Origin of the sequence: Aeromonas sp. 82P, from assembly GCF_051919365.1 — a bacterium.
In the GTDB taxonomy this organism is placed as follows: domain Bacteria; phylum Pseudomonadota; class Gammaproteobacteria; order Enterobacterales; family Aeromonadaceae; genus Aeromonas; species Aeromonas veronii.
In genome coordinates, this window is record NZ_JBQBEV010000001.1 from 2,487,502 (window position 1) to 2,545,172 (window position 57,671).

Annotated in this window: 42 protein-coding genes and 1 pseudogene (2 of these 43 only partly in view); 23 read left to right on the plus strand and 20 right to left on the minus strand. The window is 58.6% G+C overall.

Annotation, left to right across the window (positions count from 1 at the left end; genetic code table 11):
- The 3 genes in view from ACTG2S_RS11375 to ACTG2S_RS11385 are tightly spaced (each overlapping or abutting the next) and all read right to left on the minus strand, a layout consistent with a single transcriptional unit that may run on beyond the window.
- Positions 1–163, minus strand: partial view of a DUF4381 domain-containing protein gene (locus tag ACTG2S_RS11375; RefSeq protein ID WP_274161518.1) — the 5' portion only. Its footprint begins 377 nt before the window's first position; only the first 163 of its 540 coding nucleotides appear in the window; it begins with the start codon at positions 161–163; the stop codon falls past the left edge of the window.
- Positions 148–1,050 carry a DUF58 domain-containing protein gene (locus tag ACTG2S_RS11380; RefSeq protein ID WP_274161519.1) on the minus strand — a complete coding sequence of 301 codons (903 nt, stop codon included), beginning with the start codon at positions 1,048–1,050 and terminating at the stop codon, positions 148–150. The genes ACTG2S_RS11375 and ACTG2S_RS11380 overlap by 16 nt, the downstream gene beginning before the upstream one ends.
- Positions 1,041–1,991, minus strand: coding sequence for an AAA family ATPase (locus ACTG2S_RS11385; RefSeq protein ID WP_274161520.1), 951 nt, complete (start codon positions 1,989–1,991; stop codon positions 1,041–1,043). The genes ACTG2S_RS11380 and ACTG2S_RS11385 overlap by 10 nt, the downstream gene beginning before the upstream one ends.
- Before the next feature lie 182 nt (positions 1,992–2,173).
- On the opposite strand from ACTG2S_RS11385, the gene fadI reads away from it, so the two are divergent.
- Positions 2,174–3,484 carry an acetyl-CoA C-acyltransferase FadI gene (gene fadI / locus ACTG2S_RS11390; protein WP_113739488.1) on the plus strand — a complete coding sequence of 437 codons (1,311 nt, stop codon included), beginning with the start codon at positions 2,174–2,176 and terminating at the stop codon, positions 3,482–3,484.
- Positions 3,484–5,631 carry a fatty acid oxidation complex subunit alpha FadJ gene (fadJ, locus tag ACTG2S_RS11395; RefSeq protein ID WP_274161528.1) on the plus strand — a complete coding sequence of 716 codons (2,148 nt, stop codon included), beginning with the start codon at positions 3,484–3,486 and terminating at the stop codon, positions 5,629–5,631. The genes fadI and fadJ overlap by 1 nt, the downstream gene beginning before the upstream one ends.
- A 161-nt stretch (positions 5,632–5,792) precedes the next feature.
- On the opposite strand, the gene ACTG2S_RS11400 is transcribed toward fadJ, so the two are convergent.
- From ACTG2S_RS11400 to ACTG2S_RS11415, 4 genes are all read right to left on the minus strand, one after another.
- Positions 5,793–7,313: a SpoVR family protein gene (locus ACTG2S_RS11400; RefSeq protein WP_019445117.1), complete on the minus strand. Its 1,521-nt coding sequence runs from the start codon at positions 7,311–7,313 to the stop codon at positions 5,793–5,795.
- A 9-nt stretch (positions 7,314–7,322) separates the two neighbouring features.
- Entirely contained in the window at positions 7,323–8,594 is a 1,272-nt protein-coding gene (locus ACTG2S_RS11405) for a YeaH/YhbH family protein (RefSeq protein ID WP_274161521.1), read from the minus strand.
- 23 nt (positions 8,595–8,617) lie between these two features.
- Complete coding sequence (locus ACTG2S_RS11410; protein ID WP_005333223.1) at positions 8,618–10,540, minus strand: PrkA family serine protein kinase; 1,923 nt, start codon at positions 10,538–10,540, stop codon at positions 8,618–8,620.
- Between the two features lie 591 nt (positions 10,541–11,131).
- Positions 11,132–13,048 (minus strand): RecQ family ATP-dependent DNA helicase, encoded by a 1,917-nt coding sequence (locus ACTG2S_RS11415; RefSeq protein WP_439982533.1) that lies wholly within the window; start codon positions 13,046–13,048, stop codon positions 11,132–11,134.
- Between the two features lie 355 nt (positions 13,049–13,403).
- Between ACTG2S_RS11415 and sstT the strand changes: the two genes are divergently transcribed.
- Positions 13,404–14,654 carry a serine/threonine transporter SstT gene (gene sstT, locus ACTG2S_RS11420; protein ID WP_139473892.1) on the plus strand — a complete coding sequence of 417 codons (1,251 nt, stop codon included), beginning with the start codon at positions 13,404–13,406 and terminating at the stop codon, positions 14,652–14,654.
- A 372-nt stretch (positions 14,655–15,026) separates the two neighbouring features.
- Positions 15,027–16,180 (plus strand): IS3 family transposase gene (locus ACTG2S_RS11425; protein ID WP_439982534.1). Its coding sequence is split into 2 segments (ribosomal slippage): positions 15,027–15,282 and positions 15,282–16,180, totalling 1,155 coding nucleotides; the frame shifts between segments, so codons are not numbered across the junction.
- Here ACTG2S_RS11425 and ACTG2S_RS11430 read toward each other — a convergent pair.
- The 4 genes and pseudogenes from ACTG2S_RS11430 to ACTG2S_RS11445 all read right to left on the minus strand — a co-directional run.
- A pseudogene (locus ACTG2S_RS11430) lies at positions 16,165–16,589 on the minus strand (IS5 family transposase); the annotation flags it as partial. The gene ACTG2S_RS11425 and the pseudogene ACTG2S_RS11430 overlap by 16 nt on opposite strands.
- Positions 16,590–16,723: 134 nt before the next feature.
- Entirely contained in the window at positions 16,724–18,094 is a 1,371-nt protein-coding gene (locus tag ACTG2S_RS11435; protein ID WP_021230001.1) for an L-serine ammonia-lyase, read from the minus strand.
- Positions 18,095–18,369: 275 nt separating this feature from the next.
- Positions 18,370–19,755 carry an L-serine ammonia-lyase gene (locus tag ACTG2S_RS11440; protein ID WP_274161523.1) on the minus strand — a complete coding sequence of 462 codons (1,386 nt, stop codon included), beginning with the start codon at positions 19,753–19,755 and terminating at the stop codon, positions 18,370–18,372.
- A gap of 151 nt (positions 19,756–19,906) precedes the next feature.
- Positions 19,907–20,191 (minus strand): pyrimidine/purine nucleoside phosphorylase, encoded by a 285-nt coding sequence (locus ACTG2S_RS11445; protein WP_005336842.1) that lies wholly within the window; start codon positions 20,189–20,191, stop codon positions 19,907–19,909.
- A 270-nt stretch (positions 20,192–20,461) separates the two neighbouring features.
- Here ACTG2S_RS11445 and ACTG2S_RS11450 point away from each other — a divergent pair, with 270 nt between their 5' ends.
- Positions 20,462–21,703 (plus strand): dicarboxylate/amino acid:cation symporter, encoded by a 1,242-nt coding sequence (locus ACTG2S_RS11450; RefSeq protein WP_005352303.1) that lies wholly within the window; start codon positions 20,462–20,464, stop codon positions 21,701–21,703.
- A 1,598-nt stretch (positions 21,704–23,301) separates the two neighbouring features.
- Here ACTG2S_RS11450 and pfkA read toward each other — a convergent pair.
- From pfkA to elyC, 3 genes are all read right to left on the minus strand, one after another.
- Positions 23,302–24,273, minus strand: coding sequence for a 6-phosphofructokinase (pfkA, locus tag ACTG2S_RS11455; protein ID WP_005336840.1), 972 nt, complete (start codon positions 24,271–24,273; stop codon positions 23,302–23,304).
- A gap of 149 nt (positions 24,274–24,422) precedes the next feature.
- Positions 24,423–25,178, minus strand: coding sequence for a triose-phosphate isomerase (gene tpiA, locus ACTG2S_RS11460; RefSeq protein WP_120414341.1), 756 nt, complete (start codon positions 25,176–25,178; stop codon positions 24,423–24,425).
- Positions 25,179–25,313: 135 nt separating this feature from the next.
- Positions 25,314–26,084: an envelope biogenesis factor ElyC gene (elyC, locus tag ACTG2S_RS11465; protein ID WP_274161524.1), complete on the minus strand. Its 771-nt coding sequence runs from the start codon at positions 26,082–26,084 to the stop codon at positions 25,314–25,316.
- Positions 26,085–26,185: 101 nt separating this feature from the next.
- Between elyC and cmoM the strand changes: the two genes are divergently transcribed.
- The 6 genes from cmoM (at position 26,186) to ACTG2S_RS11495 (ending at position 34,860) form a co-directional block, all read left to right on the plus strand.
- Positions 26,186–26,962, plus strand: coding sequence for a tRNA uridine 5-oxyacetic acid(34) methyltransferase CmoM (gene cmoM / locus ACTG2S_RS11470; RefSeq protein ID WP_031227571.1), 777 nt, complete (start codon positions 26,186–26,188; stop codon positions 26,960–26,962).
- 100 nt (positions 26,963–27,062) lie between these two features.
- Positions 27,063–28,397, plus strand: coding sequence for a chromosome partition protein MukF (mukF, locus tag ACTG2S_RS11475; protein WP_026034988.1), 1,335 nt, complete (start codon positions 27,063–27,065; stop codon positions 28,395–28,397).
- Entirely contained in the window at positions 28,378–29,097 is a 720-nt protein-coding gene (mukE, locus tag ACTG2S_RS11480) for a chromosome partition protein MukE (protein ID WP_005336835.1), read from the plus strand. Before mukF ends, mukE begins: the two co-directional genes overlap by 20 nt.
- A gap of 3 nt (positions 29,098–29,100) precedes the next feature.
- Positions 29,101–33,528 carry a chromosome partition protein MukB gene (mukB, locus tag ACTG2S_RS11485; RefSeq protein WP_274161525.1) on the plus strand — a complete coding sequence of 1,476 codons (4,428 nt, stop codon included), beginning with the start codon at positions 29,101–29,103 and terminating at the stop codon, positions 33,526–33,528.
- Between the two features lie 259 nt (positions 33,529–33,787).
- On the plus strand, positions 33,788–34,174 hold the full coding sequence (locus ACTG2S_RS11490) for a septal ring lytic transglycosylase RlpA family protein (protein WP_274161526.1): 387 nt from the start codon (positions 33,788–33,790) through the stop codon (positions 34,172–34,174).
- Positions 34,175–34,332: 158 nt separating this feature from the next.
- Positions 34,333–34,860: a DUF6979 family protein gene (locus tag ACTG2S_RS11495; protein ID WP_230599627.1), complete on the plus strand. Its 528-nt coding sequence runs from the start codon at positions 34,333–34,335 to the stop codon at positions 34,858–34,860.
- A 36-nt stretch (positions 34,861–34,896) separates the two neighbouring features.
- On the opposite strand, the gene ACTG2S_RS11500 is transcribed toward ACTG2S_RS11495, so the two are convergent.
- The 3 genes from ACTG2S_RS11500 to ACTG2S_RS11510 form a co-directional block, all read right to left on the minus strand.
- Positions 34,897–35,523, minus strand: a complete 627-nt coding sequence (locus ACTG2S_RS11500) for a heme-binding beta-barrel domain-containing protein (RefSeq protein ID WP_274161527.1) — start codon at positions 35,521–35,523, stop codon at positions 34,897–34,899.
- Positions 35,524–35,821: 298 nt separating this feature from the next.
- Positions 35,822–36,025: a hypothetical protein gene (locus ACTG2S_RS11505; RefSeq protein ID WP_439982535.1), complete on the minus strand. Its 204-nt coding sequence runs from the start codon at positions 36,023–36,025 to the stop codon at positions 35,822–35,824.
- 481 nt (positions 36,026–36,506) lie between these two features.
- Positions 36,507–37,748 (minus strand): lipase family alpha/beta hydrolase, encoded by a 1,242-nt coding sequence (locus ACTG2S_RS11510; protein WP_439982538.1) that lies wholly within the window; start codon positions 37,746–37,748, stop codon positions 36,507–36,509.
- Between the two features lie 211 nt (positions 37,749–37,959).
- Here ACTG2S_RS11510 and ACTG2S_RS11515 point away from each other — a divergent pair, with 211 nt between their 5' ends.
- Positions 37,960–38,964 (plus strand): Wadjet anti-phage system protein JetD domain-containing protein, encoded by a 1,005-nt coding sequence (locus tag ACTG2S_RS11515; RefSeq protein WP_274161437.1) that lies wholly within the window; start codon positions 37,960–37,962, stop codon positions 38,962–38,964.
- A 41-nt stretch (positions 38,965–39,005) separates the two neighbouring features.
- Here ACTG2S_RS11515 and ACTG2S_RS11520 read toward each other — a convergent pair whose 3' ends face one another.
- Positions 39,006–39,599 (minus strand): hypothetical protein, encoded by a 594-nt coding sequence (locus ACTG2S_RS11520; RefSeq protein WP_274161436.1) that lies wholly within the window; start codon positions 39,597–39,599, stop codon positions 39,006–39,008.
- Positions 39,600–40,211: 612 nt separating this feature from the next.
- Between ACTG2S_RS11520 and ygeW the strand changes: the two genes are divergently transcribed.
- The 7 genes from ygeW to ACTG2S_RS11555 all read left to right on the plus strand — a co-directional run bounded on the left by ygeW (position 40,212) and on the right by ACTG2S_RS11555 (position 49,001).
- Entirely contained in the window at positions 40,212–41,399 is a 1,188-nt protein-coding gene (gene ygeW / locus ACTG2S_RS11525; RefSeq protein WP_139426915.1) for a knotted carbamoyltransferase YgeW, read from the plus strand.
- A gap of 137 nt (positions 41,400–41,536) precedes the next feature.
- Positions 41,537–42,736, plus strand: coding sequence for a diaminopropionate ammonia-lyase (gene dpaL, locus ACTG2S_RS11530; RefSeq protein ID WP_216962945.1), 1,200 nt, complete (start codon positions 41,537–41,539; stop codon positions 42,734–42,736).
- A 125-nt stretch (positions 42,737–42,861) separates the two neighbouring features.
- Positions 42,862–44,079 (plus strand): YgeY family selenium metabolism-linked hydrolase, encoded by a 1,218-nt coding sequence (locus tag ACTG2S_RS11535; RefSeq protein ID WP_216953637.1) that lies wholly within the window; start codon positions 42,862–42,864, stop codon positions 44,077–44,079.
- 117 nt (positions 44,080–44,196) lie between these two features.
- Positions 44,197–45,621 carry a dihydropyrimidinase gene (hydA, locus tag ACTG2S_RS11540; RefSeq protein ID WP_216953636.1) on the plus strand — a complete coding sequence of 475 codons (1,425 nt, stop codon included), beginning with the start codon at positions 44,197–44,199 and terminating at the stop codon, positions 45,619–45,621.
- A 95-nt stretch (positions 45,622–45,716) separates the two neighbouring features.
- On the plus strand, positions 45,717–46,649 hold the full coding sequence (gene arcC, locus ACTG2S_RS11545; RefSeq protein WP_216953635.1) for a carbamate kinase: 933 nt from the start codon (positions 45,717–45,719) through the stop codon (positions 46,647–46,649).
- A gap of 182 nt (positions 46,650–46,831) precedes the next feature.
- A complete protein-coding gene (locus ACTG2S_RS11550) occupies positions 46,832–47,755 on the plus strand; it encodes a DMT family transporter (protein ID WP_439982541.1) in 924 nt (307 codons plus the stop codon).
- A 160-nt stretch (positions 47,756–47,915) separates the two neighbouring features.
- On the plus strand, positions 47,916–49,001 hold the full coding sequence (locus tag ACTG2S_RS11555) for a calcium/sodium antiporter (protein ID WP_421312402.1): 1,086 nt from the start codon (positions 47,916–47,918) through the stop codon (positions 48,999–49,001).
- Between the two features lie 119 nt (positions 49,002–49,120).
- On the opposite strand, the gene yqeB is transcribed toward ACTG2S_RS11555, so the two are convergent.
- Both yqeB and yqeC read right to left on the minus strand, forming a co-directional pair.
- Positions 49,121–50,713, minus strand: coding sequence for a selenium-dependent molybdenum cofactor biosynthesis protein YqeB (gene yqeB / locus ACTG2S_RS11560; RefSeq protein WP_439982542.1), 1,593 nt, complete (start codon positions 50,711–50,713; stop codon positions 49,121–49,123).
- Positions 50,710–51,588: a selenium cofactor biosynthesis protein YqeC gene (yqeC, locus tag ACTG2S_RS11565; protein ID WP_274161427.1), complete on the minus strand. Its 879-nt coding sequence runs from the start codon at positions 51,586–51,588 to the stop codon at positions 50,710–50,712. Before yqeC ends, yqeB begins: the two co-directional genes overlap by 4 nt.
- A gap of 1 nt (position 51,589) precedes the next feature.
- Here yqeC and mocA point away from each other — a divergent pair, with 1 nt between their 5' ends.
- The 4 genes from mocA to ygfM form a co-directional block, all read left to right on the plus strand.
- A complete protein-coding gene (gene mocA / locus ACTG2S_RS11570; protein ID WP_274161426.1) occupies positions 51,590–52,237 on the plus strand; it encodes a molybdenum cofactor cytidylyltransferase in 648 nt (215 codons plus the stop codon).
- Between the two features lie 319 nt (positions 52,238–52,556).
- Positions 52,557–55,679: a putative selenate reductase subunit YgfK gene (gene ygfK, locus ACTG2S_RS11575; protein ID WP_274161425.1), complete on the plus strand. Its 3,123-nt coding sequence runs from the start codon at positions 52,557–52,559 to the stop codon at positions 55,677–55,679.
- A gap of 30 nt (positions 55,680–55,709) precedes the next feature.
- Positions 55,710–57,038 (plus strand): putative aminohydrolase SsnA, encoded by a 1,329-nt coding sequence (ssnA, locus tag ACTG2S_RS11580; RefSeq protein ID WP_274161424.1) that lies wholly within the window; start codon positions 55,710–55,712, stop codon positions 57,036–57,038.
- 80 nt (positions 57,039–57,118) lie between these two features.
- Positions 57,119–57,671, plus strand: the 5' portion of a protein-coding gene (gene ygfM / locus ACTG2S_RS11585; RefSeq protein WP_182962836.1) for a molybdopterin-dependent oxidoreductase FAD-binding subunit. Its footprint extends 224 nt past the window's final position; 553 of the gene's 777 nt are visible here — the first part of the coding sequence; the start codon lies at positions 57,119–57,121; its stop codon lies off the right edge, out of view.

The window sequence follows — 57,671 nt, forward strand, 5'->3', positions numbered from 1 at the left end:
TCAGGAGCCACAGTAGCGCCTGCACTCTGGGATCAAGACTCTGTTCAATCAGATCCGGCCCCGGGTGGATGTCTCGCATCAGGGCGGCCAGCGGCGGAGTGATGGCGTCGGAGGCGGGACTGGCGCTGTCGAGTTCGGCGGGCGAGATCATCCCTGATGACATAACCCCTCCTGCCACTGCTGTTGCAGCGTCTGACTGTTATCGAGCAGATAGAGGCGCTGCACCAATGGCAACAGCAACTGCTTGCCGTGGGCCAGCTGCTGCTCGGCAGCTTGCTGGTAGCGGCGGGAGAAACCGGCATGGCCTCCATCCAGCCAGCCTTGATAGTGCTGCCCTGGCCGATCGATGGCCACCGGCAGCTGGCCATCAGGGGGAAGGGCAGCCTCGAGGGGGTCGCGGATCTGCCAATAGTGAATATCGTGGCGCCGGGAGAGCAGTTGCAACTGCTGACAGAGCGCCGACTCACAGGGTCTGTGGTCGGTGATCAGCGTCAGTTTGGCACCATGGGGCAGCTTCACGCTGGCCAAGGTGTCGGCCAGTGAATGGGATAGTACCCGACGTGCCAGCCCTTGCTGGTAGTGATGGCAGAGGGATTCGAGCAGGGGCAGCACGCTGCCGCGCTGGCTCTGGTGATTTGGGATAAGCCCGTGGCAGATCAGGGTGTTGTGCTGCTTCTCCCCTTGCCAGATCAGGGCTGCTGCCAGCTCGCATCCCAGACGCGCCTTGAGCTGCCGTGTGGAGCCGAAATACATGGCGGGGGAGAGATCAAGCAGCAGCCAGTGCGCCTGATCCAGCTCCTCGCTATAGAGGCGGGTATAAGGACGACCGAGGCGCGCCGTCACTCGCCAGTCGATATGGCGTACCTCGTCACCAGCCTGATAGGCGCGCAGCTCGCGAAACGTGAGTCCGGGAGAGCGGCCCGGTTTGCCGCGTTCGCTGCTGCTTCTGCCTGCGTGAGGTGGCTTCCTGGCCTTGGCCCAGAGCCGGATATTGAGCAGCCGTGGCAGCGACAGGGCGATATCGGGATGGAGCTCCGGCGCTAGGGACATGGCACCTGATCCAGCAGTTGGGCGATCAGGATATCGTTATCCAGATTGTCGGCCAGTGCCTGATAGCTGGGAATAAGGCGGTGGCGCAGCACCGGATAGGCTTGCAGCTGGATATCTTCCGGCAGCACATAATCTCGTCCGGCAAGCCAGGCTCGGGCGCGGGCGGAGCGAGCCAGCCCAAGTGTGGCACGGGGGCTTGCCCCCACGGCAATCAATGGCTCAAGGGCAGGGCAAAGACCACTGCCTGGGCGAGTGGCGCAGACCAGCTCCACCAGATAGTGCTCCAGTCTGCTTTGCATGGTCACCGCCAGCACGTCGCTGCGGGCACGTTGCAAGGTGGTCTGGCTCAGGGTCACCGGCGCCGCACCAAGCTGTTCCCCGCTAGCATTGAGCTGCAAGATGGCGAGCTCCATCGTAGGGCTCGGGTAATCCACCATCAGCTTGAGCAGAAAGCGGTCGAGCTGGGCCTCCGGCAGGGGATAGGTTCCCTCCTGCTCGATAGGGTTCTGGGTGGCGGCCACCATAAAGAGAGGTGGCAGCCGCCAGCTCTTTTTGCCCACGGTGATCTGGTGTTCGGCCATCGCTTCCAGCAGCGCTGATTGCACCTTGGCCGGCGCCCGGTTGATCTCGTCTGCCAGCACCAGATGGTTGAAGAGGGGGCCTGGCTGGAAAACAAAACTGGCATCCTGCGGGTGATACACCTCGCTGCCGGTGAGATCGGCGGGAAGCAGGTCGGGGGTAAACTGGATACGGGCAAAGCGCCCCTCGACGGCGCCAGCGAGCGCCTTGACGGCGCGGGTTTTGGCAAGACCGGGTGCCCCTTCGATTAACACATGTCCTTCACATAACAGGGCAATCAGGAGCCCTTCTATTAGCTCCTCCTGCCCCAGAATCTGACTGCCAAGATAGTCCCTAAGTGCTCTGAACTCGGCCGCTGCCATGCGATAAACCCGTTGTTTTTATGGAAGTTGATCTTTTTATACTCCAGTTGCTTCCCAAGGGCGAGCAAAGGGGCCTTGCCGCGCTTAATTTAGTTTCAATCAGCTGTATGAAACTTGTGATTGGATTGTTAAGATGTGGCGCAATGAGGTCAGACCTCTGCCTTTTAAACCAAGGAGCCAGGATGAAACAGCCATTGAAACTGACGACTCGCCAGGGCGAACGGATTGCCGTCGTGGCGGGGCTGCGTACCCCCTTTGCCAAGCAGGCCACCGCCTTTCATGGCGTGCCAGCAGTCGATCTCGGCAAACTGGTGGTGAGCGAGATGCTTGCCCGTACCGATCTCGATCCCAAGCTTATCGACCAGCTGGTATTTGGCCAGGTGGTTCAGATGCCGGAAGCCCCCAACATTGCTCGCGAGATCGTGCTCGGTACCGGCATGAGCGTCAATACCGATGCCTACAGCGTCTCCCGCGCCTGCGCCACCAGTTTTCAGGCGGTGGCCAACGTCACCGAATCCATCATGGCCGGTACCGTAGACATCGCCATCGCTGGCGGTGCTGACTCCTCCTCCGTACTGCCTATCGGAGTGAGCAAGAAGCTGGCCCGCGCCCTGGTGGATCTCAACAAGGCGCGCAATCTGCAGCAGCGCTTCAACATTTTGCGCCAGTTGCGGGTCAAGGATCTGCTGCCGGTGCCGCCTGCGGTGGCGGAATACTCTACGGGACTTTCTATGGGACAGACCGCCGAGCAGATGGCCAAGAGCCACCAGATCAGCCGCGAGGCGCAAGATGCGCTGGCTCACCGCTCCCACACTCTGGCCGCGCAGGCTTGGGCCGATGGCAAGCTCAGCGGCGAGGTGTTTACCGCCCATGTACCGCCCTACAAGTCACCGCTGGAGCGGGACAACAATATCCGTGAAAGCTCGGATTTGGCGAGCTACGCCAAGCTCAAGCCGGTGTTTGACAGGGTTCATGGCACAGTCACTGCTGCCAACGCAACTCCGCTGACCGATGGCGCCGCCGCCGTGCTGCTGATGCGGGAAGGTCGGGCGAAAGAGCTGGGACTCGAACCGTTGGGTTATATCCGCAGCTTCGCCTTCTCGGCTATCGATGTCTGGCAGGACATGCTGATGGGCCCCTCCTATGCCACGCCGCTGGCGCTGGACAGAGCCGGCATCACGCTCGGTGATCTGACCCTGATCGACATGCACGAAGCCTTTGCCGCCCAGACGCTGGCCAACCTCAAGATGTTTGCCAGCCACGAGTTTGCCCGTGACAAGCTGGGCCGCGATCAGGCCATCGGCGAGGTTGACATGGAGAAGTTCAACGTCCTCGGTGGTTCGCTGGCCTATGGCCACCCCTTTGCCGCGACCGGTGCGCGGATGATCACCCAGACCCTGCACGAGCTGCGTCGTCGCGGTGGGGGACTGGGGCTCAACACCGCCTGTGCGGCGGGTGGATTGGGCGTGGCTATGGTGTTGGAGGTTGAATGATGAGCGCTAAGACTTTTTCCCTGGATGTTCGCAAAGATGGCATCGGTATCCTCACCATGGATGTGCCGGGCGAGAGCATGAATACCCTCAAGGCCGCCTTTGTGGAGGAGATCCGCTCCGTACTGGACGAGGTAAAACGCAACAAGGATTTGATCGGTCTGGTGATCACCTCCGGCAAGAAGGACTCCTTCATCGCCGGCGCTGACATTACCATGCTGGCCGCCTGCACCAGTGCCAAGGATGCCGAGACCCTGTCGCGAGAAGGGCAGGAGATCTTTGCCGAGATCGAGGGGCTGACCATTCCGGTGATCGCCGCCATTCACGGTCCCTGCCTCGGAGGCGGGCTGGAGTTGGCGCTGGCCTGTCATGGTCGGGTGGTGACCGATCATGGCAAATCTGTGCTGGGATTGCCGGAAGTGCAGCTCGGTCTGCTGCCAGGCTCTGGCGGTACCCAGCGTCTGCCGCGCCTTATCGGGGTGGCCAAGGCGCTGGATCTGATGCTGACCGGCAAGCAGGTTCGTGCCAAACAAGCCAAGAAATTGGGGCTGGTGGACGATGTGGTGCCGCCGTCAATCTTGCTAAATGCTGCCATCAAGCTCGCCAAGAAGGGCAAACCGCGCCATCAGTTGAAACGGGATCTGCAGGGCAAGGTGCTGGAGACCAACAAGCTGGGCCGCAAGGTGCTGTTCGATCAGGCCAGCAAGGGGGTGAAAGCCAAGACCCGCGGCAACTACCCGGCGCCGGAGCGGATCCTGGATGTTGTGCGCATCGGCGTGGAGGAGGGGATGAAGGCCGGTCTGGCCGCTGAATCCCGCCACTTTGGCGAGCTGGTGATGACTGCCGAGTCTGCCGCCCTGCGTTCCATCTTCTTTGCCACCACCGAGATGAAGAAAGAGGTCACCTATCAGGGGTCCGAGCCGCGCAAGGTGGCCCATGCCGCCGTGCTGGGCGGTGGTCTGATGGGGGGCGGCATCGCGTTCGTCACCGCCACCAAGGCGGGCGTACCGGTACGGATCAAGGATGTGGCAAGTAGTGGCATCGGTAATGCCATGCGCTACAGCTATGACATTCTGGCCAAGAAGCTCAAGCGCCGTCACATCTTGCGCAGCGAATTGGAAAAGCAGATGAGCCTGTTGACCGGTACCCTCGACTACTCCGGTTTTCACCGGGTGGACATGGTGGTGGAGGCGGTGTTTGAAGATCTCGCGCTCAAACACCAGATGGTGAAAGACGTGCAGCGTGAGTGCGGTGAGCACACAGTGTTTGCCTCCAACACCTCTTCCTTGCCCATCAACCAGATTGCGGCAGAGGCGGCGCACCCGGAGCGAGTCGTGGGGCTGCACTACTTCAGCCCGGTGGACAAGATGCCGCTGGCGGAGATCATCCCCCACGCTGGCACCAGTGCCGAGACGGTCGCCACCACCCTGGCTTTTGCCCGCGCCCAGGGCAAAACGCCTATCGTGGTGAAGGACGAAGCCGGTTTCTACGTCAACCGCATCCTGGCGCCCTACATGAATGAGGCGGCAAGACTGGTGCTGGAAGGGGAGCCGGTAGAGGTGCTCGATAGCGCGCTGCTGGACTTTGGCTTCCCGGTTGGCCCCATCACCTTGCTGGACGAGGTGGGGATCGATGTGGGCGCCAAGATCTCCCCCATTCTCGAGAAAGAGCTGGGCGGCGAGCAGTTCCAGGCGCCCAAGGCGTTCGACAAGCTGCTGCAAAATGATCGCAAGGGACGCAAGAACGGCAAGGGCTTCTACCTCTATGGCAAGGCGGCACCGCGCAACAAGCTGACTGGCAAAGAGGGCAAGAAGACGGTGGACGAGAGCGTCTATGGCGTGCTCGGCATCAAGCCGTCTGCCAAGCTGGCCCGTCAGGAGATCGCCGAGCGCTGCGTGCTGCTGATGCTCAACGAAGCGGCCATGGCGCTGGATAGCGGTGTGGTGGCGTCGGCCCGTGATGGTGATATCGGCGCCATCTTCGGTATCGGTTTCCCGCCATTCCTTGGCGGCCCGTTCCGCTACATGGATACCCTCGGGATCGATCATCTGGTTGGCCGTCTGGAATATTACCAGAAGCGCCACGGCGATCGGTTTGCCCCCTGTGCCCGCCTCAAGGCGATGGCCGCAGAGCAGCAGACCTTCTACTGATAATCGCTGCTGAGTGACCGCAAGGCAAAGAGGCCCGCAACACATGCGGGCCTCTTTCTATGTTGTGGTTTGTTCCGGTTGTGCTGCGATGATGCAGGCAGAGGTAAACGCTGATAAAAAACGGCCCACCGAAGTGGGCCGTAGAGATCTAGGGGCATGGGTCAGATCCCCGGTTTGCGCTCCGGGCAGCGGCCGATGATATCGGGCGGCAGCTCGCCATTATCCTGCTCCAGCACCACGTCGAATCCCCACAGCTGATGCAGGTGTTTGAGCACCTCATGGCGTGAGTCGCCAAGGGGTATGCGGTTGTGGGGCACATAGCGCAGGGTGAGGGAGCGATCCCCCTTCACGGCGACGTTGTACACCTGAATATTGGGCTCCAGATTGCTGAGGTTGTACTGGGCCGACAGGGTATTGCGCACCTGACGGTACCCCTCGTCATTGTGAATGGCGGAGACCTTCAGATAGTTCTTCAGATCGTCGTCATCAATGGCGAACAACTTCATATCCCGCATCACTTTGGGACTGAGGAACTGGCTGATAAAGCTCTCGTCCTTGAAGTTCTGCATGGCAAAGTGGAGGGTTTCGACCCAGTTGCTGCCGGCATAGTCGGGGAACCAGTATCTATCTTCCTCGGTCGGGTTCTCGCAGATGCGGCGCAGGTCGGTAAACATGGCAAACCCCAGCGCATAGGGGTTGATCCCCGAGTAGTAGCGACTGTTGTAAGCCGGTTGATAGACCACGTTAGTGTGGCTGTGCAGCACCTCCATCATGAAGCGATCGCTCAGCTTGCCCTCGTCATAGAGGTGATTGAGGATGGTGTAGTGCCAGAAGGTGGCCCACCCCTCGTTCATCACCTGAGTCTGCTTTTGCGGATAGAAATACTGGCTTATCTTGCGCACGATGCGTACAACCTCGCGCTGCCAGGGCTCCAGCAAGGGGGCATTCTTCTCGATGAAGTAGAGAATGTTCTCCTGGGGCTCTGCGGGGTAGCGCCTGTCCTCTACCCCCGCGGCTTTATGCTGTTTGGGCAGGGTACGCCACAGCTCGTTGACCTGAGTTTGCAGATAATCTTCCCGCGCCTTCTGACGCCGCTTCTCCTCGGCCATCGAGATCTTCTGGGGACGCTTGTAGCGATCCACCCCGAAGTTCATCAGGGCATGGCAGGAGTCGAGCAGCTGCTCCACTGCCTCGATGCCATGCTTCTCTTCACACTGGGTGATGTAGTTCTTGGCGAACAGCAGGTAGTCGATGATGGAGGAGGCATCGGTCCAGGCCTTGAACAGGTAGTTGTTTTTGAAGAAGGAGTTGTGGCCGTAGCAGGCGTGTGCCATCACCAGCGCCTGCATCGGCATGGTGTTCTCCTCCATCAGGTAGGCGATGCAGGGATCCGAGTTGATGACGATCTCGTAGGCCAGCCCCATCTGGCCGCGCTTGTAGTTGCGCTCGGTATGGATAAAGCGCTTGCCGAACGACCAGTGTTGATAGCCGATGGGCATGCCGACGCTGGAGTAGGCATCCATCATCTGTTCGGCGGTGATCACCTCGATCTGGTTGGGGTAGGTATCCAGCTTGTAGAAACGGGCGACCCGGGCGATCTCCTGGTGATAGGTCTCCAGCAGATCGAAGTTCCAGTCTGGTCCGTCATCCAGTGGCGCTACACGTTTTTCTGTTTCGATCATGTGACCTCCTCACGCAGCTTGTTTCTTGAACAGCTCGCGGAACACCGGATAGATATCCTCGACCTTGCGAATGTGCTCCATTGCAAAGTGGTGGAACTGGCTGGCTACCGACTCATATTCGTGCCACAGGGTCTGGTGGGCACGGGTGGTGATCTCGATGTAGGAGTAGTACCGCACCCTTGGCATGATGTCCCGCGCCAGAATTTCACGGCACTGCGGTGAGTCATCAGCCCAGTTGTCACCATCCGATGCCTGCGCCGCATAGATGTTCCACTGGTTGGCGGGATAACGCTCATTGATGATGTCATTCATCATCTTGAGGGCGCTGGAGACGATGGTGCCGCCTGTCTCCTGGGAGTAGAAGAACTCGTGCTCGTCCACCTCCTTGGCCTGGGTATGGTGGCGGATGTAAACAACCTCAACGTTCTTGTAGGTCCGGCTGAGGAACAGATAGAGCAGGATATAGAAACGCTTGGCCATCTCCTTGGTGGCCTGATCCATGGAGCCAGAGACGTCCATCAGGCAGAACATCACCGCCTGGCTGGAGGGGACGGGCCGTTTGACGAAGTTGTTGAACTTGAGATCGAAGGTGTCGATAAAGGGCACCGCGTCGATCCGCCGTTTCAGCTCCCTGATCTCCTTCTCGAGCAGGGCGATTTCGGCAAAGTGCTCGTTGGGATCGTTGGCCAGCAGAGCCAGCCGATCTTCCAGTTCATGCAATTGGCGTTTCTTGCCTGCTTGCAGCGCCATGCGACGTGCCAGCGAATTTTGCAGAGAACGCACCACGTTGATGTTGGCGGGCACCCCGTTTGAGGTGTAGCCAGCACGGTAGGTTTTGACTTCCATCAGCTGATTGAGCTGGGTTTTCTGCAGCCTGGGCAGCTCCAGGTCTTCAAACAACAGATCGAGATACTCATCCTTGGAGATCTGGAACACGAAATCATCGGCCCCTTCCCCCTGATTGGATGCTTGTCCCTCGCCGGAACCCTGTCCACCGCCCCCTCCTTTGGGGCGGTCAATCTTGTCGCCGGAGACGAACTGATCATTGCCGGGATGCACCATCTCCCGTTTACCGCCGTGTCCCTGATGAAAATGGGGCTCGCCGATATCCTTGGTCGGGATGCTGATGCTCTCGCCCTTGTCTACGTCCTGAATGCTGCGCTTGGAGACAGCATCCGAGACCGCTTGTTTTATCTGCTTCTTGTAGCGGCGGATGAAGCGCTGCCGATTGACAGCGCTTTTGTTTTTGCCGTTGAGCCTGCGGTCGATAAAATGCGCCATAACTCCCCCTTGAACAGTCAGGGTCAGGATGACTTGCGTACCCTGAGATACCATTCGGAGAGCAGTCGCACCTGTTTGCGGGTGTAGCCTTTCTCCATCATCCGTTCGACAAAGTTATCGTGCTTCTTCTGCTCCTCGGCCGAGGTTTTGCTGTTGAAGGAGATAACCGGCAGCAGCTCTTCCGTGTTGGAGAACATCTTCTTCTCGATCACGGTGCGCAGCTTCTCGTAACTGGTCCAGTTGGGGTTACGGCCTGCATTGTTGGCCCGGGCTCGCAGCACGAAGTTGACGATTTCGTTGCGGAAATCCTTCGGGTTGCTGATCCCAGCAGGTTTTTCAATTTTCTCCAGCTCGCTGTTGAGGGACGCTCTGTCAAACAGCTGGCCGGTTTCGGGGTCACGGTACTCCTGATCCTGGATCCAGAAGTCGGCGTAGGTGACGTAGCGATCGAAGATGTTCTGACCGTACTCGGAGTAGGACTCGAGATAGGCGGTCTGGATCTCCTTGCCGATGAACTCCACATAGCGTGGGGTCAGATAGCCCTTGATGAACTCAAGGTAGCGATCGTGCAGCTCTTGCGGGAACTGCTCGCGCTCGATCTGCTGCTCCAACACATAGAAGAGGTGTACCGGGTTGGCGGCCACTTCCGCGTGGTCGAAGTTGAAGACGCGGGAGAGGATCTTGAACGCAAAGCGGGTAGAGAGACCATTCATCCCCTCGTCCACACCGGCGTAGTCGCGATACTCCTGATAGCTCTTCGCCTTCGGATCGGTGTCCTTCAGACTTTCGCCATCATAGACCCGCATCTTGGAGTAGATGCTGGAGTTTTCCGGCTCTTTCAGCCGTGACAACACAGAGAACTGGCCCAGCAGCTCGAGGGTGCCCGGGGCGCATTTGGCCTCGGTCAATTCGCTGTTGATCAGCAGCTTCTCGTAGATCTTCACCTCTTCCGAGACGCGCAGGCAGTAAGGCACCTTGACGATGTAGACCCGGTCGAGGAAAGCTTCGTTGTTCTTGTTGTTGCGGAACTGCTGCCACTCGGATTCGTTGGAGTGGGCTAGCAGAATGCCGTCAAAGGGGAGGGCGGAGAGCCCTTCGGTACCGTTGTAGTTACCCTCCTGGGTTGCTGTCAGCAGCGGGTGCAGCACCTTGATGGGGGCCTTGAACATCTCCACAAACTCCATCACCCCCTGGTTCGCTTTACAGAGCGCACCTGAGTAGGAGTAGGCATCGGCGTCATCCTGGGCGAAGTGCTCCAGCATGCGGATGTCGACCTTGCCGACCAGTGAGGAGATGTCCTGGTTGTTGTCATCACCGGGTTCAGTCTTGGCAATGGCGATTTGATCGAGGATGGAGGGGTTGACCTTCTCCACCTTGAACTTGGTGATGTCGCCGCCAAACTCGTGCAGGCGTTTGGCCACCCAGGGGGACATGATGGGACGCAGGTAACGGCGCGGGATGCCGTACTCTTTTTCCAGGATCTCCCCATCCTCTTCGATGTCGAACAGGCAGAAGGGGTGATCGTTGACCGGTGAGCCCTTGATGCGATAGATGGGCACCTTCTGCATAAGGGATTTGAGTTTCTCTGCCAGCGAGGATTTACCGCCGCCAACGGGGCCCAGCAGATAGAGGATCTGTTTCTTCTCCTCCAGCCCCTGGGCGGAGTGTTTGAGGTAGGAGACGATCTGTTCGATGGCCTCTTCCATCCCGTAGAAATCCTTGAAGGCGGGATAGCGTGCCACGACGCGGTTGGAGAAGAGTCGGCTCAGTCTGGGGTTGGCTGAGGTGTCTACCATCTCCGGCTCACCAATGGCGGTCAGCAGACGTTCGGCTGCGGAGGCGTAGCAGGCTTTGTCCTGCTTACACATATCCAGGAACTCCTGGATGGTATATTCCTCTTCTCTCGCTTTTTCATATCGCTGTTGGTAATGCTCGAATATGCCCATAACTTTGCCCTCGTTATAGTCGCTTACCCTGAAAAAAGTGGATGACTGCTTTTGTGTTGTGCGCTTTTAAAGCCTAGTCAACAGACTCCAGTAATCCATCACGGTTGATAGGTTAAATTCTGAAGAAACCTGCCCGATCCTTTTGCGGGGAGGGTCAGTCAACAACACCGCTATGTTACTGACTGTTAAATTATTTTTGCCACGATAGTGAGGTAAATGTCAAAGACATAAAAAATAAATGTTTATGGGAAAGAGGGAACTTATTGCGAAAAGATTAAGGGGTTTGACGAAAGGCAATGGGGCTGCGGGTTGGCGGGGTTATGGATGAGAATGTCATTACGTGAACGTCAACGTAAATCACTTTGTTTGGAGTTTAGGCTCTAATTTTTACATTGACGCTACATTTTGAGTGCCATAGATTGGCGATGTGTGAGCAGCAAGACGCTTTAGCAAGAGAGTTGACTGTTGCCTCACCAAGCTCTGTTTAAGCACGTTTCCGTTGGCTTGACCCTCGCAACCGCGAGGGTCTTCTTTTTCTGTGTCTGTAAACGCTTGTTTTTGCTGGTGGCTATTGACGCCGCCAGCACTCATCTAGCAAGGGTAGGCTTGTTGCACGGCCGCCAGGACGCGGGCAAACGGGTGGGCGGCCAACTGGCCAGCGCCCGCCAGCGATTTGGCTTTGATCCGGCTGGTCAGCGGTGTGGTGATACCGCACAGGAAACGGGCCAGAACACGCGCATCCACCGAACCGGTTTTGGCAATCAGCGGATCGCACCAGGCGCGGATCCCCGCCTCGTTTGGCATGGTCAGCGAGGGCTGGGGCGGGAGATGCGCCACCTCGCCGCGACAAACCGAACAGTGGCCACAATGAACCGGCGCCACCTCATCGGCAAAATAGCGGGCGAGGCGGTGGCTCAGGCACTCGCTTGAGGTGAAAAAGTCGAGCATGGCTTGCAGTCTGGCCAGCTCGCTCTGCTCTTTTTGCAGGAACAGGGCGTGCAGGGCATTTGCTTCCTGCTCGTTGTCCCACCCCTGACGGGTGATCCGGTAGACCTCGGTCATCTGTTTGCTTTCAAGCTCGATCCAGCCTTGCTGCTGCAGGTAGTCGAGCGCCGCAACCGCCCGCTGTCGCTCTCCCTGATAGCCCTGCCAGAGGGCGTCAAAGTCCATGGTGCACCAGCTGCGGGCTTGCGGGGCACAGGCGAACAGCTGCTCCAGAAACTGGCGGCGTTCCGGATTGAAGCGGCTCACTATCTCGCCTTTATCCAGCACAAACTTGAAGCGGTAATCTGCGTAGTAGCTGTAGGCCGGGGTGATGATGCCCGCCATCTCCAGATAGACCAGCAGGGTTTTAAGGGGCAACTGGCGGATATTGGTGTCGTTGGATAGGCGCAGCAGGGTGAATTCCCACTCGTTCCCGCTCTGCTTGATGATGGCAAGGAGCTGGAGGATGGCACTCAAATCCGGCGTATCGCCGTAGACGAAGTTCTCCAGCACCGGCAGCTGGCTCTGGTTGGCCAGCACGATACAGCGCGATGGCTGGCCATCCCGTCCGGCGCGGCCAATCTCCTGGCTGTAGTTCTCGATAGATTTGGGCAGATCGTAGTGAATGACCCGCCGGATATCCGCTTTGTCGATCCCCATGCCAAAGGCGATGGTGGCGACGATGCAATCCACCTTGCCCGCCATGAAGTCGTGCTGGATCTGGCTGCGCAGCGCCGAGTCGAGCCCAGCATGATAGGCGCGGGCGTTGATCCCTTCTCTAATGAGTTGCTCGGCACAGGCTTCTGCGGTGTGTTGCAAGGTGACGTAGACGATGGTGGGGGCCGCCGGAGCGTTGGCCAGCTCCTGTGCGAGCCAGCTATCCCGCGCGTCGGGCGACAGGGGAATGACCGCCAGATCAAGATTGGGGCGGTAGAAACCGGTGACCACGACCCCCTCCGGTTCGATGCCGAATTTGGTCTGCATATCCTGAATCACCGCCGGCGTGGCGGTGGCCGTCAGCAGCAACACCTGCGGGATCTTCAGGTCATGGCGATAGCTCGGCAGCTTGAGGTAGTCGGGGCGAAAGTTGTGGCCCCACTCCGAGATACAGTGCGCCTCATCGACGACCAGCAGCGAGAGCGGCACTTGCTGGATAAAGCGGCGAAAGCGCTCGTTCTTGAGTCGTTCCACCGAGATCATCAGGATCTTGAGCTGGCCATCCAGCGCCTGCTGCATCACTCGTCGGCTCTCCTCCGGGCTCTGGCTAGAGTCGAGGGTAGCGGCGCTTATTCCCTTGCTTTTAAGGAAGGCGAGTTGATCGTGCATCAGCGCCAGCAGCGGCGATATAACCAGGGTCAGGTGAGGCAGGGCGAGGGCAGGCAGTTGATAACAGAGGGACTTGCCGGAGCCGGTGGGAAAGATGGCGGCGGCACTCTGACCTGCCAGCACCCGGCTGATCACCGCCTCCTGACCTGGCTTGAGTGCGGAGAAACCAAAATATTGGTTGAGCAGGGATGTGATCATGGCAAGGCTCCGCGGCAAATGGGGGATGATAGCACAGCGCTTCCGGTCATGGATGACACAGGAATGGTCGTGAGGGTGAGGGCAGAGAGTGTCGATAAAACGTACAAAAATGGGTGGTTGCGCTGTAGTTAAGGTTTTGTTGCGGTTTTTTGTGATGGAAACGGGATATTTTTTGGTGAGTCTCTGGAAAAAAAAGATGGTGAATGGGATATTCCGTCATGCAATCCGGTGACTGGCGGATCGGCCCGACAGAAGGCTGGCCACAGACACCACATCCGGGCGACAGGGGTCTCCCGATGAGTGGTTGCAGACAGGACTCATGATTCATGCACTACGGTGCTTAGGGACTTTTTTGATGACACAACAACACCCCCTCCTTCGGCTGGTCAATAGCACCAGCCTGGTCAGCCAGATTCTGGTTGGTCTGGTATTCGGTATCTTGCTGGCACTGTTTGCGCCCGAGTGGGCGAAAACGGCAGGTCTGCTCGGTAGTCTGTTTGTTGGTGCACTGAAAGCGGTAGCCCCGCTGCTGGTATTCGTACTGGTGATGGCGGCCATCATTGGTCACAAGCAGGGTCAGAAGACCAATATTCGCCCGCTGCTGGCGCTCTACCTCTTTGGTACCTTCTCTGCGGCCGTGGTCGCGGTGATTGCCAGCTTCCTGTTCCCCTCCAACCTCCATCTGGTGGCCAATACTGCCGAGATCACCCCGCCGGGCGGGATCACCGAGGTGCTGCAGACCCTGTTGTTCAACGTGGTGACCAACCCGGTAAAGGCGCTGATGGATGCCAACTATATCGGGATCCTGGCGTGGGCCATCGGTCTGGGTATCGCCATGCGCCATGCCAACGAGAGCACCAAGGCGCTCATCACTGACCTGTCTCACGGTGTCTCCGCCATCGTGAAAGCGGTGATCCGCTGTGCCCCGCTCGGGATCCTGGGTCTGGTTGCCTCCACGCTGGCAGAGACCGGCTTTGACGCCCTGTTTGGCTATGCCCAACTGCTGGTGGTGCTGATCGGCTGCATGCTGTTTATCGCCTTCGTGGTCAACCCGTTGATCGTCTTCTGGAAGATCAAGCGCAACCCTTATCCGCTGGTGCTGACCTGCCTCAAAGAGAGCGGTGTGACCGCCTTCTTTACTCGCAGCTCTGCCGCCAACATTCCGGTCAACATGGCGCTGTGTGAAAAACTGCGCCTGCCCAAAGATACCTACGCTGTTTCCATCCCGCTGGGTGCCACCATCAACATGGCGGGTGCGGCCATCACCATCACTGTGCTCGCCATGGCGGCGGTACATACCCTGGGGATGGAAGTGGACATGGCAACTGCCGTGCTGCTCTCTGTGGTTGCCACCATCAGTGCCTGTGGCGCATCCGGTGTCGCCGGTGGCTCCTTGCTACTGATCCCGCTGGCCTGCAGCCTGTTTGGCATCAGCAATGACATCGCCATGCAGGTGGTAGCCGTCGGCTTTATCATCGGTGTGCTGCAGGATTCTGCCGAGACAGCCCTTAACAGCTCCACCGACGTGTTGTTCACCGCCGCAGCTTGCATGGCCGAAGATGAAACCCTGCTGGATGTGGCTCCGGTACCGAGCCGCGAAGCCTGATCTCGTAACGGTCAGTTTCGTAACACACTTGCGCCCTCTTCGGAGGGCGCTTTTTATTGCCGGATTTGCTCTGTTTTCCTCTTTGATCAATCTCATTGGTGATGTGCCGGATATTCTGTCGCCCTTCTCCAGGGCGCTGCCTTATCTTTATCCCTTTGAGTTGTGCTTCCTCCTTCTGTTGTGTGTTACACATTTTTGTCTGTTCTGCTAACAGCCGATTGCTATGGCTTACCCCAGATCTTCAAGACAATCACATCATCACAGAAGAATGGAGGTGGCTGGCTGCGGCAGATGAACCCAACTCTGTAGTGGTCTAATCATCCCGGACACCATTTTAGGTGGTACAGTCGCCACCATGACCTGAGGTGTTCAATGACAAGATTACGTCGCTCATTTACTGCTGAATTCAAACTCGAAACCGCATCCCTGGTACTCGACCAGGGATACTCTGTCCCTGAAGCCAGCCGTTCACTGGATGTCGGTGAAACCGTACTGCGCCGCTGGGTTCAGCAACTGCAATCCGAACGCTGTGGTACAACCCCCATCGGAAAAGCACTGACTCCGGAGCAGCAAAAAATTCAGGAGCTGGAAGCCCGCATCAACCGGCTCGAACGTGAGAAGGACATTCTAAAAAAGGCTACTGCTCTCTTGATGGCGGACGAGTTCACACGTACGCGCTGATAGACCGATTAAGAGAGCAAGCCCCCATCACCCTGGTCTGCTGCGCTTTCGATGTGCCCACTTCCTGTTTTTACGATTATCTGGTCCGCAGGCGGGCGATTAACCGTGAGCGCATGCAGCAGCGCTGTGAGTTGCGCCGTTTGTTCAAAGAAAGCCGGAACTCAGCGAGCAGCCGCGCCTTGATGTCGATGATGCGGGAGTTGGGGTATCAGATTGGTCGATTCAAAGTACGTAACCTGATGAAGGAGGCCGAGTTGGTATCCAAACAGCCGGGCGCACACCGCTATAAGGTGGCACAGTCTGAACGACCGGACATTCCCAATCTGCTGGCCCGCGAATTTGATGTCCAGCAACCCAATCAGGTGTGGTGTGGCGATATCACCTACGTCTGGGCAGGTGGCCGTTGGCATTACCTGGCAGCGCTGCTTGACCTGCATACCCGGCGGGTTGTGGGGTGGGCGATGTCAGATAAACCAGATGCCGAGCTGATCATCAAAGCACTGGAGATGGCCTATCAGCAGCGGGGTTGCCCCTCTGGTGTGTTGTTTCACTCCGACCAGGGCAGCCAATATGGCAGTAGGGCATTTCGGCAACGACTGTGGCGCTATCGCATGACCCAGAGCATGAGTCGGCGTGGCAACTGCTGGGATAACGCCCCGATGGAACGGTTGTTCAGAAGCCTGAAGTCAGAGTGGCTCCCGGCTATGGGATATATGAGCTTGCGAGAGGCGAAGCGGGATATCAGTTACTACCTGATGGATTACTACAACTGGCGGCGTCCACATCAACACAATGATGGAATACCGCCAGCAAAAGCCGAGACTCGGCCTAACGGTATGCTCTGACGTTCCACCACGATGTGTCGTTTACTGCCCAGCTTGCCTCTGTCTGTCGGGTTACGTCCTGTTTCCTAGCCCCTCGGGGGCTGGCTACGCTCGCGCCATCGAGGCTTGCCCGACTCCAGTCGATGTGGCCAGCTTGATGTAGCTGGGCCAGCAGCGCCACGTGAAGTCGCTGCCAGATACCTTGAGCTTGCCAATCGCGTAGGCGACGCCAGCACGTCATTCCGCAGCCAAAACCCAGAGACTGGGGTAAGTCCTCCCACGGGATCCCGGTAGTAAGGACAAACAGAATACCATTGAGAACGGCATAGTCATCGAGGCGTGGACGGCCACCCCGTGGCGAAGGCTGTTGAGGTGGCAGAAGTGGCTGCAAGGACTTCCATAGCTGGTTACTGATGATTTTTCGTGTCATGCCGGCTATGTGGGGATTGGCATCGTTCGAATCAACTTGGTTTTGTTAGCAGCTCTAAGTGCCCGGCATCCCATTCGGGCAATAAAAAAGGCGGGATATCCCGCCTTTGTTCAGATGAGGGTCGCAACCCATATTTATTCGCAAGCAACCTGCATCACCTTGATGGCCAGACCACCACGGGAGGTTTCACGGTACTTGGAGTCCATGTCCTTGCCGGTGATGTACATAGTCTCGATCACCTTGTCTAGGGAGACGCGCGGCTTGGAGGTACGACGCAGGGCCATACGGGAGGCGTTGACCGCTTTCATGGCTGCGATGGCGTTACGCTCGATGCAAGGCACCTGTACCTGACCGGCAACCGGATCACAGGTCAGACCCAGGTTGTGTTCCATGCCGATCTCGGCAGCTTCGCAGACGTGCTCCGGGCTACCGCCCATCAGCTCGGTCAGACCGGCAGCGGCCATGGAGCAGGAGACACCCACTTCCCCCTGGCAGCCCACTTCGGCGCCGGAGATGGAGGCGTTCATCTTATAGAGGATGCCGACGGCACCGGCAGCCAGATAGAAACGGGTGTACTCGTCGCGGCCAACCGGCTGGATGAACTTGTCGTAGTAGGCCAGTACGGCCGGGATGATACCGGCAGCGCCGTTGGTCGGGGCAGTGACCACGCGGCCACCGGCAGCATTCTCTTCACTCACGGCCAGAGCGAACATGTTGACCCAGTCAACGATGTTCATCGGGTCGCTCGAGAGGTTCTCGTTGGTGTTGAGCTGACGGTAGAGCGGTGCGGCACGACGGGGTACGCGCAGCGGGCCGGAGAGAACGCCTTCGGTACGGCAGCCGCGCTCGATACCTTCACGCATGGTGTTCCAGATCTTGCCGAACTTCTTGTAGATCTCTTCCGGAGTGTTGAAGCACTTCTCGTTTTCCATCATCAGGGCAGAGATGGAGAGACCGGTCTGGCTGCAGTGGGCAACCAGCTCAGCGGCGCTCTTGAACGGATAGCGTACGGACATGTCGCCGCTGTCAGCCTTGCCGAAGTTCTCTTCGTCAACGATGAAACCGCCACCGATGGAGTAGTAGGTCTTGCTGTAAACCACTTCATCTTCGATCAGGGCAGTCAGCTTCATGCCGTTTTCGTGCAGCGGCAGGGCTTCGTCGTGGAATACCATGGCATCGCGCGGGAAGCTGACGGTGTGGCAGTGCAGGCCGATCGGCAGGCGCTCGGTCTGCTCTACGCGGGAGATAAATTCAGGGATGGCATCGATATCGACGTTTTCCGGCAGGTTGCCGGCCAGGCCCATGATAATGGCGGTGTCGGTGTGGTGGCCTTTACCGGTCCAGGAGAGGGAGCCGTAGACATCGACATTGATACGGGTGATATCGCGGATCTTGCCGCCTGCGCGCAGTTCGTCAACAAACTGTTTGGCTGCTTTCATCGGGCCAACAGTGTGGGAAGAAGAGGGGCCTACACCGATTTTGAAGATATCAAAAACGCTGATCATGTCACTATTACCTCAGGGTAGAAGGGGGCGGCATGCCCACTCACAGAAATTTGGGAGATCCATGGAACGCGCTTGTCAGCGCAGGTCACAGAACCAGATAACCGTAGTGTAACGGCTCCAGACCTAAAAAAAGTTGAAATAGATCTATTTTTGTTGAATCTGAGGCGCGAGTATAAAATTTATTTTTGTGCTTATCCATTTTGTTAAGCGTTTGCCCATAAAAATACCCGGCGATGCCGGGCATTTCGGAACCAAATGGAGTCATTTGCCGTTTTTTAACATTCGGTAATGTTAACGGCGAGGCCGCCACGGGCCGTCTCCTTGTATTTGGTCTTCATGTCGTTGCCGGTCTCCCACATGGTCTTGATCACCTTGTCGAGCGACACCTTGTGCTCGCCGGTGCCGCGCAGGGCGAGGCGGGCGGCATTGATCGCCTTGACCGCCCCCATGGCGTTGCGCTCGATGCAGGGCACCTGCACCAGTCCGCCGATGGGATCGCAAGTGAGGCCGAGATTGTGCTCCATGCCGATCTCGGCGGCGTTCTCCACCATGGCCGGACTGCCCCCCAGCAGTTCGGTCAGTGCGCCAGCCGCCATGGAGCAGGCAACCCCAACTTCACCCTGACAGCCCACTTCGGCTCCGGAGAGGGAGGCGTTCTTCTTATATAGGATGCCGATGGCAGCCGCGGTGAGGAAGTAGCGGATCAGCGTCTCGTCATCCACCTTGTGGACGAAGCGATCGTAGTAGTGCAGCACGGCGGGGATGATGCCCGCAGCGCCATTGGTGGGGGCGGTGACCACCCGGCCACCGGCGGCGTTCTCCTCGTTGACCGCCAGCGCAAAGAGATCGACCCACTCCATCACCATCAGCGGATCCTTGTTGAAGTTGGTCTCGCAGCTGAGCTGGCGGAACAGCCCCGGGGCGCGGCGCCGAACCTTGAGGCCGCCCGGCAGCACCCCTTCGCTTTTGCAGCCTCGCTCGACGCAGCCCTGCATCGCTTGCCAGATCTTGCGCAGCCCCGCTTTTATCTGCTCATCGCTGCGAAATACCCGCTCATTGGCAAGGATCAGCCCAGAGATGGAGAGGCCGCTCTCCTGACAGTGGGCCAGCAGCTGGGCGCCGCTGTCGAACGGGTAGGGGACAGGGTGTTCGGCATCAGACTTGGCAGCCTCTTCTTTGGCGGTGGCAAAGTGGCTCTCTTCAATGATGAAGCCGCCCCCGATGGAGTAGTAGGTCTGGCTGAAGCGCAGGTTTTCCTCTTTATCAAAGGCCCGCAGAGTCATGCCATTGGTGTGGGCCGGCAGGGTTTTGCGACGGTTGAAGATGATGGCATCGGTGCGGGGAAAATGGCTTGGTTGCTCGCCTGCCAGCTGCAGGTTCTGCTCCTTTTCCACTCGAGCCAGAATGGCGGGAATCGCATCGATATCGACCGATTCCGGTTCAAAGCCCGATAACCCCAGAATGATTGCCTTGCCGGTACCGTGCCCTTTGCCGGTCTGGCCCAGCGAGCCGTAACACTCCACTTCGACCCGCGTGACCTGTGGCAGATGCCCTTGCAGCTTGAGCTGCTGGACGAAGGCATAGGAGGCACGCATGGGGCCGACGGTATGGGAAGAGGAGGGGCCAATTCCGATGGAAAACAGGTCAAACACGCTGATCATGACATCAATCCGGTGATGGTTTATGTCTGTTTATTCTAGGATTTTTGCCATGGATAGGAAGCGGGGATGTGCGGTGCTGTGACATGGACACAGATAATGGGGCTGGGGGGCCAATAAGGTTGAAGGGGGGGCTCCCCTTCAACCGGCCTGATCAGTCGAGAAATTCGCACAGATAGGCAGTGGGAGTTTTCACTTCCAGTTTGAAGGAAGAGTGACCGGCCACCAGGAAGGATTCACCCTGGCTGTAGGTGTGCCACTCATCTTCATCAGCCAGCTGGATGGTGAGGGCGCCCTTGATCACTGTCATCCGTTCGGGGGCGGCGGTGTTGAACAGGTAGTCACCGGCGTTCATCACCCCGACGGTTGATTTCTCGCCTTTTTGTTCGAAACCGATGGATTTTACATTTCCGTCGAAATACTCGTTAACTTTCAGCATCTTTACATCCCTGTGTGTACGTTTGTGCAGCCAAACTAGCACAATCTTTTGCCAGTTGTCATGGGGGATGAGGTAAAAATCGTCGAGACCGCTTTGAATCTTCACTTTTTCGCAAACTTATTAATAGCCAAGGTTAATGATTTGCTGATTTAAAACAGCAATTAAATGTGAGATAACACGCGCAAACAGGGGAATGGGCAGCCGCTCATTCCCCTGTTTGGTTAATTGCACTGGGAAAAGTGTGAATTTTGCTACATAAAGGAACATATTGTGTTAACTAAAGGACTCATTAAAAACATCGGCTTCCAGGTTGTGGTCGCCATGGTACTGGGCGCAGTGGTCGGCGCGTTCATGGGTGAACAAGCCACCGTGTTTGCACCGCTCGGTACCCTGTTTATCCAGCTGATCAAGATGCTGGTGATCCCGCTGGTGGCGGTTGCCATCCTCTCCGGCGCCGCCAATCTGGGCGCCAGCCCGGCGGCGGGCAAGATCGGTGCGGCTACGCTGGCCTTCTTCCTCGTGACCTCAGCGTTGGCCGTGTTGCTAGCGCTGGTGATGGGGCAGATCTTCAAACCGGGTGTCGGGGTCGATTTCGCTTCCGTTGCCTCCATGTTTGGCGGTGACTATGCCGATAAAGGGGCGTTGCCGGATGCAGTCGCCACCTTGCTTGGCATGATCCCCACCAACGTCTTCAACTCCCTCAACGAAGCGAACATCCTGCAGATCCTGGTGTTCTGCATGTTCCTCGGCATTGCGCTGGCCAAACAGCCGCGCGAGCGGGCCAAGCCACTGGTCGATGGGCTCAATACCCTGGTGGATGCCTTCGTCTGGATGATCAACAAGGTGATGATCATCGCGCCGCTCGGGGTGTTCGGTCTGATGGCGGAAGCCATCGGTACCTATGGCTTCGATGTGCTGACCCTGGTGCTCAAGCTATTCGTGGTCTATGTGGCTGCCATCCTTATCTTCGGCTTTGTGGTCTATCCGCTGCTGGTGATGATGTTCTCCAACACGCCGGTGATGAAGTACCTCTCTGCCATGAAGAAGCCGCAGATCGTGGCCTTCTCCACCGCCTCTTCCATGGCGACCCTGCCGGTCAATATGGAGACCTGCGAGCATGATCTGAAAGTGACCAACGCGACAGCCTCCTTCGTGTTGCCGCTGGGTGCCACCATCAATATGAGCGGCAACGCCATCTATTACGGTCTGGTCGCTATCTTCTTCGCGCAGGTTTACAACATCGATCTGAGCGTCGGCGCCTGGGCGGCCATCATTGTGACCTCTACTCTGGGGGCGATCGGTCAGGCCGGTGTGCCGGGCCCAAGCTTCCTGGTGGTTGCCGTGCTGCTGGCGGCCGGGATCCCCATCGAAGGGTTGCCGCTGTTGTTCGCGCTGGACCGTCTGTTCGACATGATCCGCACCTCCCTCAATATCACCGGCGATGCGGCCTGTGCTGTCATTGTTGACCGCTTCAGCCCGGAATATGACCCACAGCGCTGGAACAAGGCATAACTGCTTTGAGCTGGGCTGAGATATAACAGCCTTAAGCTGACACTGCGTAACGCGAGCCCCTGCCATGATGGCGGGGGCTTTTTTATATCTGCCTGACAAGTATCAGAGCAAAGGTGTGCACAAGAGATTGCTGACGGATTTAGCTGTGTTGAATGGAGAGTACAGGAGGGGAAAATATCAGTTGTGGACATGGGCCGTATGGCGTCAACTGGCCTGTTATAGATGCCGGGGTAGGGGATTGTCAAACGGCGGGTAACAAAAAGGGGAGCCTTGCTCCCCTCGGATATGATTTGCTGCTGGTTCTACTCCATCAGGCCATATGGTTAAACCATCCTGGTTACACCCTTGTGGCGAAAGAAACAGCGTCAACGTGATGAAATCATATCTATGTTGACCATCTCGGCATTATTACTGAAAAGCGCCAGTTGGTGGCGATTAAACAGACATGGCAAAGAGGGTCGGTCCGGATTGATGCCTCTCTATCCGGCTCAGAACTGTGACAGTGAGGGCAGAGAGACAGCAACCAGGGTGAAAAACACCGTGAAAACGGCAGTAACGACAAACTCTTTCATTTTTCTCTCCCTAAGTTGTTGGTTGATGTAGTCAAGATACCATAACAAGGGGGTAAAACAAGGTGTAATTTGATAAAATAGCTGCTTTATGTGCGTGGTTGGTTGAGATGGCTATTTTTGTCATATTGAGCTGATTTTATCACCTGCTATGGCATGTTAGGCATTCAAGATTCTGTTTTTATGGTTATTTCATTTAAATTCAATGAGTTGTTGGGCTGTTGACTGGTTTGGTGAAGGGTTTTGTATGGAGCTCAATTGGCGTTTTATAAGTTTTCACCCTCGTAATAGTGTCATTAAGGCCATAAAAAGTGTGCAAGGCAATGATTTGACGATTCCTGACGTAGATAGCCCATCCAAAAGAAGTCTATGGAGAGAGTCTGGTTGCCAGCCCTTGTCACACCATCACTTTATCAGTCCAGAGTCTCCGCGTTTTTACAGCAATACACTGGGTTCATAGGGAGGAGAGCGGTGCATCGGGGGGATACAGAGTAGCAGCTGGCTGTTTTATCACCGCCAATTTCCCCGTTGGCCTCGGAATAGACATGGCCGCAGCAAGAGTGAGGTGGGCAATAGGCCAGAGGCGCACTCTCTGGCTGAGCTGGGCGCGAGCAGCGATCTGCGTGGCCGGTGCACCCGCTTGAGTCATGTGATTGCAATACGAGAGCAGTGCCGGAGCATGGTTGGGGAAGATATCTGAATTCCTTCTACAAGATTGAGATATAAAAAGCGGCGTATGACGAGGAGGCTGAACAAGCTCGTTTCAGGGTCGACAGAGCACAGGTCAACGCAATCCGGTTTACAGTGATAAAAGATCCACGACAATACCGGAACTCTGTTCGTAGGCTGAAGCCGGTTGCTGTGAGGAGAGGAAGGCTAGTGATCAGTCAGATGGCGCAAGGGTTGGTAATCAGGCAACCCGTATGGTGAGGGGCACACAGCGTGCGGATGCACCCGTTTTTGTAAGATATTAAAAAACCCTCCGATGGAGGGTTTTTGTCATCAACAACCGGTTAAAAGCCGCGTGGCTTAGAACAGGGTGGTGGAGAGGTTGTACAGCTCCTGATCGAACGGACGCTTCATGTTTTCGATGCAGTCGATAATGTCGTGGTGTACCAGCTCGTTGCGCTGGATACCGACGCAGCGACCACCGTGACCAGCCAGCAGTTGTTCAACGGCGTAAGCACCCATACGGCTGGACATGATGCGGTCACGGGCAGTCGGGGCACCGCCACGCTGAATGTGGCCCAGGATGGTGGCGCGGGTTTCACGACCGGTCAGGGCTTCGATGTCTTTAGCCAGTGCGTTCACGTCGGTAACGTGCTCGCAGATGGTGATGATGGCGTGCTTCTTGCCCTTGGCTTCGCCTTCCTTGATCTGCTTGAGCAGCTTCTCTTTGTCGAAGGCTACTTCCGGCACGATCACATACTCGGCACCACCGGCAACGGCGGCAGACATGGCCAGATCGCCACAGTGGCGGCCCATGATCTCGACCACGGAGATACGGTGGTGGGAGCTGCAGGTGTCGCGCAGGCGGTCGATGGCGTCAACCACCACGTTCAGAGCAGTATCAAAACCGATGGTGAAGTCGGTACCGGCGATGTCGTTGTCGATGGTGCCCGGCAGGCCGATGCAGGGGAAACCCTCTTCGGTCAGCTTCTTGGCACCCATGTAGGAGCCGTCACCACCGATGACGACCAGCGCATCGATACCGTGTTTTTTCAGGTTTTCGATCGCTTCGGCGCGCACTGCGGGGTCTTTGAAGGCAGGGAAACGAGCGGAGCCGAGGAAAGTACCACCACGGTTCACCACGTCGGAGACGCTGTGACGCTCCAGCTTGACGATACGATCCTGGTGCAGGCCGAGGTAGCCATCATAAATACCATAAACTTCCAGGCCATGATGCAAACCGGCGCGAACCACGGCGCGAATGGCTGCGTTCATACCCGGTGCGTCGCCACCACTGGTCAAAACACCAATACGTTTGATTTGTTTGGTCATGAGTGCCTCTGGATCTGAGTTGTCAAATACGAATGTTTAAATAGACAAGCCACTTTTACTATATCGGCTTTCATATGGGATGCGGGGGCCACCATAGGAAAAGCGATACAAGAGAGGGGACGAGCCCCTCTCTTTGCCGTAATCAACGATTACTTGGCAGCGCCAGCGATGATCTGGGAGAAGTCGTCCACTTTCAGGGACGCACCACCGACCAGGCCACCGTCGATGTCCGGCTGACCGAACAGGTCGGCTGCAGTGGCGCCAGTGACGGAACCGCCGTACAGGATCTGTACTTTGGCAGCAACGGCGGCATCAAAACCGGCCAGGTACTGACGGATGTGAGCGTGAACGGACTGAGCGATCTCCGGAGTGGCAGTCTTGCCAGTACCGATGGCCCATACCGGCTCGTAAGCGATAACGGCGTTGTTGAAGGAGGCGATACCGCAACGGTCGATAACGGCTTTCAGCTGGGTCTCAACCACGTTCTTGGTCACGCCTGCTTCGAACTGTTCCAGAGTTTCACCGATGCACAGAACCGGGATCAGGCCGCCTTTCTGGATCGCTTCGTACTTGGCAGCAACCACGTCGTCACTCTCTGCGTGCAGGGTACGACGCTCGCTGTGGCCGACCAGAGAGTAGGTGCAACCAAAGGCTTTCAGCATGGAGGGGGCGTTTTCGCCGGTGAAGGCGCCAGACTCGTGAACGTCAGCGTTCTGGGCACCGTAGGCAATCTTGCTGCCAGCGGTCAGTTGCTCAACCAGACCCAAAAAGATAACCGGCGGGCAGACGGCGACTTGCACAGAAGGATGAGCGGCAGCAGCCGGGGTCAGTCCTTTGATCAGAGCTTCTACAGAAGCCTTGGTGCCGTTCAGTTTCCAGTTACCCATTACCAGGTGCTGTCTCATCTTGTATATCTCCTAGGCATTTGATTGCGCGACATTATATGAATTGAACCGAGCCCAAGATAGCTGACCCGGCGGCAAATGACGTAATTTTTTTTCGCTTTCCTGATCCAAATCAGGAATGAAACGCTTGATCGCTCATTCGTTAACCTGCCCCCGCAAGCGAGCCCACCATACCCCAATCCATTCGTGGATGGCAGCTTCGGAATACATCAGATAACGCCCTTTGGGTAAATAACTGTAGAGCGGCTGGGGTACCTGGCTCTGCTTGGCGGTGTAATCGGTGGGGGCCGGCACGGCCTTGAGTCCCTGACCCTGATAGAGGGCCATGGCCCGGGGCAAATGAGTGGCCGAACTGACCAGCGCCACCTCTTTTCCTTTCAGATGGCGGCTGATACTGACCGCCTCATCATGAGTGTCTTTGTTGTTTTCAAACAACGTCATCCGCGAACGGGGTATGCCGAGGCTCTCTGCCATCCGGGCATTGACCTCGGCATTGGAGAGGGTATCCCCCGATACATAGCCGGAGAACACCAGCTCGGCGTCGGGATAGGCCTGGGCGAGGCGCACCCCTTCGAGAGTGCGGGCCAGGGCGATATTGTTCTGCCAACTGCGCATCGGCACCGCCGGGTCGCTGACATGGCCATTGCCGAGCACCACGATGGCGTCGATGTTGGGATGCTGGCTCACCTCGAACGGCGGGTAGGTCTGCTCCAGCCCGCGGGCCAGTTCATAGCTCACCGGCCGCATCCCCATCAGGGCCACAATGAGCAGCGAGAGGGTGGCCAGCAGCTTGCCGGTTTTCTGAAAACGGGTGAACCAGAGCAGCAGCAGGGCGACCAGCAGCAGGGAGAGGGAGAAGGGGAGCGGCATCAACAGCTGACCCAGCCACTTTTTGAGCACAAACACGACAGACACTTCCTTGAGTTTTCAGCAAATGCGGGATGTGACAGAATACCTCTCTTTTTTGGGATGGCCACAACCCTGTGGCGCTAATGTTGAGTTTCTCCTTGAAGCACGATCAGAGTTTTGACGGGCGCGCCGACAAGTTCGCCCGCAACATTTACGACTCCACCAAGGGGCGTATCCGCACCACCATTGTCTGGAGCGACATCGAAGCCTGCCTGGCCCGCCTTGGCAACCGACCGCTGCGCATCCTCGATGCGGGGGGCGGTTTTGGCTATTTCGCCCAGAAGCTGGCGGCCATGGGTCATCAGGTGGAGCTGTGCGATCTGTCAGCAGAAATGCTGGAACTGGCCCGCAGCCAGATCGCCGAGAAGGGGCTGGAAGACAAAATCCGTCTCATCCATTGCCCCATTCAGGATCTGAAGCAACACGTGACCGGGACCTTTGATCTGGTGCTCTGCCATGCGGTGCTGGAGTGGCTCGCCGAGCCGCGCCAGACCTTGCTGGGTCTGTTCCCTTTCGTCAATGCCGGGGGCATACTGTCGCTGCTTTTCTACAACCGTCATGGCTTGTTGTTCCAGAGCTTGGTGGTGGGCAATTTTGACTATGTGCGCCTTGGTCTTCGCAAGAAGCGTCAGACTGCGCTTACGCCCACCAATCCCCAGCTGCCGGAGCAGGTCTATGACTGGATTGGTCGCGGGGGGCTGCGCATCATCGGCAAGACCGGGGTGCGGGTGATCCACGACTATATGCGTCACAAGCAGGATCAGGTGGAGAAGTTCGACGATCTGCTGGCCATGGAGCAGCAATATTGCCGTCAGGAGCCTTTTGTCGCCCTCGGTCGCTATATCCATGTGATGGCCCAGAAGCCGGCCAGCTGATTGCTCGCGGTTCACTTCGATGTGAACCATGTTTTCGATGCTACCGGATGTAGCCGCGCGCACGATTTTGCGCCCAATACAACAACGAGATGACAACATCATGATGAGTACATCCCGTACCCTGCCAGAGCGTTCTTTGCCGGAGCTAGTAGGGTGGGTCAGGCAGGAGGGGTTGGCGTTGAGCCTGCCCACCGATCGGCTGGCCTTTCTGATTGCAATCAAGACGCTATCCGAAGATGAGTCGGACCTGTCGGAAGCAGCGCTGCACGACGCTTTTGGCTATGTCAGCAGCGCCTTCGGCCAGATGGACGAGACCCTCACCGGTCGCGCCAACAACGCCATCAACGATCTCATTCGCCAGCAGTTGCTGTCGCGTTTCAACACCGACATGGTGGCGGGGGAGAGCCTCTACCGCCTGTCTCGCCTGGGCGTGAGCATCGTCGACTTCTTTATGGATCAGCGTCAGGTTGACTCCATCAAACTCTCCATTCTGCTCGAGCACCTGGCTGCCGAGCTCGACACCGCCCGCAAGGCGGCGCTGGAGACTAACACCCGCGAGCAGTGGGATGCCGAGGTGCTGCCGCGCCTCACCTTCTCGCTGGAAGAGACGCTGGGCCGCATCGATCTCACCCAGCGCGCCATGGATGAGCAGCAGAATCAGGTCAAAAGCGAAATCGCGGCCCTGCTGACCCAGAACTGGGTCGATGCCATTCACAGCTGCGAAAAGCTGCTGCACGAGACCGGCCAGACCCTGCGCGAGCTGCAAGATACCCTGGACGCTGCCGGCCACCGCCTGCAGGCGGGGCTGCTCAACATTCAGGAAGCGGCGCAGGGGCGCGACGATCTGTTCCACGTCGAGGAGCTGACTCACGCCTTGCAAGGGCGCCTTGACGTCATCACCAGCTGGGGTCAGCAGTGCATCGAGCTCTGGTCCCGCTACGACAGGCACGTCCACAAATTTATCCGCAACGCCATCGACATGGACAAGAACCGTGCCTTCAGCCAGCGGCTGCGCGAGTCCATCCGCAATTTCGAGCAGCACAACTGGCAGCTGCGGGTGGCCGAAGAGCCCCGTCTGCTGGAGCTGCGCGACGAAACCATCGCCATCCACGACGAGGAGGTGACCGGTGAGGTGCCACTCGAGATGGAGTACGTCGAGATGGTGGATATCAACCAGGAGCTGGCCGAGCGCATCGAGCGCTATCTGGCCCGCTACCCCGAGCAGGGCCAGCAGCTGGACTTGGCCGATGTGCTGCGCGAATACCTGCTGGACTACCCGGCTCATGCCCACTTCGATGTGGCGCGTCTTCTGATCGACCAGGCCGTGCGCCTGGGCCATGCCAGCGGCGAGCGCGAACTGCATCGCCAACCCGCATGGAAACCCATTAACCAAGCTGGATCCAAGGTTCAGGCCTATGTCATTGATCAATTCTGAGTTTCCCTTGCCGCTGCGCCTCGCAGAGGCGATTGCCAACCCCTTGTTTCCGCGCATCGACACCGCCTTGCGCTCCGGTCGCCACATCAGTGCCGACGAGTTCGAGCAGCATTCGGCGCTGGTCGAATATCACAGCGAGCTGGAGATCTTCTACGGCCGCTATCAGGTGGAGCTGATCAAGGCGCCGGAAGGCTTCTTCTACCTGCGCCCGCGCCCGAGCTCCGACATCGGCACCACTGTGCTCTCCGAGCTCGATATGCTGGTGGGCAAGGTGCTCTGCTACCTCTATCTGAGCCCGGACCGTCTGGCTTCGGAAGGGGTATTTGCCATGGCCGAGCTGCAAGAAGAGGTGTTGAGCCTCGCCGACGAGAAGCAGCTGCTGCGGATGGTCAACAGCCGCTCCGGTGGTACCGATCTCGACAAGAAGAAGCTGCTCGAAAAGATCCGTACCTCCATGCGCCGTCTGCGTCGCCTTGGCATGATCACCGCCCTTGGCAACGGGGATAAATTCCGGGTCAACGAATCGGTGTTCCGTTTCGCCGCTGACGTGCGCTCTGATGAAGATCCGCGTGCCGTCCAGCTGCGGATGATCCAGGAGGGTGAAGCCATCTTCCACGACGACGAAATGCCGAGCAGCGACTCGCTCTTTGATGACATCGAGGCGGATCTCGATGAAGAACAACTGGATCTGGAGGTATAACCGGTGCGAGGCAAGTTCAAATCCCTGACCATGGTCAACTGGAACGGCTTCTTTGCCCGGACCTTCGATCTCGACCAGCTGGTTACCACCCTTTCCGGCGGCAACGGCGCGGGCAAGTCCACTACCATGGCGGCCTTTATCGCGGCGCTCATCCCCGACCAGTCACTGCTCCATTTCCGCAATACCACGGAAGCGGGATCGAGCAGCGCCTCCCGTGACAAGGGGCTCTACGGCAAACTGCAGCGCGGTCACTGCTACTCCCTGCTGGAAGTGATGAATAGCCGCGAACAGCGGATCTGGGTCGGCGTGCACCTCGAGCAGGTGGCCAACCGCGACAACAAGGTCAACATCACTCCGTTTGCGCTGGTGGATGTGCCGGAAAATCTGGCACCGACCGATCTGCTGCTGGAGAAGCTCGATGGCGGCAAGGGGCGGGTACGCGCCTTTACCGATCTGAAAGGGGCGGCCGCCGAGCTGGGAGCGCTGAAAGTCGCCAAATTCAATACGGTGACCGACTATCACAACTTCATGTTCGAGTTCGGCATCACCCCGAAGAAGCTGCGCGATCAAAAAGATCGCGGCAAGTTCTATCGCCTGATCGAGGCATCCCTCTACGGCGGCATCTCCTCGTCCATCAGCCGTTCCCTGCGCGAATACCTGCTGCCGGAGAACTCCGGGGTGCGCAAGGCGTTTGCGGATATGGAGGCGGCCATCTATGAAAACCGCCGCACGCTGGAAGCGATTAAGGAGACCCAGGGTCAGCGGGATCTGTTCAAGAACCTGATCACCGAGACCACCCACTATGTGGCCGCTGACTATGTGCGCAACGCCGCCGAGAAGAGCCGTCTCTCCGAGCTGGCTCTCAAGGCGCGCCAGGAGCTGGCCGACAAGCGCCGCATTCTGGCCGAAGAGAAGCAGCGCGCCATCTATCTGGCCGACGAGGTGGAGCAGCTCACCAACCGCGAAAAATTGCTGACCGACGAGCTGGAGTCTGCCTCCGAGCATCTGGCAAAGGTGATGGCTGCGGTTTCCCTGCAGAAGAAGATCGAGATGTACCGCGCCGATCTGGCTGATCTCTCTGACAAACTCGAACAGCAGCAAGCGGTGGTGGAAGAGATCCACGGCCAGCTGCTGGAAGTGGAAGAGCGTAAGGAGCTGGCGCAGGCCGAGGTAGACAGCCTCAAGACCCAGCTGGCCGACTACCAGCAGGCGCTCGATATCCAGCAGACCCGCGCCATCCAGTACCGTCAGGCGGTGCAGGCCCTCGATGCTGCCCGCGAGCAGTGCGAGCTGCCGGGGCTGACCGCCGAACAGGCGAGCGACACCCTGCACCAGTTCCGCGCCGCCGAGCAGAGCCTCACCAGCCGGGTGCTGGGGGCCGAGCAGCAATTGGCACTGGCCAAGGCGGCGGTGGCCGAGCACGAAGCGGCGCTGGCGCTGCTTTTGAGCATCGCCCCCGAGACAGTGCGCGAGGCCGCCTGGCCCACCGCGCAGGCGCTGCTCAAGCGTCACATTGAAGAGAAGGCTCGCATTGCCCAGGGGCAGGGGCTGCGCGCTGCGCTGGCTCGCCTCGAGAAAGAGAGCGAAAGCCAGAAGAGTCTCTTCAAGTTGCGTGACGAGCTGCAGCAGGCCTCCGGCCAGCTGATTGCCAGCAGCGATGAGCTGGAGATCTTCCTCGAAACCCAACGCACCCGTCAGGAGGAGCTCTCCGAGCAGCAGGCGGAGGTGAACCAGCGCCGCGCCAGCCTCGAGCATCAGGGCACCCAGCTCGGCCGTGATATTGCGGAGCTGACCAAGCTGGCTCCGCGCTGGCTCAAATCCTTTGAAAAACTCGAGCAGCTGCGCGAGCAGAGCGGTCTGCCGCTGACTACCGCCGAAGAGCTTTCGGCCGGTATGCAGACAGTGCTCGACAAGGAGCGCGAGTTCGAGCAGGAGAGCAATCGCATCGCAGCGCAGAAACAGGCGCTGGAGCTGCAAATTCGCAACCTGCAGCTGGGGGCTGGCGAGGCGGATCCCCGTCTTGCCCGCATTGCCGAGCAGGTAGGGGGCGTGCTGCTCTCCGACGTCTATGACGATATCTCCATCGACGATGCCCCTTACTACTCCGCGCTCTACGGCCCGGCTCGCAGCGCCCTGGTGGTGCTCGACCTTGAAGGCGCCATCGAGCGGCTGAAAAAGCTGGAAGATTGCCCGGAAGATATCTACCTGATTCAGGGCAACCCCGACTCCTTTGACGAGGATCTGGTGGAAGCGGACGAGCTGGGGGACGCCGTGCTGGTGCGCACCAGCAAGCGTCAGGTGCGCTTCTCCCGCTATCCCGAGCTGCCGCTGTTTGGCCGCGCAGCCCGGGAAAAACGGATCGAGCAGCTCGACCTTGAACGCGAAGGGCTGATCGAGGGTTACGCCAAGGCCGCCTTCGAGCAGCAGAAGTACCACCGTCTCTACGGCCACTTCCGCGACTTTATCGGCCAGCATCTGGATATCGCCTTCCGCCCCGACCCCGAAGCCGAAGTGCAGGCCAAACAGGCCGAGCTGCGCGCGCTGCAAGGTGCCATCGGTGAGTGCGACAAGCAGCTGAGTGATGCCAAAGCGGCCGCTGCCCAGCTGACTCGCCATATCCAGCTGGTGCAGGGGATGCTGCCCTTTGCCCACCTGTTTGCCGAGACTGATCTGGCGGCCCGCCTCGAGGCGGCTCATGCCGATGTGGAAGCCCTGAAACAGGCCGAAGCCTTTATCGCCAAACACGGCAAATCGCTGGAAAAACTGGAAACCATGGTGCAGGTGCTGCGTCAGGATCCGCAGGATCTTGCGGCGCTGCAGGCGGCTTACGATGAGGTGAGCGACCTGCTGGCCGAGCAGAAGCGCCGTTGCTATGCCCTCGATCAGCTGGTGGCCCGTCTGCCGCACTTTGCCTATCAGGATGCGCAAGACCTGCTGGGCAAGGCCTCCGAGATGAGCGAGCGACTCAAAGAGAAGCTGAAAGCGGCCGAGCTTGCGGCACGCACCGCTGGCGAGCAGCACAAGCAGATTGCCCAGCGCCACACCGAGGCGTTGCAACTGCGTACCGCCCTCAACTCCAGCGTCGAGGCCAAGCGCCAGACCCTGACTGAGTTCGAGCAGGAGCTGGCGGCCATGGGCCTGACCCTCTCTGACGATATGGAAGAGAAGGCGCGCGCCCACAAGAAAGAGATCGAAGAGCTGCTGATCCGCACCCGTTCCCGTCGCACCAGCGCCGAGGCCCAGTTGCAGGTAACCAAGCGCGAGATCGAATCCCTTGGCGGTCGTCTCAAGCTGGAAGGCAAGGATTACTACAGCGCCCGTAAATCTCTGGTGGGTCACAAGGCGAGCTGGTCACGGGTGGTGCGTCTGGCGCGGGAGACCGATGTCGAGAAGCGCCTCAACAAGCGTGAACTGGCCTACCTCGACAGCGACGAGCTGCGCTCCATGTCGGACAAGGCCCTCGGCGCTCTGCGGGTGGCGGTGGCCCACGACGAGGCCCTGCGCGATGCACTGCGACTGTCGGAGGGCAACCGCAGCACCGAGCAGAAGGTGGCCTTCTACGTGCAGGTCTACCGTTACCTCAAGGATCGCATCCGCAACGACATCATCCGCTCCGATGATCCGGTCGAAGCGATCGAGGAGATGGAGATCGAGCTGGCGCGTCTCGCTGACGAGCTCAAGCAGCGGGAAACCCATCTGTCGCTCTCCTCCCACGAGGTGGCGGCCAAGATCACCAACATCATCCGCCGCGAGCAGAACCGCATCCGGGTACTCAACCAGGGCTTGCAGAACATCGCCTTCGGTCTGGTGCGCGGGGTGCGCCTCAACGTCAATATCCGCGAGGCCCACACCCGACTGCTGACGGCGCTGGCCGACCAAACCGCCATGCACAACGATCTGTTTGCAGACAAGGAGCTCAGCTTCTCCGAGGCGATGGCCAAGCTGTTCCAGCGCTTGAATCCGCAGATCGAGCAGGGGGATCGCAGCTATCAGGTGATGGGCGACGTGCTGCTCGACTATCGCAACTATCTGGAGCTGGAGATCGAGGTGCAGCGCGGGGCCGATGGCTGGCTGCGTGCCGAGAGCGGTGCGCTCTCTACCGGCGAGGCGATCGGTACCGGTCAGGCCATCCTGCTGATGGTGCTGATCAGCTGGGAGGAGGAGTCCCGCCGTCTGCGCGGCAAGGATATAGCCCCGTGCCGCTTGCTGTTCCTCGACGAAGCGGCCCGTCTGGATGGCAAATCCATCGCCACCCTGTTCGAGCTGTGCGAGCGGCAGGATATGCAGCTGCTTATCGCGGCGCCGGAGAACATCAGCCCCGAGAAGGGCACCACCTACAAGCTCATCCGCAAGGTGCAGGGCAAGCACGAGCATGTGCATGTGGTGGGTCTGCGCGGCTTCGGCTTTAGCGATGACAAGCTGATTGCCTGAGAGGTCTCTGGCCCATCCCGATACGGGATGACCGGTAAATAGGTTAAAGGGAGGCATTTGCCTCCCTTTTTACATGGAAGATATGGCACAGTAGCCGCACCGTCGCTGCGGCCTGACAGCAAGGCGAGTAACATGGTGAGTGCCTTGGAGCTATGGCAAGGTGAGGGCTCCCGCCTGCAAGTGTGTCGCCAGCATTATCGGTTGAATCGAAGAGTAAAAAGTGCGCATAGCGAAAAGAAGAAGAGAGGAGAGGGGAAAGGTGCAACATATCCAGAAAGGGCTGCTGTTATCTCTTTGCCTGCTGCTGGCGGCCTGTAGCAGCCGTTATGACGAGAGCCACGGCGGCAGCTGGCGCGGCTATAGCGAGACCGGTTACGCCAGCTATTATGCCGACCGCTATCATGGCAAAAAGACTGCCAGCGGCGAGATCTATCGCAACAACCTCAATAGCGCCGCCCATATGGAATTGCCCTTTGGCGCCATGGTGCGGGTCACCAACCTCGCCAACGGCAAGAGCGTAGTGGTCAAGGTCAATGACCGCGGCGCCTTTAAAAAAGGGCGTATTATCGATCTCTCCAAATCTGCCTTTAGCGCCATCGGCAATATTCGCGACGGGATTATCAAAGTAAAAATAGAGGTGCTCTAGGCTGGGTGAACCCGTTTATACACGAAAATGGATGTTGATGAATGATATTGGAAGGCTGACATCGACCAGTCAGCCTTTCGGTAGATAAAGATATAACATTGACATGGATCAATATTTAATTCAGCTAAAAATGGATTTGTTATCAATGGAAAAAATCGATGATCGTGATTGATATTTATTTTAGCTTATCTCGCCTGTTCGGCCTTACTATGGGGCAAACGGAGGGATTAGTGATGATTATCTATGGTAAATATGGTGGTGCAGCGCTGAGAGCTGTTCATCTGATGGTGCAGAATAATTATGGGCATGCCACCGCCTGGGATATGGCTATTGCTGAAGCATTTGGTGGTGATATCAGTACAGGAAAATTCAAAAATAATCCAAAGGTAACTTTTTTGACTCTTTGCAGTCTTGGTTGTATCAGTTGCATCATGCCAGTTCATTATGTAGCTGCGACCAAAACCAGAGCATATGTGTTGGCTGCCATTGATTTATTGTCACACAAGGATATTACCAAACCGATTAATCCCGAGCAGTTATGGCTGGAGGTGATCTCGGCCTGTAAGAGCGGCAAGGTTGTGAAGCATAACAATCAGATGGATGTCATTCTGACACTCTGGTATGCCGGTGTGCTCAATCCCGAGTGGGATAGGGATGCCATCAGGATAGACTATCGACGAATATAAAAAAGCCAAGGTAATGAATACCTTGGCTATGAAACATCAATTGGTTCTGGTCAGGGATGCACTATCGGAGTGTGCGAATGGCTTGCCATACACCATCAGGTTGGTGGTTTGACCGTATTTGAGGAGATCTTTCTCTGAGAAGTCCAGAGTCATCGAGAAATCCGTGGTGGAATCATTAATGGTCATATAATTGCTTTCCGCAATACCGCGCTTGCCCGTCTTGAACTCGATTTTGTTACCCGCTTTGCCTTCAGTGACCACACAGACTGCACGAGGTATACAGTATGAGTTGTAAACAAGCTGATTGGTCTTGTCATAAATCAGATAACCGCGTTGGTCATGAAATTTTCCATTATCACTTTTTCTGAATACTTCCTGCTTGTAATACATGGCTACCAGATATTGTTCGCTGGCATTTTTAGCATCGGCAGCCGGTTCAAAAGTAATGACTTCGTAAAAGGGTTCAACTGCCGGCCCCCCTTTGCCAACTTTGCTACCCTCCTGGCCGGGTGCTACATCTACACCACCAGCATCGGTGCTTTTCCATGTGCCAGCCAACTGAGCTAATGGACCAAAATCCAGACCGTTGATAATAGTGCTGGACTCTGCGTGAGCGAGCGTGGCACAGGTAATTAATGCTATGGGTAAGATAACTTTATTCATTGTGATAACTCCATCACTAATAATGGCTTGCGAATAAATATGTTCAGCAAAGTAATTGTTATAACGGACCAAGGATGTGGTCAATGATATTGAGTGATGGTGGTTCATTTTTGTGAGGTATGATTTGCTTTTTCGTGGCTAAATAAATTGAATTTGATATAAGACAATGTTGTATTTTTTCATCGCGCTTCCTCAGATACATCGTGATAGAGATAAAGGAACATTGACATGATGCGATGATTATTATGTCAACAGCGTGAATATTTCACTCAGCCCCATCAATTGAAGGCGATAGCCACTAACTCTGCGGCACCCTGACCCCTTTATCGAGATAGAGGCTACTGTAGTTGGCCCTGTGGGTGACAAACATCACCTGATGGCGGCTGCCGTCGGAGAGGATAATAAAATCCACCGCCTGGGCGGGGCTCTGCAAGGTGATCTCCTGCTCGGGGGCGGTCAGGCGATCGACATCTTCCTTGAAGGTGAGGGTGTAAGAGTACATATGGCGCTCCACTACTGGCTCATATCAAACACTCCGTTGAAGGTAGTTGCTGGCATGGGCGCGCGCGGCGTCCGATTGGCGCTGTTAGACCAAATATCAGTGATGAGAACGTGCGTGGCTTCAGTCGGGTTGTTCTGCTGAGGGGCGCTTGAGGCGTTTACATCAGGGTCATTGGTATCAAAAGCGATGGGAAAGGGGCGAAAAGGAGGATGAAAAAACCGCCTATTGGCGGTTTTTCTTATGCAATGGGCCCTACTTCAAGGCCTTCTTCAGCTTCTTGATCTTGCCTTCATGCTTGGCAATTTTCTCAAGACGAGCGGCGATCTTCTTCTTGATCTCTTTCTTGCTTGCTTTGGCCATCGGTGGCGCTCCTTTGCAGTGGGGACACATGAGGTGTCAGTGTGGGTCTTCCCTTTGACGTCCCAGAGTGCCACAGGGCTCCTTTGTGAACCAGCATTCTGTTGCTTTAATAGCCAGCTCGCTATAACTGCAAGGGGCTGAGCCAGCGCAGCAGTTGCTGGCCAACCTGCGGGTTGCCGAGCAGGGCCATATGGCTGGTGCGATAGACAATCAGGGTATGGGCAGGAAGAAAAGCCAGCTGATGGTGCGCTTCGTTGTGCTGACCGAGGGCGCTGCGTAGCGGCACCAGTCCATCGCCAATCAGCCGGTCGGCCAGCAGGCTGCGCTTGGCGGCAGTGGTCGCGGCAATGGCATAGCAGTTGACGCCACAGGGCAAGGGGAGTGGCGAGCGAGGATCCTGTGAGGGGACGGCGGGATCCGGCCGTGCAACGGTATCGCTCACCTTGCCGTGGCGCAGATCCTTGATGCCAGCACTGCGCAGCCGCGCCAGTCTGACGAAGGGCTCGCTGTAGGCGGTGGCGGGCAGCAACTGCTCCAGCCAGTGACCGGCGTGTTCGAGCGGCGCGCCGTGGTGTGGCGTGCCAATAAAGATCATATTGGCAAGGTGCACAGGCCAGGTGAGCCCGGCCTGGCTGGCATGGTGGCAGGCGCTGCGGGCAACCAGTCCGCCCATGCTGTAGCCCATTATCGTTATCTCTTTGAGCTCTCCCGGCCAGTGGGCGAACAGCTGCTCCAGCAACAGGGCAAGTTGCTGCCCGTTTTGTGCAATGGGCAGGCCCGAGTTGTAGCGCAGGTAAAGAGGCTGATAGCCAAGCGCGTTGGCAAGTTGCTCTCCGTGATTGACCGGCTTGCCTTGATGCTCGGTCTGCCACTGCAGATCGTTCATGCAGAGGCCATGGATCATCAGCAGCGCCCGTCCCTCACGGGGTAGATCCTTTGGCATCGCCTGCCAATCGAGGGGCTTGCCCTGATAGCGCAGGGTCATGGGGGTGGCGAGAGCATTGTGGTGTTCGACCAGCTTGTCCCCCAACACGCAGTTGAGCGTGGCGATCAGGGCCGCACGTTTCGGGGTTTCGGGGATCTGGTGGGGCGGCGGAGTGGCTGGCAGGCGGCTGAGCAGATGGTTGATGCCGCTGCCCAGGGTGTTGGCGCCGCCATGTACCCCCTTGTAGACCAGCCCGGTGATCCCGGCTGTTTTTCCCTCATCCCGTCCCTTGAGCCCCATACCGCTCAGTACCGCCTGATGTACCGCTTCGGTGATCTCTACCGCGGCGGGCAGCGCCAGAATCAGCAGGTGCGCCAGCTCGCGGATATCCGAAAGATGCCAGGAAGAGGATGGCGAGGGGTCTGTGGCGTCGGTCATGGCAAGCCCTTGTGAAAGCGGGTGTCGCGTTGTCGTGCCGCGAAGAGCGCAGCGTATCTCTATATCAAACCAGCTTGCGCCCTTTGTAGCGGGTTTACCAGTACGGGCCATGCATGGCGGGGCTGATAAGAACCGCTTGCGAAGCCGGTCACGGTAATGACAGGGAAAATCACCTCTACTTCGTCATATGAAGCCACATGGAGAGGTGAGGATGTCGCTGTTTAATGAGGTGCGGGTACAGGATTTGTGTGCACGGTTGCTCGATAGCCAGAACGAGAAGGGCTGCTCCCTTGAGAGTCGGCATGGCCGCGAGTTGAAGGATCTGTTGCAGGCAGTAGCCGGGATCAAGCCGGTTGGCCGAGGTGCTCATTATGTGTTGACCGACGCGGGGCGGACTTATCTGACCGGACAACTGGCACGGGCAGAGCCCCCCGAACCGGACAAGCGTAAGCAGCTGCAACGTCTGGGAGTGAGTTTGCCTGCGCGGCTCAATCAGGCCTGCTTTTATGCCCTCTGGCATGGGGACAGCAAGCATCCGCGATCAGCCCCCCTTACAGCGCCACAGCTTGCGAACTTGTCGCTCACGCAGGATGAGGTGATCCGCATCCGTACCCTCGAACCGCTCTCACTGGTCGATCGGCAGGGTCAGCAGCACGATATGACGGCAATGATGGCGCTGCTGGGGGAATTGGCGTTGCCGGAGCGGACTCTGGGCACGCTGGCTGCCATCGGCTGGCAAGGGGTGCGGGTCATTACGGTGGAGAACAAGGGGGCCTTTGTCGACTACCCGCTGCAACCTGGGCAACTGCTGCTTTTTGCCCCCGGTCGCAATACCACCCTGGCCAAGCAGCTGATCCCGCTGCTGCCTGCGGGCGTGCAGTGGGCACATTTTGGCGATCTCGATCAACGGGGTATCGATATTGCCGTCGAGCTGGCGCGTGAACTAAATCGACCGGCCATGCTCTGGCTTCCCTGTGAGTTGCAACCTTACCTGGATCACTACGCCCGTCCGGTGCGCACCTTTGCGACGGACAGTGGCAAGGTGCCCTGGCGTGTGACGACGCAGGCTGATCAGGTCGATGATCATGGCTCGCCGGCAGGCGTTCCCTGGCTCGATAAACTGATCACAGACGGGACTTGGCTGGAACAGGAGGTATTAATTCTGGCCCCTCACTGGCGGAGCTGGTCATTGGAAGAGATAGGCAATCAGGTGTGAAACGGGGAGCCCGCGCTCCTCGTCATTTCGTGGTCAGCTGCTTACTTGGCGTTGATGGGCCCCTTGGTGCCGGCATCATTATCGACCCAGCCATCTTCACCCTTGATGCGGCGATCCCCCTGAATGGTGTAGATGATCATGCCATCCTTGAACACCAGCGCGCCATCGGATTTCTTGGCATTGACCTTCTTGTCGTTGACCCACACCTGATCCTTGCCATCGATGCGGATATTGGCCACGGTGGCGCCGGTTTGGGGGAAGGTGGCGATCCAGTTGCCCGTATAGGGGCTGCCGCTGGTTGCCGCGGCCGGAGCATTGCCAACACCGGCAGCCGCGTTCTCAGCCTTGGTTTTGTTGATATCGCAGCCATTGAGCTCGCTCACCTGAGTGCAACCCGAGCGCTCCAGCTTCTGCTCATAGCTCAGATTCAGACCGCCCTCCGCGGCCGGGGCGGCCGTGCCAAATCCCGCCTTGGCATTTTCCGCTTTGGTTTTGTGAATGTCACAGCCCTGCGCCTCGGTAACCTGGGTGCAGCCGGATCGCTCCAGTTGCTCGGCATATTTGGCGCTGATGGCGTGGGCAGGGGCGATCCCGAGCAGGGTCAGGGTGATGAGCAGAGCGGCATTCCTGGACATAGATAATCCCTCAAAGATGTAAGTCATGCAGGTTCTTCCGCGCAGTTGCGGTCGTGAACGTCGGCCTCTTCTGAGCATCCGAGACAGATGCGCAGCTGGCGTATTCACGTTAGCACCTTGGGCCAACCGCGCCCAGCAATGTGGCCGGAAGATAAGGCGAGAGGCGATACGGGCGGGGAGTGCAAGGGAGGTTAAATGGCAGTGACACTTCTGCAGAAGAGGTCGTAACAAAAGAGCAAGTCACTGCACAGCATTATCATAATGATAACGGCAACCCCGCTGGTATCATTTCAGCCCCTGAAACTGACCTTTGATGATAATTCTCACCGGCGCAGGGATATTGCCTCTTATTATTATCACCTTACTATTTTATGGCCTGGCTGATCCGCTCACCTTTTTATTGAATAAACCGCTTAAATAGCCGCTGATTTTGTGGGTGGCATCACACACTTTCGCCATTTATTAATATCTGCCTGCATTTTATTGGTTTGGCACGGTTATTGATTGCCTCATATCGACGCTAACCGACGCGCTCACCCACAACCGGGATGCTGGTGACATCGTGAGTGAAAGGGGAGCTATCCATATCTCATCCAATGATTGGGGCGAACGATGAAAGCAGTTAACGAATTAATCAAAGAGATCAGAGCACTCAAATCCAACCTGCATGAAAAAGATTTTCTGCTGACCTGGGAGCAAACCCCTCAGGAGCTGGAGCTGGTATTGAAACTGGCCGAATCACTCAAGACCCTGCGCGCCGAAAATATCTGCACCAAACTGTTTAACAGCGGGCTCGGTATCTCGGTTTTCCGCGATAACTCCACCCGAACCCGCTTCTCTTACGCCTCTGCCCTGAACCTGCTCGGTCTGGCCCAGCAGGATCTGGATGAGGGCAAATCCCAGATCGCCCATGGCGAAACCGTCCGTGAAACGGCCAATATGATCTCCTTCTGCGCCGATGCCATCGGCATCCGTGACGACATGTTCCTCGGTGCCGGTAACGCCTATATGCGCGAAGTGGGCGCCGCACTGGATGAAGGGTTCGAGAAGGGAGTGCTGCCCCAGCGTCCGGCGCTGGTCAACCTGCAGTGCGACATTGATCATCCGACCCAGTCCATGGCTGATCTCGCCTGGTTGCAGGAGCACTTCGGCAGCCTGGAAAACCTCAAGGGCAAGAAGATTGCGATGACCTGGGCTTACTCCCCCAGCTACGGCAAGCCGCTCTCCGTGCCGCAGGGCATCATCGGCCTGATGACCCGTTTTGGGATGGACGTGACCCTGGCCCACCCGGAAGGCTATGACCTGATCCCGGACGTGATCGAAGTGGCCAAGGAGAATGCCAAGGCATCCGGTGGCAGCTTCCGCCAGGTCACCTCCATGGAAGAGGCGTTCAAGGATGCAGATATCGTCTATCCCAAGTCCTGGGCTCCCTACAAGGTAATGGAGCAGCGCACCGAGTTGCTGCGTGCCAATGACCACGCTGGCCTCAAAGATCTGGAGAAACACTGTTTGGAGCAGAACGCCAAGCACAAGGATTGGCACTGCACCGAGGAGATGATGAAGCTGACCAAGGGGGGCGAAGCGCTCTATATGCACTGCCTGCCCGCCGATATTTCCGGTGTCTCCTGCAAAGAGGGCGAAGTAACCGAAGGGGTATTCGAGAAATACCGTATCGCCACTTACAAAGAGGCGAGCTGGAAGCCCTATATTATCGCCGCCATGATCATGGCCCGTAAATTCTCCGCCCCGGCAGAAACCCTGGAAAATCTGATTAAAGAGGCGCAAAAGCGGGTGAAATAAATAACGGCAGGGCAGGGTGAATATTCATCCTGCCCACGCTGTCGAATCCATTATTTCGAGTTTTCTCCCCGTGGTATCTGAATAACGGATCTCTCGGCGAGGCAGCTCTTTGTCAGGTAACGCCTAGTGAGGTAAGCATGTCCCAATTTTCTTTGAAGATGGATATTGCCGATAACCGCTTTTTTACCGCCGAGCCATCTCCGCTGTTTTCTCGCGCCGAAGCACAAAAGGCTCGCGCTTTTCATAAAAAACTGGCCGGTTATGAGCCGACCCCCTTGTGCGACCTGAAAGATCTGGCCGCCTATATCGGGGTGAAAAATATATTGGTCAAGGACGAGTCAAAGCGCTTTGGCCTCAATGCCTTCAAGATGCTGGGTGGCGTTTATGCCATCGCCAACCTGCTCTGTGAGAAATACGGGGTGGCCATCGAGGATTTCTCCTTCGATCTCATCAAACGCACCATCAAGGAGCCGATGACCTTCGCCACCACCACAGATGGCAACCACGGTCGCGGCGTTGCCTGGGCCGCCAAACAGGTGGGTCAGCATGCGGTGGTCTACATGCCCAAGGGCTCCGCCCAGGAGCGGGTTGACCACATCCTCAACCTCGGTGCCGAGTGCATCGTCACCGACATGAACTATGACGACACCGTGCGCCTGACCATGAAGATGGCCGAAGAGCGCGGCTGGCACATAGTGCAGGACACCGCCTGGGAGGGTTACACCAAGATCCCGACCTGGATCATGCAGGGTTACTCCACTCTGGCCGACGAAGCGGTCGAGCAGATGCAGGATATGGGCATCAAGCAGCCGACCCATGTGCTGCTGCAGGCCGGGGTCGGGGCGCTGGCGGGCGGGGTGCTCGGTTATCTGGTGGACTGCTTCGGGGCGAAAAACCTGCACAGTATCGTGGTCGAGCCGGATCAGGCCGACTGCATCTACCGCTCCGGCGTGGCGGGGGAGATGGTCAACGTGGGGGGCGATATGCGCACCATCATGGCCGGTCTTGCCTGCGGCGAACCCAATCCCCTCGGTTGGCCATTGCTCAGAAGCTGCACCACCCAGTTTATCTCCTGCCACGACAAGGTGTCGGCGCTGGGGATGAGAGTGCTCGGCAACCCTCTTGGCAATGATCCGCGCATCATCTCCGGCGAATCCGGCTCGGTCGGTACAGGCGTGCTGGCGGCAGTGCGTCACCACCCGGATTGCGCGGCGCTGATGGCGCGTCTCGGGCTGGATAGCAACTCGGTCGTGCTGATCATCAACACCGAAGGGGACACCGATGTGAAGCACTACCGGGAAGTGGTGTGGGAAGGCAAGCATCCTGCCTGCGACTAACTCTCCCGCCAGAGCAGAGACACGAATTGAAGCATTGATCGCGCCTCGCCAATGGGGTGCGGTAACGGGCACAGGGCGCTGCCGACGAACAGGCCGCGCACTCTCAGTTGTTATGGAGAATCACAATGAGCAAGCAAATTCCGTTTGAAATGGTGTTGGAGAAGGCCTACCAGTACAAGGCCGAGATGAGTCAGTTCCTGCGCGATATGATCGCCATCCCGAGCGAGAGCTGCGATGAAGAGCGCGTCGTGCTGCGCATCAAGCAGGAGATGGAGAAGGTTGGTTTCGACAAGGTCGAGATTGACCCCATGGGTAACGTGCTGGGTTATATCGGCCACGGCCCGCACCTGATCGCCATGGATGCCCACATCGATACCGTCGGTGTCGGCAACCGCGCCAACTGGACCTTTGACCCCTATGAGGGGATGGAAGATCACGAGATCATCGGTGGCCGCGGCGCCTCCGATCAGGAAGGGGGCATGGCCTCCATGGTCTACGCGGGCAAGATCATCAAGGATCTGGGGTTGGAAGATCAGTACACCCTGCTGGTGACCGGTACCGTGCAGGAGGAGGACTGCGATGGCCTCTGCTGGCAGTACATCATCGAGCAGAGCAAGATCCGCCCCGAGTTCGTGGTCAGTACCGAACCCACCGACTGCCAGATCTACCGTGGCCAGCGTGGTCGCATGGAGATCCGTGTGGAAGTGCAGGGGGTGAGCTGCCACGGCTCTGCGCCGGAGCGCGGTGACAACGCCATCTTCAAGATGGGCCCGATCTTGGGCGAATTGCAGGAGCTCAGCCACAACCTCGGTCATGACGACTTCCTCGGCAAGGGCACCCTGACCGTCTCCGAGATCTTCTTCACTTCACCAAGCCGCTGCGCCGTAGCGGATAGCTGCGCCGTCTCCATCGACCGCCGCCTCACCTGGGGCGAGACCTGGCAAGGTGCGCTCGACGAGATCCGCGCGCTGCCTGCGGTGAAAGCCGCCGGTGCCGAGGTCTCCATGTACCAGTACGACCGTCCGGCCTATACCGGTCTGGTCTACCCGACCGAGTGCTACTTCCCGACCTGGAAGGTGGAAGAGGATCACATCACGGTCAAAACCCTCTCCAAGGCGTACACCCAGCTGTTCAACAAGGCGCCGGTGGTGGACAAGTGGACCTTCTCGACCAACGGGGTCTCCATCATGGGTCGTCACGGCATCCCGGTCATCGGCTTTGGCCCGGGCAAAGAGCCGGAGGCCCACGCCCCGAACGAGAAAACCTGGAAGGAGCATCTGGTCAAGTGCGCCGCCATGTACGCGGTGATCCCCATGCTCTATCTGGCCGAGCTGGACAAGTAAGGGGACTGCCGGGCGGTGACTCTCATCACCGCCCGGCTGTTGCTGTGTGGCCAGTGCCCCGTCTTTCGCAGGCGGGGCCTTGCTGTTTGACGCGAGCTGATGTGCGAGGTGGTGAGGATGAAACGGCTGATCAAACACGGTGTGCTGGTCGATGCGCAGGGTGAATATCGTCAGGATCTGCTGATCGAGAACGGGGTGATCCTTGAGCGCGCCGCCGATATCCAGCCCGATGGCGAGACCGACGTGATCGATGCCAGCGGCTGCTACGTGATGCCGGGCGGTATCGATGTCCACACCCACTTCAACATTGATGCCGGGATTGCCCGCAGTTGCGATGACTTTTTCAGCGGTACCCGTGCCGCCGCCTGTGGTGGCACCACCACCATCGTCGATCACATGGGATTTGGCCCGGCGGGGTGCAACCTGCATCACCAGCTGGCCCGCTATCACGATTACGCCGTCGATCAGGCGGTGATCGACTACAGCTTTCACGGCGTGATCCAGCATGTGGATGACGCCATCCTCCACGAGATGGCCACCATGGTGCAGGAGGAGGGGATCAGCAGCTTCAAGCTCTATCTTACCTACCAGTACAAGCTGGGGGACCACGACGTGCTGCGCGCCCTGGCCCGCCTCAAAGAGGTGGGGGCGCTTGCCACCGTTCACCCCGAGAACGACGCCGCCATTGCGGCGCGCCGGGCTGCTCTGCTGGCCGCCGGCCATTGTGAGCCCTGGTATCACCCGCAAAGCCGCCCGCTGCAGTGCGAGGCGGAGGCCATCGCCCGGATGATCAATCTGGCGGGGCTCGCGGGCAATGCGCCGCTCTATATCGTCCATCTCTCCAACGGCTTGGGGCTGGAGTATCTGAAACTGGCGCGCCGTCAGGGCCAGCCGGTCTGGGTAGAGACCTGCCCGCAATATCTGCTGCTCGATGAGCAGTGTTATTACAAGGAGAACGGGGTCGACTTCCTGCTGAGCCCGCCGCTGCGCTCGCGCTGTGAGCAGGACAAGCTGTGGGTCGGCATCGCAGCTGGTGACATCGACACGGTGGCGACCGATCACTGCAACTTCTCCCACGCCCAGCGCATGACCTTGTCAGGTGGCGATTTCAGCCGCTGCCCCAACGGCTTGCCTGGGGTCGAAAACCGGATGCTGCTGCTGTTTGCCCACGGGGTGCTGGGGGGGCGCATCTCGCCATCACGCTTTGTAGCTCTCACCAGCGCCAACCCGGCGCGCCTGTTTGGCCTCTGGCCGCGCAAGGGCAACCTGCAACCGGGGGCTGACGCCGATCTGGTGATCATGGATCCCCGTGGTGACACCCTGATTTCCCATCAACAGTTGCACGACAACGGCGACTACAGCCCCTACGAGGGGATGCATTGCCCCGGCCGGATCAGGCTGACCCTGAGTCGCGGCGAGATAGTGGCCCGCGATGGCGAGTTTCTGGGGCGCCGTGGTCACGGCCGCTTTCTGGCCAGAGCGCCCTTTGACCCGGCCTTGGCGCCGGATCTGCACTGGCCTTGCCCCGCGGTGGCAGGCTGACAATCCGTTCGAAACACGCAGAGCAGCAAGGTTATGTGAACAACGAAAGGTGGGCCGGTATCGCGCCGGCTTGTCCCATCACTGGAGATAACAAGATGAAACAGAGAATCGTACTGGCCCTTGGCGGCAATGCGCTGGGCAACAACCTGCCCGAGCAGATGAAAGCGGTGCAGAGCACGGCGGGCACCATTGCCGACCTGATCGCCCAGGGGCACGAGGTGGTGGTGACCCACGGCAACGGCCCGCAGGTGGGAATGATCCAGCAGGCGTTCGAGGTGGCGGCCCGTCATGACTCCAAGGCGCCCCATCTGCCCATGTCGGTCTGCGTGGCCCTGAGTCAGGGTTATATCGGTTATGACCTGCAAAACGCCCTGCGCGAGGCCTTGCTGGCGCGTGGTATTCACAAGCCGGTTGCCACTTTGGTGACCCAGGTGGAGGTGGATAAAAACGATCCCGCCTTCCTCGACCCGAGCAAACCCATCGGCGGTTTCTTCAGCAAGGAGGAGGCCGAAGCATTGATGGCCAAGGGGGAGCGGCTCAAAGAGGATGCCGGTCGCGGCTATCGCCGGGTAGTGGCATCCCCCAAACCCGTCGACATCATCGAGAAAGAGACCGTCTCTGCCATGCTGGCTGCCGGTCAGGTGGTGATCACCGTCGGGGGCGGCGGCATTCCGGTGCTGCGCGAGGGCAATCACCTGCGCGGCGCCAGCGCAGTGATCGACAAGGATTGGGCCAGTGCCAAGCTGGCGGAGCTTATCGACGCCGACATGCTGATCATCCTCACGGCGGTAGAAAAAGTAGCCATCAACTTCGGCAAGCCCGAGGTGCAGTGGCTCGATACCCTGAGCGTGGCCGATGCCAACAGCTTTATCGCACAGGGGCAGTTTGCCAAGGGATCCATGTTGCCCAAGGTGGAGGCGGCGCTCTCGTTTGCGACATCCCTGCCGGGGCGCAAATCCCTCATCACCCTGCTGGAGAAGGCGGCGGACGGCATTGCCGGCAAGACCGGCACCCTGATCAGCTTGTAGCCTCGTCTTTGATGGTTGCAAACAGGGGGCCCAAGGCCCCCTTTCTGTTGGCCGGTGTCAGGGATTGGCAGAGGGGAAGCATGGGCCGGCCAGCTCTTATCCACGGTGGGCAGGGGGGCGGCAGAGGTGTAAGATGGCGCCCCGAATGGCGGACGTATCGACCGCAGCAACAAGGCAGCATAATGAATAGCAAGTTGAACATGGCGGCGTTGGGGGGGTTGGTCCTGCTCACCGCCATCTGGAGTTACAGCTGGATCGTGATGAAGCAGGTGATGCTCTACGCGGGGGCCTTCGAGTTCACCGCCCTGCGCTGCCTGTGCGGATCTCTGGTTCTGCTGCTGGTATTGGCCCTGCGCGGGCGCCGTTATCTCAAACCCACCCCGTTTCGCTATACCCTCGCCATCGCTCTGTTCCAGACCTGCGGCATGGTGGGGTTGGCCCAGTGGGCTCTGATCAGCGGCGGGGCGGGCAAGGTGGCCATTCTGAGCTATACCATGCCGTTCTGGGTGGTGATCTTCGCTGCGCTCTTTCTCGGCGAGCGGATGCGCAAGCTGCACTATCTGGCGGTCGGGGTGGCCGCCTGCGGCCTGCTGCTGGTGATCGAGCCCTGGCAACTGCACCTCGATTCCATGAAGAGCGCGCTGCTGGGCATTGCCTCCGGCATCTGCTGGGGGATCAGCGCCATCATCGCCAAGCGGATGTATGCCCGCCACCCCGCGGTGGATCTGATGTCCCTCACCACCTGGCAGATGATCTACGCCACCCTGGTGATGGCCGTGGTGGCCGCGCTGGTGCCGGAGCGTCCCATCGACTGGCAGCCCTACGTGATGGGGGCGCTGGCCTATAGCGCTATTTTTGCCACCGCCATTGCCTGGAGTCTCTGGCTGTTTGTGCTGAAAAAACTGCCGGCCGGGATCGCCAGCCTCAGCACCCTGGCGGTGCCGGTGAGCGGCGTGCTGCTCTCCTGGTGGCTGCTCGGGGAAAACCCGGGGCCGGTGGAGGGGAGCGGTATCGCCCTTATCGTGCTGGCATTGTTGGTGATCAGTCGCAAGGGCAAGCGTTCCGTGGTGTCAGTGGCGGGGGAAACCCGTATCAAGCACGGTTGAGTGGTGACTGGGCTGCCAGTGGCACGATAAACGGCACTCAAAAGAGCCAGCGACAGGGGACCAGCCCCTCGTTACAATGGCGTGGTCTGACTGTGCTGGAGCACAGGTATCTGATTTATTGTGATTATTTCAACGAACCTAACGGCAAGGATGAGACCGTATGATGACGCTGGTGTGGTTGGCTGTAGGCCTGGTGTGTCTGGTGGTGGGGGCCGAATCTCTGGTGCGGGGCGCATCTCGCCTCGCCACCATGATGGGGATATCGCCACTGGTGGTGGGATTGACCATAGTGGCCTTTGGGACCAGTGCTCCCGAGCTGGCGGTGAGCATCCAGTCTGGCCTCGAGGGGCAGGCAGGGATAGCGGTGGGGAACGTGGTCGGCAGCAATATCTTCAACGTGCTGTTTATTTTAGGTGTTTCGGCACTGATCGTACCGTTGACCGTCTCACAGCAACTGGTACGTCTCGACGTTCCCTTGATGATAGTGGTCTCTTTTCTGGTGTTGTTGCTGGGCTACGATGGCCGTATTGCGCCACTGGAAGGGGCGCTGCTGTTTGCCGGCATCATCGCCTACACCGTGTTTCTCTTTGTCCAGAGTCGACGGGAAAACAAAGCGGTGCAGGCGGAGTACGAGCAGGAGTTTGGTACCCGTGAAGCGAGTACGGCGGGCAACTGGTTGCGCAATCTGCTCTTTATTGCCGCAGGTCTGGGTCTGCTGATCCTCGGCTCCCGTCTGCTGGTTGGCAGTGCGGTTGAGATTGCCCACTACTTCGGGGTGAGCGATCTGATCATCGGCTTGACCATAGTGGCGGCCGGTACCTCCTTGCCCGAAGTGGTGACCTCCATCGTCGCAGCCCTGCGCGGGGAGCGGGATATCGCTGTGGGGAACGTGGTGGGCAGCAATATCTTCAATATCCTCTGCGTGCTGGGGCTCACCTCCATCGTCACTCCCGGTGGGCTTGAAGTGTCGGCCACCGCCCTTCAGTTCGATATTCCGGTAATGATTGCGGTGGCGCTTGCCTGCCTGCCCATCTTCTTTACCGGTTACACCATCGCCCGCTGGGAAGGGGCGCTGTTTCTGGCCTACTACATCGGCTACACCTGCTGGCTGATCCTCCACGCCACATCCAGTCCGCTGCAAGGTCAGTTCAGTGCAGCGCTAACCGGTTTTGTGTTGCCGCTCACCGCCATCACTCTGGTTGTGCTGGCGGTGCGAGCCTGGCGATTGCAACGAACCCGGTCGTGATGCAGGTTCTCCTGATGTAAAGGCTCTGCATCAACCGACAGGCGGAAAAAAGCCCCACCATCATGGTGGGGCTTTTGCTTGGTGCTGAACTTGGTGCTGAAGAGGGACGCGAAGAGCCGTTATCTGCGCTGGGCCAGATGCATCATGGCTTCCAGCACGGCGCCGCCGATGGCGCGAGCCTTGTCCGATACCGTAGTGGCATCGGCCCGCTCGCCTCTGGGGTCGATGTCACCGATCTTGAAGCCGACGGTGACCTCGATGCCATCGCTGAGCAGACCTCGTACCATGCCGGAGAGCGGCGCGATAATAGGGGCGTCACCCACATGGGCGATCACATCCCCCTCCTGCACCAGATCACCGAGCTTGATAATGCTCTTCATCACCCCGGCGACAGGGGCGCGCACCACCCGGCGGGCGGAGTGCCCCTCGATCACCCCGGGAATGCCGGTATTGGGCTGGGCAGGGCCCTGATAGATAACCCGGCCCAGATGGTGGCCGCGGTTGGTCTCAATGACCGCATCGCAGTCGCGCCCCGCCTCAAACCCCGGGCCAAGGGCCACCGTAATGGGGGCTATCTCCTTGTGGGTGCCGAGATTCTGCTTGGCGAGGATGGCATCCACCAGATAGCGGGGCTTGAGCTCGGCGAGGGTGGCACAGTCGGGGTCAACCAGTAGCGGAATGACGCCCCGATCCAGCTGCTCGAACGCCTGCTCGACGCTCTCGACCCGCTTGGCGCGCACTCCCTCGACACTGGTTTCGCCGTCGAACATCCCCTGGGCGAAGGCGACGGTGCGGCGGATCACCGTGGGTTTGTCGAGATCCAGCATCACCACCTTGAAACCTGCATTGTGCAGCCGCAGCGCGACGCCGGTAGCGATATCGCCGGAGCCGCGCATCACCACCAGCTGATCCCGCTTGAGGCGAACATCGTCCTGCATCAGCCCACCCGATTTGCCGTTTTTCACCTGCAGCAGCTCGGCGAGGATGCTGATGGCGATCTCCTCGGGGGTTTCGGCACCTATGTTGTAGCCGATGGGGGCGTGCAGCTGCTGCAGTTGCTCCTGGCTCACCCCTTGCTGGCGCAGCGCCTGGGTGAAGGTCTGCACCTTGCGCTTGCTGGCGAGCAGCCCCAGATAGGCGAGGGGGCGATTGATGAGCCGCTCCAGCGCCTCCTTGTCCTGATGGTTGGTGGCGATGATGACGAAGTTGGCGGGCTCGATGGCCAGCGCCTCGATCACCGCGCTGATGGTATCAGCCTGTTTGAGGTGAGTGCCGACGGGGAAGTGATCGGGATTGAGGCTCCCTTCAAAACAGTCGCCCACATGGATATCAAAACCCAGCGGTGCGGCGGCATGGGCCAGCGCCCGGTTGACGTGACCGGCGCCGATCAGTACCAGACGGGGGCGCAGGCCATAGACATCGATATAGACCGACATGGCGCCGCCACAATCCGACCCGACCGCATGTTCGCCGTTGCGGGCCATCCGGCCGTGGAAGATGCGCGGCTTGCGCTCGGCAATGGCGGCCATCGCTTCCTCGATCACCAGCCGCTCGATCATGCCGCCGCCGATGGTGCCGAGGATCTGGCCATCGGCCATCACCAGCATCTGGGCCTGATGGCGGGGGGTGGATCCACGGCTCTCGATGATCTGGGCCATGGCAAAGGGAGTGTTCTCCTGTTCCAGTCGGGCTGCGTGTGCAAACAGATTCATAAGGTACCTCTTCTTATCCTTAAACCATCAGGGCGAGGCGGTTGTGCCTCATCCTGAGCGAAGTAACCGAGTGCGAGGCGAATGGGCTGAGGTTCGCGAACCGCCCCCTGCCAGATGGCATGGATCTCGGGGTGGCGGCTATGCAGCTTTATCAATTCATCGAGCCACGACGCCTCATTTTGATAATCCCCATTGATAAACCAGATCCGGCGCGCCCTGGCCGGGGTGCCCTTGAACAGCCCCCCGGGGTGGGAGAGCAGATGGTGAAACAGGGCCCAGTCGAGGGGGTCACCGGCCTCTATCCCGCACAGGGCCTGAAGCTCTGCCCAGCGGTGGATCTGCTGCGGGTCGGCCTTGGCCCCCACCATGGCGCCTCCTGTCAGGGCGATCACCCAATCACTGCTCTGGGGAATGCAAGGTTCGTGCAAAGCTGGCACTTTCAATAACTTGTGATTGGCGCCATCCGCTTCGACCAGGATCAGATCGAAGCGCTGCTGCCCCTTGATGAGATCAATCTGCTGGGGCGTGGGGCCCGCCACCTTTCCGGTGCGCTCGTCGAGATGGCTGAACAGGGCAACCAGCGCCGGGCCATCCGGTAGCGCCTGACAGCGGGTAAGTTGACGAACGGGATCCGTCTCGATAATCAATTCCCGATAGTGTGACGGGGCAGGCAGAAACATCCGGGTGGTGGTGGTAATTAGCACCCTTTTACCCTGTTGATAAAAATATTCCGCCAGCCAGAACAGGGTGCTGGTTTTTCCACCGGCCCCGCAGAGGCTAATTAAGGTGGTATGGCTATCAATATTTTTGGTGAGCGAGTTTAATAGCGGTTCTATATCTGGAAATGCGACAGCAACAGCGTGTGGGTGCGACATAATGACGACCAAAATAAATATCGAAGGGAGTGGGAAACAACGTTGCCAGGAACAAGTGCAGTGTGACTGTATAATAACGGCGGCGGGTTTATCTTCCCGAATGGGTACCTGGAAAATGATGCTACCTTATTGCCAGGGGACAATGCTTGATGCAAGTCTCAAAAATGCCCTGGCTTTTTGTCAGCGGGTTATTCTGGTGGTGGGACATCGTGGCGAGGAACTTCAAGCGCGCTACGGATCACTGCCGGATATTGTTGTCGTCCACAACCCCGACTATCGGCAGGGGCTGGGCAGCTCCATCCGCTGCGCCCTGGCGGCCAGCGATGCTGACTATCTCTTTATCAGCCACGGGGATCTCCCCTGTATCCCGCGCGAGGTCTATCAACAGCTCTGGCAGGCACGGGGTTGTGAGGCTCTTTTTCCCACCTGGCAGGGGGAGGCGGGCCATCCGGTGTTGCTGCCAAAATCCATCGCAAGGGAGCTGGCTACCGCGCCGGCACAGGAGTCGGTGCGCCGCTGGTTGCACGGGCATCCGCACCGTATGGTGCCGGTCGACAGCCCCGCCATCCTGTTTGATGTGGATACCCCGGAGCGCTATCAGGCGCTGCTGGGTGGCATTCTTGAAAATGAGAGCGAGCCCACGAAATAACCCAGTTTAAAAAGATAACGGGGAGATAAATGGCGTATCAAAGTGATATTTCTCGCACTTGATCTGATAGGGCGAGTTCTTTTTGAACTGCTCATTAAGTAAATTCCAGAGTGATTGATAACTACTCGCAATACCCATAATGGTGGCATCGTAAATTCTCTCCATTAATTGGATCTGTCTCACGCTTTTACCGTAAAAAATAGTTTTGTAACTGTAGTGGCCTGATTGTTGCTCTTCTCCTTGCCAAGGGGGAACACCCGTGCGGGATACCCCATTTATTCATGCTGCCAATGGGCAGAACAGCTGCAAGGAGATAGCCATGGGCGATATTATGCGACCCGTTCCGTTCAAGAACCTGCTGACCCGTATTTTTGCGGAATATAAAGAGAGTCAGAGCATTTTCGGTATTCCCGCCGCGCAATTCTATCGCAAGCAGGACGAGCGCAAAATCAAGGTGTTCGGTGAAACCTGCGAGACCCCCATTGGCCCGGCAGCCGGCCCCCATACCCAGTTGGCCCAGAACATCGTCACTTCCTGGCTGACCGGCGGGCGCTTTATCGAGCTCAAGACGGTGCAGATCCTTGACCGTCTCGAACTGGAAAAGCCCTGCATTGATGCCGAAGACGAGTGCTTCAACACCGAGTGGTCCACCGAGTTCACCCTGCCCAAGGCATTCGACGAGTACCTGAAGGCCTGGTTTGCCCTCTATCTGCTGGAGGAGGTGTTCGACCCGCGGCTCGACGGAGAGGCCAAGTCCTTCATTTTCAACATGAGCGTGGGTTACAACCTCGATGGCATCAAACAGCCACCGATGCAGCAGTTCATCCACAGTCTGATGGATGCAAGCCAAAGTCCGAAGTTTGCCGAGTACCAGCAGGTGCTGCGCGAGCTGGTGGTCGACGAGCAGTTTATCGCCGAGCTGGGACTGGGGGCGCGGCGCGATCGCCTGCAACAGCTGGTGGAGCGCATCCCGGCCGAGCTGGTGCACGGCGTTACCCTCTCTACCATGCACGGCTGTCCGCCCAACGAGATCGAGGCCATCTGCCGCTACATGCTGGAAGAGAAGGGGCTTAACACCTTCGTCAAACTGAACCCGACCCTGCTGGGTTACCCGCGGGTGCGCGAGATCCTCGATACCTGCGGCTTTGATTACATTGGTCTGAGCGAAGCGTCGTTCGATCACGACCTCAAGCTGGATCAGGCCAAGGCGATGCTGACCCGTCTGATGGCGCTGGGGGCCGAGAAGGGGCTCACCTTCGGGGTCAAGCTGACCAACACCCTCGGCACCATCAACCGCAAGGGGGCGCTGCCCGGCGATGAGATGTACATGTCCGGCCGAGCGCTGTTCCCGCTCTCCATCAACGTGGCTGCCGTGCTGTCTCGCGCCTTCGATGGCAAGCTGCCCATCTCCTACTCCGGTGGTGCCAGCAAGTTCAACATCGCCGAAATATTTGAGACCGGCATTCGTCCCATCACCATGGCCACCGACCTGCTCAAACCGGGTGGCTACCTGCGCCAGATTGAGTGTCTCAAAGAGATCGACGCCTCTGACAGCTGGGGCATGAGTCAGGTGGATGTGGCCAAGCTGGAAGCGCTTGCCGCCAAGGCCCTCACCATGGATTACACCCAGAAGGAGTGGAAGTCCGACGATCGCATTGAAGTGGGTGGCGGCCTGCCGCTGACCGACTGCTACGTGGCACCCTGCGTCACCGCCTGCGCCGTGCATCAGGATATCCCCGAGTACATTCGCCTGATGGGCGAGGGGGAGTATGTGGCAGCCCTTGAGCTGATTTATCAGCGCAACGCCTTGCCCGCCATCACCGGCCATATCTGCGATCACCAGTGCCAGTACAACTGCACCCGTCTCGACTACGACAGCCCGCTCAATATCCGCGAGCTGAAAAAAGTGGCGCTGGAGCGCGGCTGGGAAGGGTACAAGGCCCGCTGGCACAAACCGGCAGGCAGTGGTGACAAGCACCCGGTTGCGGTGATTGGTGCTGGTCCGGCTGGTCTCTCCGCCGGTTACTTCCTGGCCCGTGCCGGTCATCCGGTCACCGTGTTCGAGCGCGAAGCGGATGCCGGTGGCGTGGTCAAACACATCATCCCCGAGTTCCGCATCCCGGCCGAGCTTATCCAGCACGACATCGACTTTGTCGCCGCCCACGGGGTCAAGTTCGAGTTTGGTTGCGATCCGGCGCTCACCGTCGACAAGCTGCACGCCCAGGGCTTTACCTATGTCTTCGTCGGCATCGGCGCCGACAAGAATGGCGGCATGCGCCTCGAAGGTGGACATGATCGGGTCTACAAGTCATTCAACTTCCTGCGCAGCTTCAATCAGGGCAAACCGCTGCCGTTGGGCCGCCATGTGGCGGTGATCGGCGCCGGTAACACCGCCATGGACTGCGCCCGCGCGGCCCTCAAGGTGCCGGGTGTCAGCGATGTCACCGTGATCTACCGCCGTAGCGAAAAAGAGATGCCCGCCTATCGCGAGGAGTATCTGGAAGCGGTGGAGGATGGAGTGCGTTTTTGCTTCCTCACCAATCCGGAGCGCTTTGACAAAGATGGCAAGCTCACCGTGCGGATGATGGCGCTGGGGGAACCTGACGAGCAGGGCCGCCGCCGTCCGGTGCCTACCGAGCAGACCGAAGTGATGCAGATGGATGCCCTGATCACCGCTATCGGCGAGCAGCCTGACTGCGAGGTGCTCAAAGCGATGGGGATTCCTCTTGGCAACGATGGCTGGCCCGAAGTGGATGGCCAGACCGGCGAAACCAGCCGTCGCAACGTCTTCCTCATCGGTGACGTGCAGAGTGGCCCATCCTCCATCGTCGGTGCTATCGGTGGTGCCCGCCGCGCCGCGGATCTGGTGCTCTCTCGCGAGCATATCGCCAGCCAGCAGAGTGAAGTGACCATCCAGCCATCGGGCAAGGATGAGATCTACCGCCGCAAGGGGAGCATCGCCGTCACCATGGTCGACAAGAGCGAGCGGGATGCCTTCGTGGCGCAAGAGGCGCACCGTTGCCTCGAGTGCAACTACCTCTGCAGCAAGTGCGTGGATGTCTGCCCCAACCGGGCCAACGTCGCCATCGCGGTGCCGGGCTTCAAGGATCAGTTCCAGACCCTGCACCTGGATGCCTACTGCAACGAGTGCGGCAACTGTGCCCAGTTCTGCCCGTGGCAGGGCAAGCCCTATCAGGACAAGGTGACCATCTTCAGCCTGCCGGAGGATTTCGACAACAGCCGCAACCCCGGTTTCTATCTGGCGGATGGTGGCAAAGGGGAGGGCGAGCTACGGGTGCGTCAGGGTGGCGAGACCTACCGTCTCACTATCGATGCCCAGAGCCGGATCAAGGATGCGCCAGCGGCCCTTGGCGACATGTGCCGCATCATCAGCCATGTCCACGCTCATCACCACTACCTGCTGGGGGCCGTCGAGGCCTGAGCGAACCACGAATAAGCGAAGGAGCAAACCATGTTTATTCTGAAGAACGTCACCGCTGTCCAGCTGGAGCCGACCCGGGTGCTGGAAGGGGTGGATATCGCCATCGAAGGCACCCTTATCAAAGCGGTGGGGCCCAATCTGCGGGCCCTCTACCCGGAGGCCAACTATCGGGAGATGGGCGGAAAGCTGGTGATGCCGGGCATCGTCTGTGCCCATAACCACTTCTACTCCGGCCTGTCGCGGGGGATCATGGCCAATATTGCCCCCTGCCCGGATTTTATCTCCACCCTGAAAAACCTCTGGTGGCGGCTCGATCGGGCGCTCGATGATGAGTCCCTCTACTACAGCGGCCTCATCTGCTCGCTGGAGGCGATCAAGAGCGGCTGCAGTGCGGTGATCGACCACCACGCGTCGCCCAACTTCATCAAGGGCTCCCTGAATGTGCTGCGCAAAGGGTTTGTAGAGGCGGGCCTGCGCGGCATGACCTGCTTCGAAACCACGGATCGCAACGGCGGCCTCGCCGAGCTGCAGGCCGGGGTGGAGGAGAACATCCTGTTCGCCCAACAGATCGATGCGACCAAAGCCAAGGGGAGCGAGCCCTATCTGGTGGAAGCGCATATCGGTGCCCACGCCCCCTTCACCGTGCCCGACGAGGGGCTGGCCATGCTGCGCGAAGCGGTGCAGGTCACCGGTCGCGGCCTGCATATCCATGTGGCGGAAGACCGCTACGACATGGCTCACGGCCACCACCACTATGGCAAGGAGCCCATCGCCCGGTTGAACGAGTTTGGCCTTATCGACAGCAAGTCGCTTGTCGCCCACGGCATCTACCTGAGCCCGGCCGACATTGAGCTGCTCAACAGCCGCGATGCCTTCCTGGTGCACAACGCCCGCTCCAACATGAACAACCACGTGGGCTACAACAGGCACCTGCCGGAGTACCGCAATCTGGCGCTTGGCACCGATGGTATCGGCTCCGACATGCTCGAAGAGCTCAAGTTTGCCTACTTCAAACACAAGGATGCCGGCGGAGCGCTGTGGCCCGACAGCTTTGCCCGCTTCCTGTGGAACGGCAACACCTTGCTGGAGCGCAACTTCGGCGCCAAATTTGGCCGCCTGGAGCCGGGATACAAGGCCGACCTCACCATCTGCGATTACGACGCACCGACCCCGCTGGCGCCGCGCAACCTCGGTGGCCATCTCGCCTTCGGCATGGGATCGAACAGCGTCAACAGCGTGATGGTGGAGGGGCGCATGGTCTATCAGGATCGCGAGTTCCCGTTCGATGTCGCGCCCATTTATGAGCAGGCCAGCAAGGTGGCGAGCCGCCTGTGGCAACGGATGGATCAGCTGGCCTAAGGCCACCTTCCACAGTTTTGGACCGGATTGCCCGCCCTGTGGATTTTCCCGGCGGCGGGCAGCAAGAGTAAGGACGACACATGATTGAGCAATTCTTCCGACCCGAGCAACTGGGTCAGGCTTTGGAACTCAAGGCCAGTTTCGGCAACGACGCCGTCTACATGGGGGGCGGCAGCAAGCTTAACGCCGCCCCGACCCGCACCGACAAGAAGGTCGCTATCTCGCTGGAGAGGCTGGGACTGAACCAGATTGAGCAGCAGCACGGCCAGCTCCATATCGGCGCCACCGTCACCCTGCAGACCCTGAAAGATGATCCCCGCACCCCGGCCGCCCTGTGCGACGCGCTGGGGTTTGTCTACTCCCGCCATCTGCGCAATCAGGCCACCCTCGGCGGCGAAATTGCTTGCCAGCAGCAGGACTCCCCCTTGCTGCCGGTGTTGCTGGTGCTCGAAGCCGTGGTCGTGCTGGAGAACAACCTGTTGCAACCCATCGACGCCTATCTGGCGGGGCAGCGCAATGCCCTGGTGCTCGGAGTTGTGCTGCCGGAGCCTGAACTGCGCTGCGCCACCCGCCGCATCAGCCGCAATGCCGATGGCTTGGCGGTGATGACCGCCGCCGTGGCCCTCGACAGCA

Bases quoted from the DNA above. Each gene is read 5' to 3' on its own strand.
- ACTG2S_RS11380 (WP_274161519.1), bottom strand. From the start codon at position 1,050: ATGTCCCTAGCGCCGGAGCTCCATCCCGATATCGCCCTGTCGCTGCCA.
- ACTG2S_RS11385 (WP_274161520.1), bottom strand. From the start codon at position 1,991: ATGGCAGCGGCCGAGTTCAGAGCACTTAGGGACTATCTTGGCAGTCAG.
- fadI (WP_113739488.1), top strand. From the start codon at position 2,174: ATGAAACAGCCATTGAAACTGACGACTCGCCAGGGCGAACGGATTGCC.
- fadJ (WP_274161528.1), top strand. From the start codon at position 3,484: ATGAGCGCTAAGACTTTTTCCCTGGATGTTCGCAAAGATGGCATCGGT.
- ACTG2S_RS11400 (WP_019445117.1), bottom strand. From the start codon at position 7,313: ATGATCGAAACAGAAAAACGTGTAGCGCCACTGGATGACGGACCAGAC.
- ACTG2S_RS11405 (WP_274161521.1), bottom strand. From the start codon at position 8,594: ATGGCGCATTTTATCGACCGCAGGCTCAACGGCAAAAACAAAAGCGCT.
- ACTG2S_RS11410 (WP_005333223.1), bottom strand. From the start codon at position 10,540: ATGGGCATATTCGAGCATTACCAACAGCGATATGAAAAAGCGAGAGAA.
- ACTG2S_RS11415 (WP_439982533.1), bottom strand. From the start codon at position 13,048: ATGATCACATCCCTGCTCAACCAATATTTTGGTTTCTCCGCACTCAAG.
- sstT (WP_139473892.1), top strand. From the start codon at position 13,404: ATGACACAACAACACCCCCTCCTTCGGCTGGTCAATAGCACCAGCCTG.
- ACTG2S_RS11435 (WP_021230001.1), bottom strand. From the start codon at position 18,094: ATGATCAGCGTTTTTGATATCTTCAAAATCGGTGTAGGCCCCTCTTCT.
- ACTG2S_RS11440 (WP_274161523.1), bottom strand. From the start codon at position 19,755: ATGATCAGCGTGTTTGACCTGTTTTCCATCGGAATTGGCCCCTCCTCT.
- ACTG2S_RS11445 (WP_005336842.1), bottom strand. From the start codon at position 20,191: ATGCTGAAAGTTAACGAGTATTTCGACGGAAATGTAAAATCCATCGGT.
- pfkA (WP_005336840.1), bottom strand. From the start codon at position 24,273: ATGACCAAACAAATCAAACGTATTGGTGTTTTGACCAGTGGTGGCGAC.
- tpiA (WP_120414341.1), bottom strand. From the start codon at position 25,178: ATGAGACAGCACCTGGTAATGGGTAACTGGAAACTGAACGGCACCAAG.
- mukF (WP_026034988.1), top strand. From the start codon at position 27,063: ATGATGAGTACATCCCGTACCCTGCCAGAGCGTTCTTTGCCGGAGCTA.
- mukE (WP_005336835.1), top strand. From the start codon at position 28,378: ATGTCATTGATCAATTCTGAGTTTCCCTTGCCGCTGCGCCTCGCAGAG.
- ACTG2S_RS11495 (WP_230599627.1), top strand. From the start codon at position 34,333: ATGATCGTGATTGATATTTATTTTAGCTTATCTCGCCTGTTCGGCCTT.
- ACTG2S_RS11500 (WP_274161527.1), bottom strand. From the start codon at position 35,523: ATGAATAAAGTTATCTTACCCATAGCATTAATTACCTGTGCCACGCTC.
- ACTG2S_RS11505 (WP_439982535.1), bottom strand. From the start codon at position 36,025: ATGTACTCTTACACCCTCACCTTCAAGGAAGATGTCGATCGCCTGACC.
- ACTG2S_RS11510 (WP_439982538.1), bottom strand. From the start codon at position 37,748: ATGACCGACGCCACAGACCCCTCGCCATCCTCTTCCTGGCATCTTTCG.
- ACTG2S_RS11515 (WP_274161437.1), top strand. From the start codon at position 37,960: ATGTCGCTGTTTAATGAGGTGCGGGTACAGGATTTGTGTGCACGGTTG.
- ACTG2S_RS11520 (WP_274161436.1), bottom strand. From the start codon at position 39,599: ATGTCCAGGAATGCCGCTCTGCTCATCACCCTGACCCTGCTCGGGATC.
- ygeW (WP_139426915.1), top strand. From the start codon at position 40,212: ATGAAAGCAGTTAACGAATTAATCAAAGAGATCAGAGCACTCAAATCC.
- dpaL (WP_216962945.1), top strand. From the start codon at position 41,537: ATGTCCCAATTTTCTTTGAAGATGGATATTGCCGATAACCGCTTTTTT.
- ACTG2S_RS11535 (WP_216953637.1), top strand. From the start codon at position 42,862: ATGAGCAAGCAAATTCCGTTTGAAATGGTGTTGGAGAAGGCCTACCAG.
- hydA (WP_216953636.1), top strand. From the start codon at position 44,197: ATGAAACGGCTGATCAAACACGGTGTGCTGGTCGATGCGCAGGGTGAA.
- arcC (WP_216953635.1), top strand. From the start codon at position 45,717: ATGAAACAGAGAATCGTACTGGCCCTTGGCGGCAATGCGCTGGGCAAC.
- ACTG2S_RS11550 (WP_439982541.1), top strand. From the start codon at position 46,832: ATGAATAGCAAGTTGAACATGGCGGCGTTGGGGGGGTTGGTCCTGCTC.
- ACTG2S_RS11555 (WP_421312402.1), top strand. From the start codon at position 47,916: ATGATGACGCTGGTGTGGTTGGCTGTAGGCCTGGTGTGTCTGGTGGTG.
- yqeB (WP_439982542.1), bottom strand. From the start codon at position 50,713: ATGAATCTGTTTGCACACGCAGCCCGACTGGAACAGGAGAACACTCCC.
- yqeC (WP_274161427.1), bottom strand. From the start codon at position 51,588: ATGTCGCACCCACACGCTGTTGCTGTCGCATTTCCAGATATAGAACCG.
- mocA (WP_274161426.1), top strand. From the start codon at position 51,590: ATGACGACCAAAATAAATATCGAAGGGAGTGGGAAACAACGTTGCCAG.
- ygfK (WP_274161425.1), top strand. From the start codon at position 52,557: ATGGGCGATATTATGCGACCCGTTCCGTTCAAGAACCTGCTGACCCGT.
- ssnA (WP_274161424.1), top strand. From the start codon at position 55,710: ATGTTTATTCTGAAGAACGTCACCGCTGTCCAGCTGGAGCCGACCCGG.